This window comes from Pseudarthrobacter sp. MEB009 (assembly GCF_030208875.1).
Lineage (GTDB): Bacteria > Actinomycetota > Actinomycetes > Actinomycetales > Micrococcaceae > Arthrobacter.
Genome location: NZ_JARVTC010000013.1, coordinates 1 through 56,414, shown reverse-complemented (window position 1 = coordinate 56,414; position 56,414 = coordinate 1). Strand labels below are relative to the sequence as shown.

Below are 56,414 nucleotides of genomic sequence, written 5' to 3'. Positions count from 1 at the left end.
AAGCTGAATGTGTCTCTGGCTGATTTTCACCGCTCATCCAACCGAAGCCGTATGACTGTGAGCGGTTCCAGTAATCCACATCAATGTGACCAATGTCAATAAGAACCGTCCTGTAGGCACAGTCAAATAGCTTGTGATATTACTGGGAGCGCACACAGTTCTAAGGAGATCACTCGATGACAGACGTCCTGCAGGCCCCCGCCCCCGCACCGGCGCCGTGGGTCCAGCGCCCCGCAGGCCTTTGCTATGGCGGGGACTACAACCCCGAGCAATGGCCCCGCGAGGTGTGGGTCGAGGACATCGCCCTGATGCAGGAAGCCGGGATCAACCTGGTCAGCGTGGGGATCTTCTCCTGGGTACTGCTGGAACCGCGTGAAGGCGAATACGATTTTGAGTGGCTGGACCACCTGGTGGACCTGCTGACCGATGCCGGCATCAGCATCGACCTGGGCACCCCCACGGCCGCTCCGCCGGCCTGGTTCTGGAAAAAGTACCCGCAGGCCCATCCCGTCACCCGCGACGGAATCACCCTGGGCAACGGCTCCCGCGGGATGGCCAGCCCCAGCTCCCCGGACTACCGCCGGGCCGCCGCCAACATCACCGAACAGCTGGCCCGGCGCTACGGGTCCCACCCGGGCGTGGTCCTGTGGCACGTGCACAACGAATACGGCGCCCCCGTCAGCGATTCGTACGACGACGCCTCCGTGGCCGCCTTCCGCACCTGGCTGGAGGCCCGTTACGGCACCCTCGACGCGCTGAACAGCGCCTGGGGCACCCTGTTCTGGGGCCAGAAGTACGGTGCCTGGGACGAAATCGACGCCCCCAGGCTCTCCGCCAGCGTCAGCAACCAGGGCCAGCGGCTGGACTTCGCCCGGTTCACCTCGAACGCCATGCTGGAGTGCTTCACCGCCGAGCGCGACATCATCCGCCGTCACGCCCCCAACACCCCTGTCACCACCAACTTCATGGCCACCAACTGCCTCTCCCCGGACTACTGGGCCTGGAGCAAGGAAGTGGACATTGTTGCCAACGACCATTACCTGGTGGCACAGCGCACCGACAACCACATCCTGCTGGCCATGGACGCCGACCTCACCCGGTCACTGGCGGGCAATAAGCCGTGGATGCTGATGGAACACTCCACCAGCGCCGTGAACTGGCAGGGCCGCAACATCGCCAAGCGCCCTGGAGAACTGGCCCGCAACAGCCTTTCCCACGTGGCCCGCGGCGCGGACGCCGTTATGTTCTTCCAGTTCCGGGCCTCCCGCTACGGGGCCGAAAAGTTCCACTCCGCCATGCTGCCGCACGCCGGCACCGGTTCCCGGATCTGGCGCGAAGTCCTGGACCTCGGGGATGACCTGCGCAAGCTCAGCCCCGTCAAGGGCTCCACCGTCAACGCCCGGGTGGCCATCCTGTGGGATGTGGAATCCTTCTGGGCCCAGGACCTCGAATGGCGGCCCAGCAGCGAACTGGACCACCGGGAACGGATCGAGGCCTATTATTCGGTGCTCTGGAACCGGGGCGTGGCCGTGGACTTCGCGCACCCGGAAGCCGACCTTTCCGGCTACGACCTGGTCCTGGCGCCAGCCCTGTACCTGGTGGGCGATGCCGCTGCGGCCAACCTGGGCCGCTACGTTTCCGGCGGCGGGCACCTCATGGTGTCCTACTTCTCCGGCATCGTGGACGCCACCGACACGGTCCCGCCCGGCGCCTCCCCCGGGCCCCTCCGCGACCTCCTGGGCCTGGAAATCCACGAATTCCTGCCGCTGCGCGAACACCAGGCCGTTGAGCTGAGCAACGGCATGGGCGCGGGCACCATCTGGTCCGAGGAAATCCACCCCACCACGGCCAGCGTGGTGGCACGGTACCAGGACGGTCCTGCCGCCACCGGCCCGGCCATCACCCGCAACAGCTTCGGTGCCGGCACCGCCTGGTACGTCTCCACCAACCTCGACGGCGGCGACCTGGCCGCCGTCGTGATGGCCGCGGTGACCGGGGCCGGCGTACCTGCCGCGCCCACGCACCCGGCAGGGCTTGAGGTGATGGCCCGCAGCAACGGGGAGGACCGCTTCACGTTCCTGATCAACCATGCGGAGAACGACGCCGACTATCCGGCAGCCGGTCTGGACATGTTCTCCGGGGAGCAGGTCAGCGGTACGGCCCACGTGCCTGCCGGCACCGTCCGCGTGATCCGGGCCCCCGAAGGAACCAGCTAGCACCACAGACCACCGGCCGGGACCAGCAGGTCCCGGCCGGTTTCCACGTCAAGGAGGACGCCCCGTGAAACACCCCCGCAGCATCTGCAGTACCCGTAAACGGCCACCCGGCCGGACGTTGGCCGCCATCACGGCCCTGGCACTGGCCGGCGTGCTGCTGGGGGCAGCGCCGGCAATTGCCGGCCCCGGCGGGAGCCCGGACCAAGGCAACAACCCGGGCCGCGGCAACAACCCAGGCAGCAGCACCGGCCGCGGCCCGGCCGCCGTGGCCAACCCTGGTTTTGAATCCGGCCTGTCCGGCTGGACCACGGCAGGAGCCGCGGGCGCCGCCAAGGTGGAAGCGGGCGGCGCGGATTCAGCCAACAGGCTGACGCAGTGGCTGGAGTCGGCGGAAACGGTCACTACATCCCAGACCATTACCGGGCTCAAGGAGGGCTGGTGGACGTTCCGTGCAGCCATTAAGTCCGGTGGGCCCGTGAACTCGTCCAGCCTGGTCCTTACGGGCTGCGGGACCGGCGGCGCCACCGTGCTGCCTTCTACGGAGACGGATGACCAGTGGCTGAGCTTTGCGGTCAGCGCCAACGTGGCCGGCAAGTGCACTGTTTCCGTCAGCACCGCAGGGGCGGGCGCCTGGGCCAGCATCGACAATGTGAGCTTCACTGAGGGCAAGGTGGAGCGGACCATCCGCGGGGCCGATCTGTCCGGGGTGCCCAAGAACGAGGACCACGGGGCGGCCTATTTCACGGCCGCCGGCCAGCGGGTGGACCCGGTGCGGGCCTTCGCCGATGCAGGCACCAACCTGGTCCGGCTCAAGGTCTGGGTTGACCCTGCCGACGGATACAACCGCAAGCAGCAGGTGGCGGCCATGGCCAAACGGGCCCAGGCGCAGGGCATACGGGTCCTGGTGGATTTCCACTACTCGGACCGATGGACCGACCCGGGGGCGCAAGGCACGCCCGCGGCGTGGACGGACTTGCCCGCCACGGACATGGCGGCTGCGCTATACGCGCATACAAAAGACGTGATGGAAGCCATCAGGGCAGCCGGGGTCACACCGTACGCCGCGCAGATCGGCAACGAGATCAACCCAGGGATGCTGTGGCCGCACGGTCAAACCTGGGATGTGGACGCCAGCGATAACGTGACGGGCGCGCAGTGGGACAACCTGGCGATGTTCCTCAAGGCCGGTACCCGCGCCGTCACCGAGGTCAGCCCGAGTACCAAAACTGTGCTGCACCTGACCAATATCAATAACGGCATTGGTGGCCTGACCTGGTGGTTCGACGAAGTGACCGCTCGCGGGGTGGCCTTCGATATTGTGGGTCTGTCCTACTACGGGTTCTGGCACGGCACCCTTGCCGATCTGCAGGAAGCAGTCAGCACCCTGTCCGGGCGGTACAACAAGGACGTCCTGGTGGTGGAAACCTCGTACCCGTTCACGCTTGAGGACAACCCGAACGCTCCGTGGGAAAACGTGGTGGCCAAGGCGTCGCAGCTGGTCAAGGGATACCCGGCCACACCTGCCGGCCAGGCCGCCAATTTCCGGGCCGTGCAGGATGTGGTGGCCTCAGCGCCGGGTGGCCGTGGGCTGGGCGCCGTGTACTGGGAACCGGCCTGGACATCCGTCCCGGGCAACGGCTGGGATCCCGCCGATCCCACTTCCGGCAACGCGTGGGAAAACCAGGCTGTCTTCGACTACGCCGGCAAGGCGCTGCCGGCACTGGCGGAATTCGGACCCGACGCCGGTGGCACCGGCCCGCTCCGGTAGGTCAACCAGGCTGGGGTTTCGCCGGCCTCCGGAACGCCCGACGGCGGCAGCTGCCTGCCGCCGTCGGGCGCCCATGAAGTGCTTCCGTTGCACACCGGGCATGGGTATTAACCCCCGGCTGGTCGCTGCCCGCTGCGGGCCCAGGTTGTCAGCCGGTCGGTGAGGTCCATATAGTCCTGGTTCAGGACCTGCGAGGCCGGGTTGGCGTCGAACCACGCCACGATCTCCCGGGCGCCGTCGGCGAACGGGATGGTGGCCGTGTAGTCCGGCACCAGTGCCTTGATCTTGGTGTTGTCGAATACCACCGAATGGGACCTGTCGCCCAGCAGGTTGGGTCCCAGCTCCGGGCTGGCGGCGGCGATGGTTTCCGAAGCCACATGGACCAGCTCCGGCTCGGCCACCCCGGCAGCGCGCGCGAACAACCGGTAGATCTGGTTCCACGGCAGGTATTCGTCCGAGGTGATGGTGTAGCTCTCACCCACTGCCTGTGGCCGGCCCAGCAGGCCCACAAAGGCCTTGGCAAAATCCTTGCTGTGCGTGAGCGTCCACAGGGAGGTGCCGTCGCCGTGGACCATGACGGGGAGTCCGGCGCGCATCCGGTGGATATCCGTCCAGCCGCCCACCATGGCGATCTTGGTGCGGTCGTAGGTGTGCGAGGGCCGCACCACTGTCACCGGGAAGTCGCGCTCGCGGTACGCAGCGAAAAGTACTTCCTCACAGGCGATCTTGTCCCGGGAGTACTGCCAGAACGGGTTCTTCAGCGGGGTGGACTCCAGGATGGGCAGCCGGGTAGGCGGCTTCTGGTAGGCCGAGGCCGAGCTGATGAACACATACTGGCCGGTCCTGCCGGCGAACAGGTCCACGGCCGCGGCCGCCTGGTCCGGGGTGTACGAGATGAAGTCCGCGACGGCGTCGAACCTGCGGGTGCCCAGCGCTTCCCGGACCGAAGCCCGGTTGCGGATGTCCGCGTGCAGTACCTCAACGCCGTCCGGCACCGGCCGCGCTGCGGACTGTCCGCGGTTGAGGACGGTGACCCGGTGACCCAGCGCCGCCGCGCGCTCGGTGGCCGCCGCGCTGATAACCCCGGTGCCGCCCACAAGGAGGATGCTCCGGGGCGCAACGGTGGCTGCTTCCGGCGCGAGTGGACTCACCATGCGTAGTCCTCCGGCGCCGTCTTGTGCCCCGGGAAAATGTCGTCGAGGCGCTTGAGGGCATCGGCGTCGAGCGTGACGTCCAAGGCCCGGATGCCGGCGTCGAGCTGGTCCTGGGTCCGGGGTCCCACGATGGGTGCCGTGACCGCGGGCTGGTGGAGCAGCCAGGCCAGGGCAACGTCGCCGGGTTCGTGGCCCAGCTCATCGGCGAAATCCTCGTACTGCCGGATCTGGTCCTGGTGCTTCTTCAGGGTTTCCAGGGCCCGGCCTTCTGCCCGGCGGACGCCCTGCTCCTGCTTTTTCAGAACCCCGCCCAGCAGGCCACCCTGCAGGGGCGACCAGGGGATCAGACCCAGCCCGTACTGCTGGGCTGCTGGAATGACCTCGAGCTCCACCTCGCGGCGGAACAGGTTGTAGATGGACTGCTCGCTCACCAGTCCGGTGTAGTTCCTGCGCCGGGCGGCTTCCTGCGCCTGCGCGAGGTGCCAGCCGGCGAAGTTGCTGCTGCCCGAATAGAGGATCTTGCCCTGTTGGACGGCCACCTCGATGGCCTGCCAGATCTCGTCCCAAGGGGTGTTCCGGTCGATATGGTGGAACTGGTAGACGTCGATGTAGTCCGTCTGCAGGCGCTTGAGGCTGGCATCGAGGGCCCGGCGGATGTTCAGTGCGGAAAGTTTGGACTCGTTGGGCCGGTCCGTCATGGTGCCGTAGAGCTTGGTGGCCAGGACTGTCTGCTCGCGGCGGCCCTCTCCCTTGGCGAACCAGCGGCCAATGATTTCCTCGGTCCAGCCGCGGTGGCCTTCGCCGCCGTAGACGTTGGCGGTGTCGAAGAAGTTGATGCCCTGCGACTTCGCAGAGTCCATGATGGCGTGCGCGTCGGCTTCTTCGGTCTGCGGGCCGAAGTTCATTGTCCCCAGGCAGAGGCGGGAGACTTTCAGGCCGGAGCGGCCCAGATGCGTGTACTGCATGGCGGGAATCCTTTGGTTGGGAGCTGTTAGAGCTGCGTGAAGGATGCGACGGCGGGATCGGAACCGATGCGGGCACCGGATTCCAGCGCCGTGAGGGCTGCCAGCTCGTCGGAGGACAGCTGCAGGGACGTCGCGGCGAAGTTTTCCCGGATCCGGCCCGGGTCCACCGACTTGGGAATGGCGATGGTGCCGGCGGCGAGGTGCCAGGCGATGACCACCTGCGCGGTGGTGGCGTTGTGCGCTGCGGCGATTGCCGTGACCGCGTTGCCGTTCAGGTCCCCGCCCTGGCCCAGCGGGCTGTAGGCCTCAACTGCGATGCCAAGGTCCCGGCACTTCGCGGCGAGGGCGGCCTGCTGGTAGCTGGGGTGCAGCTCGATCTGGTTCACTGCCGGGACGATCTCTGCGGTCTCCAGCAGGGTGTCCAGGTGCTCTGCGAGGAAATTGGAGACGCCGATGGCGCGGATCTGCTTGTTTTCGTACAGCCGCTCCAGTTCCTTCCAGGCCTGGACGTACAGGCCCTGTGACGGGACCGGCCAGTGGATCAGGTACAGGTCCACGAAGTCCAGGCCCAGCGCCTTGCGGCTGTTCTGGAAGGCCTCCTGGGCCCGGCCCTGTTCCCCGTTGCGCAGCTTGGTGGTCACGAAAATGTCCCCGCGGTCAATGCCGGTGGCGGCGATCGCCGCGCCCACCCCGGCCTCGTTCCGGTAGCCGGCGGCGGTGTCGATGTGGCGGTATCCGGCTTCAAAGGCGTCTTCGACGATCCGCTGCGTGTCTTCCGGCGGAACCTGGAAAACTCCGAGGCCAAGCTGGGGGATGGTGACGCCGTTGTTCAGTGTCAGCTCTGACATGGGTACTCCTTGGCTGGTGCTGGTGCTGGGGCGTGCTGCCGGGTGAATGGCTGCCGTTGGCTCGACGCCGAGAAAGCGGTTTCCGCTTGCTCACTCCTGAGCCTATGCACTTTTGGCCGCCACGTCAGCAAAGCAGCGTGATTCTGTTTTTCCTAGGACTGCCAGTCCTACCCACGGGCGGTCCACACCCTTGCGGGCCGGGGCAGAATGGATGGCATGGGTCAAAGCGCCGAATTCGGATTGTTCCTCAAAGCCATGCGGTCCCGGTTGAGCCCGGATGACGCGGCGGCAGCTCCCACTGCGGGCGCGCGCCGTGTCCCTGGCCTGCGCCGGGAGGAAGTTGCACGGCTGGCAGGGGTCAGCACCGACTACTACGTCCGCCTGGAACAAGGCAGGAATATCCATCCGTCCCGTACCGTCCTGGCGGCCGTCTCCCGCGCGCTTCGCCTGGATTCCACCGAGCATGCCCACATGCTGGATTTACTGGAGAACTGTGCCGGCAGTGCCGCTGCCGGCGGCACAGGGGTCCAGGGTGTGCGGCCGGCACTGCGCCAGCTGCTTGGGGCCGTGGGGGAGGTGCCGGCTTTGGTGCTGGGCCGCCGCGGCGATGTCCTGGCGGGAAACCCCTTGGCGAACAGCCTGTTTGCTGACTTTCCGGCCATGCCGGCAGCCCAACGGAACCTCACGCGCTGGCTGATCCTCGATCCGGCGGCACGGACGCTGTTCCGGGACTGGGAGACCGTGGCCGCGGAGGCGGCCGGCGCGCTCCGGCTGGATGTGGGCCGGCACCCCAACGATCCACAGGCCAACCAGCTGGTGGGCGAGCTGGCCGTGAACAGCGAGCACTTCCGGCAGTGGTGGGCCGGGCACCATGTGGCCACTCCCTCGGCCGGCAGCGTCAGGCTGCACCACCCTGCTGTGGGACAGCTGGAACTGAACTTCGAAAACCTGGTCCTGCCGGACGATCCGGACCAGACGCTCAGGGTGTACTCGGCACGACCGGAGTCGCCGTCGTCGGATGCGTTGTTGTTGTTGGGGAGCCTCGGCGCGGAACCTGCCGCACCTGGGCGCGAGATGGCAGTTGACCGCAATCCCGGGCAGCGCGACTGCCGCGAAGTGCCATCTCGCGGGGGACCCGCGGCGGATTCCCCGCCGCCTGCACCCGATCGGTAACCGCGGACCGTCAGTTGCGCCGGCTGTGCGATTGGACAGCGGTGCGGCACTTTTCTGGCCTGCAGTCCATTGGGGCGCCGGGCGGCTCTTAATAAGCTGGAGGGACGCACAAAATTTCGCCGCCAAGGATGGTCTCAACGATGAAACGCATCGCCCTTTTGAAGGAACGCGCCGCAGCCCCGGCCGGTTCGTCCACCACCACCGGTTCCCACTGCCCGGCCTCCGGCCTGTGGAGCCCGGACCGCGACCCGCACACGGTCCTTTCGTTCTTTGAAGGACACGTCTTCCCGGCGTTCCAAGGCGTCCCCACGGTGTGGCGGCGGCGGACTGCCGGCAGCCTGGGCTGACCCGGGCACATACCCCCTCAAACATGCAAAAGGCCGTGGAACCAAAGGTTCCACGGCCTTTCAGCTTCCGCCGGACGTGGGCGTCAGTGCTCTTCCAGCCGGAAACCGAGCTTGATGGTCACCTGCCAGTCCGCGATTTTTCCTTCTTCAAGATGGCCGCGGATCTCCTTCACCTCGAACCAGTCGAGGTTGCGCAGCGTTTTGGAAGCCTGCGCGATCCCGTTGCGGACAGCGTCATCCACACCCTGGTCCGACGTGCCGACAATTTCAGAAATGCTGTACGTGTGGTTGGACAACTTCGCTCCTCGTGATCATCGTTGTTCCCGGTTGCGGGCCGTTCCTGAAGACTAGTGCCGCGCCGGCAGGGTTGGCCAGACCTTAGCCCGACGTTCCGTTGAGCACCACCACGTTGCTGTAGCGGACCCGGCGGCCTGCGGTCACCAGCACCGGCCCGGACTGCTGGACGTCCGACGTGACGGTGAGGTCCCTGACCGTAGCGCCGTCCGCTGCCACCGTCAGGGTGGCGCCTTCGCTCGTGGTCAGGACCACGTCCGCGGCAAGGCCCGTGGCGCCGGCAAGCGTGATGTTCGGCCGGTCCGCCCACAGAACCGACGGCTCGTGGTAGGTCCCGGGGCTGACCAGCACCGTCACGGGACGGGGCTGTGCGGAGGGGATGGCCCCCACCGCTGCACGGATGCTGGCGTAATCGCCGGTGCCGTCCAAAGCAACCGTGACCACATCTGCCGGCCGGCTGACCGTTCCGCCCAGCGGTCCCGCCTGGCTTTTCACCAGCGCCGGAACGGCGGCCGCAGGCCAAAGCCCGTAGGAGTACTCCGGCACAAAAGCGTTTCCGCGCTCCTGACCGGAATTCCCCGTGCAGTCCTTGAAGATGTTGCCCCGTGCCACCAGGCCCCCACCCGGTCCCTGATGGTGCAGCGGGTTCAGGACGTCCCGGAAATAATTGTTCTCCGCCACGATCAAGGCACCGTTCCGGCCCAGCATGCCGTAACTGGAGATGTCCTCGAGGTAGTTGTTGAAAACGTGCGACGCAGCGGTGTTGTCCAGGCTGGCGTTGCGCTGGTGGGTGTTCCGGAACCAGTTGTGGTGCAGGGTGATCCGGGTGACCACGTTCTGGGTCCAGCCTTCACCCAGGGCCTTGTTATGGTCCGCGAAAACATTCCAGGAGAGCGTGACGTTGTCGCAGTCCTTCCGGACGTCCACCAGGCCATCACCAAGCCGGGCGAAGTACATGTGGTCCACCCAGATGTGGTGGGAGGTGTCCATCTGGATGCCGTCCCGGTCGTTGTCCGGGCGTTTGCCGATGAAGTCACCCGGGATGTAGGAATCCCGCACGGTGAAATTGCGGAAGATCACGTTGGCCACGTTAATCAGCCGGAACCCGGCGTTCACCACTGTGGCCCCGGCGCCTGCCCCCAGGAATGATTTGTTCGAAGCGACGGGAAGCTTCTCATACGCGGCAAACGCCAGCACCCCGTGCAGGATCACCACCAGCGGTTCCGGGCTGGCGGCGAACTCCCGCAGCTGGTCCGGAGTGGCGGCATGGACCACCCTGCCGCCGGCGCCGCCGGTGGTGGTGGCAACGCCATTCCCATTGATGCCGGCAAAGCCCACCGGCACGTCCGGCCAGGCCGGCCCGGCGGCGCTTCCGGCCGGTAGCCCGGCGTCGGAAAACCCGCTGGAACTGCCTGCGGAAGGGGCCGGGGGAGCCGCGTGGGCTGCGGTTCCCCCGGCCAGCCCGGAAGCGAGGGCACCAGCTGCGAGGCCCGCTGCGGTCAGGACGGTGCGGCGGGGAACGCCCGCTGTTGCCATGTCAGTCATCTCAACCACGCCCCGCCGGGGTCCAGTCACCGAGGAAGGCTTCCGTGGTGAACCTGGTGGCCTCGTCGGGGCTGAGCTGCGGGTGGAATTCGTTGACGAACGCGCCAGGACCGGTGTTGTTGTACTCGGCAAACCGCCCCTCGTTCCAGGCATGGCCGCCCATGTCGGCCCAGCCCTGTTCGGCGATGTGCGCACCGAGGACGGAATCGCGGATGACGGCCATGGGGTGGGCGTCCGGATCACTGCTGGCGAACCACGGCCGGCCCAGGCTGACGGTGCCGGCAGCGGCGTCTGAGGTCAGGGTGCTGTTGATGATCAGGAAGCCATAGGGGTTTGAGTTTTTGGTGCTGGGCGCCACGATGTAGCCGTTGTTGGTGTTGCTGCCACGGTCCACGGAATGGATGGTGCAGCCGTCAAACACCGCGGTGCCCCGGCCGTAGAGGAAGTCCACGTCGCCTTCGATGTAGCAGTCCTTCAGGTAGGTCCGGGCGGTGGCATCGCGGCCGGTGGTGTCCGCCAGGTACGTGTCCTGGTTGCCCAGGAAGCGGGTGCCCTCGAACGTGACCTTGTCGGCAACGCTCCGCACCGCCAGCGCCTGGCTCCCGCCGTTGGCGGCTTCGTCGTAGGCGTTTTCCACCGTCAGGTTCTTCACTGTGGTCCCGGTGGCTGCGACGGTCAGGGTGGCGCTGCCCACGGCGCCCCACGTGCCGCCGAAGAATTTCGCGCCGCTGGCCGGGAGATCGTAGGTGATAACGACGTCGGACGGGTTGGCTGTTGCGCCCTGGATGGTCAGGTTGGGGCGGTCGGCCCAGACGTTGACCACTTCGCGGTAGACGCCGGGCTTGACGGTAATGGTGCGGGGCTTGGTGCTGCCGTGCGGGATGGAGCCGATCGCCGCCTGCAGGCTGCCGAAATCGCCGGTTCCATCCAGGGCCACCGTGATGGTGTCTGCGGTGTTGGGTGCGTTGTTCTCCCGCGGTCCCGCCCCGGCGCTGACGGTGTCCGGGACGCGGGCTGCGTCATCCGCCTGGTAGGCGTAGGACGCGGCGGGGTCAAAGGCGGCGCCCACGTTGTCTTTGCGGCCGCGGACTGATTCGAAGATGTTGTCCCGGTTGACCACCTCGGTGCCGGGGTCCTTGGCCACGATGGGGTCCTGGACGGCGGTGAAGTAGTTGGCCTCCAGGACCACTTTGGCGTTGTTGCGGCCCATCATGCCGTACTGGCCGACGTCCTGCAGGTAGTTGTTGTACACGTGGGCCGCGGCGGTGTTGTCCAGGCTGAAGTTGCGCTGTGTGGTGTTCCGGATCCAGTTGTGGTGGATGGTCATCCTGGTCACGGCGTTGTCCGTCCACCCCACGCCCAGCGCCTTGTTGTTGTCGGCGAAGACGTTCCAGGAGTACGTCAGGAAATCGGAGTCCTTGCGGGTGTCGATCAGGCCGTCGCCCATCCGTTCGAACTTCATGTGGTCCACCCACACGTGGTGGGTGGTGTCGAGTTGGATGCCGTCCCTGTCGTTGTCCGGGCGTTTGCCGTCCCAGTCGCCGGGGATGTAGGAATCACGGACAGTGAAGTTCCGGAAAATGACATTGCTGACGTTGATGAGCTTAAAGCCGGCATTGACCACTTCGGCCCCGGCGCCCACCCCGATGAAGCTTTTGTTGGCAGCCACGGGGATCTTGACGTATTGCTCAGCACGGATGGAGCCTTTGACGAAAATAACCAATGGCTCGACGGCGGCTGCATACTCCTGGAGCTGCGCCAGGGTAGCGGCGGTGACGATTCTTCCTGCCTGGCCACCGGTTGTTCCCGACAGCCCGTAGCCGGGCAGGGACGCAAAGCCATCCGGCGTCTGCTTCCAGGATGCCTCCGGTGGTTGGGCGGTCACGGCGGGGGCCAGTGCCCCCGCCGTATGGTCGGCGGGGGCCGCGGTGGCAGGCAGTGCCGGGAGGCTTCCCAGCATCACGACGGCGGTTGCAGCGCCGAGTAGTCGTCGCAAAATCATGCAAAACTCCTTCGTCGAGGTCCCGGCAGCCTCCAGCCGGGACCTGTCCAAATAAGGGGTGTTCAGTCAGTGATGCGTGCGGAGAAGCGGTGGGGTTATTTCAGTCCCGTGGTGGCAATGCCGTTGATGAGGTACTTCTGGCCGGCGATGAAGAAGCCGATGATCGGGGCGATGGACACCACTGACATGGCGAACATGGGCCCCCACATGCTTTGGCCTTCGGAGTCCATAAAGGCCCGCAGTGCCAGCGGAACGGTGTAGAGGTCCTGGTTCTGGATGTAGAGCAGGGGACCGAAGAACTCGTTCCAGGTGGAGATGAAGGTGAAAATTGCCGTGGTGGCCATGGCCGGGACGCAAAGCGGCATGATGACCCGCAGGAACGTCCGGAACGGACCACAGCCATCGATCTGGGCGGCGTCGTCGAGTTCCTTGGGCAGGGCCTTCATGAACTGGACCATCAGGAAGATGAAAAACGCGTTGGTGGCCATGAAGTTCGGCACGATCAGCGGCAGGTAGGTGTCCAGCCAGCCCAGCTGGGAGAAAATGATGTACTGCGGGACCAGGAGCACGTGGCCCGGCAGCATCAGCGTTCCCAGCATCAGCGTGAAGAACAGTTTCCGGCCGGTGAACTCCATTCTGGCGAACGCGTACGCGGCCAGCGCGCAGGAGAAGATGTTGCCCACGATCGAGAGCACCACCACGATCATGGAGTTGATGAGGTACACGTGGAACGGCTGGTTCAGCGCGGTCCAGCCCTGCTCATAGTTGCTGAAGTCCCAGTTTTCGGGCCAGAGGCCCAGCTGCCTGAAGATGTCGTTGCTGGGCTTGAACGAGCTGGAGATGAGCCACATCAGCGGGTACAGCATGACCAGGCCCACCAGGCAAAGGATCAGGTGGCGGGAGAACCGGGTTGCTTTGGTGCCGGACAGTGCGTCTTCCGGGTCGGCCTGCTTTGCTGCCTTTTCTTGTTTGCGCTTTGGGGGTAGTTCGAGGAGTGCCATGGGGTTGCCTTAATTGTCGTAGAAGACCCAGAACTTGGATGCGATGAAGTTGATGGCGGTGAAAATCGCGATGATCATCAGCAGGAGCCAGGCCATGGCGGAGGCATAGCCCATCTCGAATTCAGTGAAGCCCTTCTGGTACAGGTACAGGTTGTAGAACAGGGTTGAGTCCGCCGGTCCGCCGGTGCCGCCGCTCATCACATAACCCTGCGTAAAGGTCTGGAACGAGCCGATCAGCTGCATGATCAGGTTGAAGAAAATGATGGGGCTGATCAGCGGGATGGTGATGCTGCGGAATTTCCGCCACTGGGACGCGCCGTCGATCGAGGCCGCCTCGTAGTACATAGTGGGGACCTGCCGCAGGCCGGCCAGGAAGATCACCATGGGTGAACCGAAGGTCCAGACGTTGAGGACAACCAGCGTGCTGAGGGCGAATTCCGGGTCCGTGACCCAGGCCGGACCCTGGATGCCGAAGATGCCAAGGAACCCGTTGACGATTCCGTCGTTGCCGAAGATGTAGCGCCACAGCATCACTATGGCCACGCTGCCGCCCAGCAGGGACGGCAGGTAGTAGACGGAGCGGTAGATGGCCAGCCCCTGCAGGCCGCGGTTCAGGACCAGGGCCACCCCCAGCGCCACGGCCAGGGAGATCGGGACTGAGACAAAGGTGTAGATGAAGGTGACCTTCAGCGACTGCAGCAGCCGGGGGTCCTCGAACATGGCCTGGAAGTTGGCCAGGCCCACAAAGTTCGGTTCCGTAAAGAGGTTGTAGTCGGTGAACGCCAGGTACAGCGACGCGAAGAACGGAATGATGGTGAACAGCATTCCGAGGAACCACGGCAGCAGGAACAGGTAACCTGACCGCTGGTTCCGGCGGCGGGGGGTGCTTCGCCGCCGCTTGCCGGGATGGCCCGTGGCAAGTTCAGCGGCGGCGCCCGGGGCGGCTTTTGTCAGCACGGACATGCGTCAGGCTCCTGTCTGCGTGGCGGAAGAGGGACCGGAATTACTTGTTGATCGCTGCATTGCTCTTCTCGATGAAGGTTTTGGCAGCGTCGGCCGGAGTGACGCGGCCGAATTCAACCTCCGTGGCGAGCTGCTTGAGGGTGTCCGCCACAACACTGGCGCCCTTCGGGTAGACATATGCTGCGGGCAGCTCGTCTTCCTGGATGGCTGCGACGAGGTCCACAAACGCGGTGTCATCCGGACCAAGCTGTGACTTGATGGAGTCGGCGACGTCCGGGTTGATGGGCACGCCGCGCTGGGTCAGGGTCTGCGCAGCGCCTTCGGCATCGTTGATGAGGAAGTCCAGGAGCTTGGCTGCTTCCTCGGGGTGCTTGGACTTGGCTGCGACGGACCACAGCATGCTTGGATCAGCAGAATATCCGCGGCGCTCCTCAGTGGTTTCACCGGGCATACGTAATAGCACCACCTTGCCGCCGGCGGCTTCGTTGTAGGCCTTGAAGTTGTTGATGGGAATGATCTGTGAGGCGACGGTGCCCTTGGCCAGATAGGACTGCGCCGGGGATCCACCGATCTGCTCAAAGAATCCGGCAGGCGGATAGCCGCCGGCGGTCCGCAGGTCCACGCTGTACTGGAACCACTTCTCGATGGTTTCAGCACTTACGCCGAGTTTGTTGTCCTCGGTGTAAAAGTCCTCGCCACGCTGCCGGGCAAGGAGGATGGGTCCGGTTTCCGTGGCAACGTCGTAGCCGGCACCGTAGACTTTGCCGCCGGTTTTCTGCGTTATCTCGGTGGCGAACTTTGCGTAGTCCTCCCAGCTCCAGGTCTTGTCATCCGGAATGGCGACGCCGGCCTCATCCGTGATCGCCTTGTTCACCACCATGCCGATCGTGGTCACGCCCGTAGCAACCCCATAGAGCTTGCCGTCCACCTCGCCGCGGCCCAGGATGGTCTGCGGCACCTTGTCCAGGTTCACGCCGTCCAGGGACTTAACATCCGCCAGGGTGCCCCGCTGCGCGTATTCCAGCAGGCTCCGGTTGGCCATGTTCAGCACGTCCGGGGGATTACCGCCGGCAAAACGGGTGGCCAGCTTGTCCGCGTAGGGTCCGCTGTCCTGGTATTCGCTCTTGACGGTGATGCCGGGGTTCTTCTCTTCGAAGATCCGCAGCGCGGCATCTGTCATCTTGGCGCGGTTGGAATCACCCCAGTAAACGAAGTTCAGTTCCACGTTGCCGCCTGCCGAGGGGGATGAGCCGCCCCCGCAGCCGCTGAGTGCAAGCCCTGCAGCGGTCAGTGCCGCACCGATGAACAGCCGGCGGGGCATGCCCGCGGTGGTTGCCTTCTTCATTGAATGACGCCTCTCGTTGGTTGCCCCTGCTTGTAGGCGGATTTTATATAAAGCAGAAAGTTTCTGATGCATTGAGCTGCATAGTGAGATTCAGACCCACGTGTACGGAGTGCAAAACTCTCGGTAAACGATTTCTAGCAAGGAAAGACTGTGACTGTCAACACTTCATAACAAACTAGCCGAAATCATATATCGGAAAGTTTCTAGGGCTATTGCCGTTTTCTTTCTGAGTCTTTAGGCTGTTTCAAACATCCGGGATGCACAAACCAAAGGAGGCCCGATGGACCTGCCCGGCGAAAGCCTTGCCGGCCTGGCAACCCATAACGGCGGCAGCGCGCTGCCGCCGCTCAGCTCGCCCCGGCCCTACCTCCACCCCATCCGGTCGCTTGCCGGAACCGTACTGACCGACGCTTCCCCGGCGGACCACGCCCACCACTTGGGACTGTCGATCGCCGTCTCGGACCTGAACGGCACCAACTTTTGGGGCGGCTCAACCTTCACAGCCGCGAACGGGCCCCAAATCCTGCCCAACCACGGGACACAGCGTGCGGACGGCTGGACGGCAACCAGCCCGCCAGGATGGACCAGCGCGACAGGCAACCCGGATACACCCCACGCTGCAGGCTTCGAGGGCGCGCTGACTTGGCTTTCGGAGCACGGGAACGAACTCGCCGTGGAACGCCGCAGGATCAACCAGTACCCGCACCCCAGTCCCGGAACGTGGTGCCTGTCCGTGGACTCGGCCCTCACCCCCGCAGGTTCCGTGCCGCGGCTGGAGGTGTCGTCGTCGGCCGTCAAGGGACGAAACGGTGCCGGCTACGGCGGCATTTTCTGGCGCTTTTCCGCCAGCAGCACACCACCCACCGTCCTCTCGGACAACGGGGCCGGAACCGAAGCTGCGCATGGTTCGCTCTCGCCGTGGCTGGCAATCAGCCTCACCGTGGCCGGCGCACCGGTCAGCGTGGTGCTGGCGCAATCCGCCGTGATCCGGCCCTGGTTCATCAGGACTGAGGGCTACATCGGCGCCGGCCCGGCCGTGGCCTGGTCAGCCAAAGCCGCCGCGGACGCCGACACCCCGCTGGTCCAGGACCTGCACGCCGTCATCCACGACGGCACCCTCCACACGGCAAGCCAGGCCCTTGAACTCCTCCGGCACCACCCCGGACTCCATCCCGAACGCCAGCCCGACAGGACATCATGACTTCCCGGAACGCCGTCCCCGTGTACAGCAACCCCATCCTCAACGCTGACTGGCCCGACCCCGATGTGGTGCAGGTCAGGGGCGTGTACTACCTCATTGCCTCAAGCTTCAACCGGGTCCCGGGGCTGCCGGTGCTCCGCTCGCGGAACCTCGTGGACTGGGAACCCGCCGGCCACGCCCTGACGCAGCTGCCGCAGGCCAGCCACTATTCCCTGGTCCGGCATGGCAGCGGCGTCTGGGCCCCAGCCATCCGCCACCACGCGGGCCGGTTCTGGATCTTCTACCCGGACCCCGATCACGGCATCTTTGTCCTCAGCGCCGAAAAGGCAGAGGGTCCCTGGACCGCCCCGCACCTCCTGTACCCCGGCCGGGGCCTGATCGACCCGTGCCCGCTGTGGGACGACGACGGCCAGGCCTACCTGGTCCATGGCTGGGCCCACAGCCGGATCGGCGTCAAAAACAGGCTCACCGTGCACCGTATGAGCCCGGACGCCAGCCGCCTCCTGGACCACGGCACCCACGTCATCAACGGGGCTGACCTGCCGGGATTCACCACGCTGGAAGGGCCCAAGTTCTACAAGCGGGACGGCTGGTACTGGATCTTCGCCCCGGCCGGCGGAGTGGCCACCGGCTGGCAGTCCGTGTTCCGGTCCAGGTCCCCGTTTGGCCCCTACGAGGAGCGCCGGGTCCTGGAGCAGGGCGCTTCCGCGGTCAACGGCCCGCACCAGGGCGCTTGGGTCACCACGCCGCTGGGCGAGGACTGGTTTGTGCATTTCCAGGACCGCGGCCCCTATGGGCGGGTGGTCCACCTCCAGCCCATGGGCTGGGACGGGGACGGCTGGCCGTGGATGGGGGAGCAGGCGGCCGACGGCGGACCGGGAACCCCGGTAGCAACCCACCCGTACCCGGCGGGTACTTCACCGCGGGACGTGGCGCCGGAGGGCAGCGACGACTTTGCTTCCCCGTGGCTGGGCCAGCAGTGGCACTGGCAGGCCAACCCGCGGGAGGCGTGGTCCGCGACGCCCGGCGGCGGGCAGCTGGTACTCCGCCCGCAGGCCAACGATCCGGTCAACCTGCGTGAACTGCCCAACGTCCTGGGCCAGATCCTTCCCGGCACACCTTCCACGTTCACCACATCGCTGGAACTGCGGGACGTTCCTGTTGGAACCCGGGCGGGTGTGGTGGTCCTGGGCCAGAAGTACGCCTGGCTGGGAATCGTGCGGACAGCAGACGGTTTTGTGTTGGGGGCGGGAACCGGCGGGGAGGGGCCGCAGGAAGAATCCCTGGGCCGGGCCGTGCAGCTCGCAGGTCCCCGGATTGAGCTGCAGATCAGGACTGACGGCTCGCCACGGTCCACCTTCGCGTGGCGGGCAGCCCCGGGAGACCCCTGGGAAGTCCAGGGCTGGAACTTCAGCGTGATGCAGGGCAAGTGGATCGGTGCCGAGCTGGGCATCTTCGCCACCTCACCCCTGGGTTCGGCCGAAGGCGGCAGTGTTATCGTGGGACCCGTGCGGGTGGATACTGCGCCCGTGCGCCGGGCCTCCGCCCCGCAGCTTGCCGTTGCCGCCACCATATGAACCCAAGGACTGCCCCGTTGACCGCCACCCCGCGTCCCAAGATCGCAGACGTCGCGGCAGCCGCAGGAGTTTCTGTACCTACGGTCTCCAAGGTCCTTAACGGCCGCTCCCACGTCTCCGATGCCACCCGGGCCAAGGTCCAGCAGGCCCTGGCGGACCTTGACTACTCCAAACGCAACACCCCTGCAGCCCAGCCGGGCATGCTGCAGCTGGTGGTCAACAACTTCGATTCCCCCTGGGTCCTGGAAACCATGGCCGGGGTGGAGTCCGCCGCGGACCGGCTGGGCTATGCGGTGGCGTATTCGCGTGCCGAACACGCCACCGCCGAGCGGTGGCGGAAGCTGCGCGAGCCCTCCGTGAACCGGTTGGACGGCGTGATGCTGCTCGCGCCGCGGCGGGGTTCACCCCTGGTGACGGCACTGCGAAGCCTGCGGATCCCGGCCGTGGCCATCGACCCCGAGGGATCCGAAGGCCTGGCAATCCCCAGCGTCAGCCCGGCGTCGTTCTCCGGCGCGCTGGCCGCCGTTGGGCACCTCCTGGCCCTGGGACACCGACGGGTGGGCATTATCACCGGCCGGAACCACAGCCCGGGGCACGGCCGCGCCCGGTACGCGGCCTACGCGGCCGCGCTGCACGAGGCCGGCCTGCCCGTGGCGCCGGAACTGGTCCGCGACGGCGACTTCAGCACCGAGTCCGGCATGCGGCTGGGCGCCGAGCTGCTGGATCTGCCGGAGCCGCCCACCGCCATCTTTACCGGCAGCGACCTGCAGGCGCTGGGCGTGATGAACGCCGCTGGCCAGCGCTCGCTGCTGGTTCCCCGGGACCTCAGCATTGTTGGTTTCGACGACATCGCCCAGGCCGCCCTGACCTCCCCGCCGCTCACTACCGTCCGGCAGCCGCTGGCGCAGATGGCAGCCATGGCGGTGGGCATCCTGACTGAGCAGCGCGAAGGCACGGTATCGGCGGCCCCCACTGCCCTGGAGGTAGCCACCGAACTGGTGGTTCGCGGAACCACGGCCCCGCCGTCCCGTTAACCTGCCGACCCGGCCAGCTATCAAAGGCCGGTCCCAGCGGACCACCTCCAGCTCCCGCAGCCGGGTCAGGACCAGGCCGGCGACGGGATCGGCGCCTGACTCCCGCGTGGCCGATCCGCCCCTAGCCGGACCCGAGGACCAGGTTCCGCAGGTCATCCAGGGTCTGCTGCATGTGGGCGTCCATGGCCTCCCGGGCCCGCTGCGCATCCCGGGCCTGCAGGGCCTCGGCGATGTTCTGGTGGTGCCCGATGGCATGCTCCTGGATGGCCGGCACTGCTGATGTCTCCGTCCGGCGCTTTTCCAGTACCCGGTGCAGCGGCTCGAACAGCACCGAAACAAACACGTTGCCAGAGGCGTGCAGGATGATGTCGTGGAACGCCAGGTCCGCCTCCACAAAAGCGGCCACATCGTTGACGTGGTGGGCGGCCCGCATGGCGGTGATGTAGGCGAACAGCGAGTCCACCTCGGCCTCGGCGATCCGGCCCGCCGCCAATTCGCAGGCGCCCGTTTCCAGCATCCGCCGCAGTTCAATGAGCTGGATGGAGGACTCGGCCTCGTCCCTGCCCTCGGAGGCGGCCCGCAGCACCGCTTCCAGCGACGCCCACCGGTTCAGCGGATTAACAAACGTCCCCCGGCCGCGCTCCACGCTGAGGATGCGCTGCGCCTCAAGGGTCTTCATGGCTTCGCGGACGGTCATCCGGCTGACATCGTGCCGGGCGCTGAGCTCCAGCTCGCCGGGGACGGTGGATCCCGGTGGGAATTCGCCGCCGATGATACGGTCCAGCAACTCGTCCGCCACTACGCCAACCAGTGACTTCCTGGCCATGCTGCCCCCGATCGCTGCCGTGGGCGTACGCCCCGCGGTATGTCAGACAAGTCTACTTGCGCGTTTTTATGTCCTGTGCCACACTAACATTCAAATGTTAGATGTCAGACATCTTACAGGTCGATAAAACGGGATCCGCCGTGCCGGATCACTACACAACGGAGTGCATTGTGACGCTTGAAGTTGACGTTCTGGCTGCCTACCCGCCGGAACTCGAGATCCCCGCCGCGCTGGTGGCCAAGACCGTGGCCGAGTCGAATGCCGGGGCGCCCCGGATGCTTGTAGTGCTCGACGACGATCCCACCGGAACGCAGTCCGTGGCAGATTTGCCCGTGCTCACCCGCTGGGAAGTGTCGGACTTCGCCTGGGCTTTCGGGCAGGCCAAACCGGCCGTCTACGTCCTCACCAACACCCGCAGCCTTGACCCGGCCGAGGCCGCTGCACGCAACGAGGAAGTGGTCCGCAACGCCCTCACCGCCGCGGGTGCCTCCGATCCGCAGTCCGGGCCGGCCCTGCAGCTTGGGTTCGTCAGCCGCAGCGACTCCACCCTCCGAGGGCATTACCCGCTGGAGCCTGACGTCATCGCCGCCACCGTGGCCAACGTCAGCGGGGAATCGACGGACGGCGTGGTCCTGGTTCCCGCCTTTCCCGACGCCGGCCGCATCACCATTGGCGGCGTCCACTACATGCGCGGCACGGGCGAGGCCGCAGGTACGCTCATTCCCGTCTCCGATACCGAGTTCGCCAGGGATGCCAGCTTTGGCTTCAGCACGTCGGTGCTGAAGGACTACGTGGCGGAGAAGTCGCAGGGCCGGTTCCCCGCCGGCTCGGTCATTGTCCTGGACCTGCACACCATCCGCGCCGGCGCAGCAGCCAACGACCCCGCAGTCTCAGCAGCGGCCATCGCCGACGCACTCGACGCCGCCAATGATTCCACCCCCATCGTGGCGGACATCGTCACCGAGAGCGACCTCCGTGCCCTGGCCCTTGGCCTCGACGCAGCCGAACGCCGCGGCAAAAAACTCCTGTACCGGGTGGGCCCGCCGTTCGGCAGGGCCCGGATCGGCCAGGAGATCCGCGCGGAACTCAGCGGCGGGGAAGCCTTTGCCGGCCAAAACCCTTCCGGGGCCGGCGGCCTGATCGTGGTGGGCTCGCACGTGGGCGTCACCACCCGGCAGCTCAAAGCCCTCACGGAGCAGCACAGTTCTGCCCGCATCGTGGAAATCGACGTCGAGAAGCTCCTGGGCGGGGACGCCGCCGCACACCTCGACAGCACGGTGGAGACTGTCGTCGAAGCCCTCCACACCGGCGACGTCATTGTCCACACCAGCCGCCTGCTGATCAGGACGGACGATCCCGCCGAAAGCCTGCGGATCGCCCGCACCGTTTCCGCCGCCGTCGTTGCCGTGGTCAACCGCACCCTGAAGACGTTCCCGCCCCGCTTTGTGATCGCCAAGGGCGGCATCACCTCCTCGGACGTCGCAGCCCACGGCCTTGAGATCCGCCACGCGATTGTCCGCGGCCCCATGCTGCCGGGCATCGTCTCCCTCTGGGAACCGGTGGACGGCCCTGCCAAGGGCATCCCGTACATCGTCTTCGCCGGCAACGTGGGCGACGACGAGTCCCTCGCCCAGGTCACCCGCAAACTCAGCACCACCTTCTAATACCCACAGGCTCCTAACCCCGTCCCGCAAAATTCACCGGAGAACACCATGACCAGCAATTACACCGTCACCGTCCTGGGCCTTGGCGCCATGGGCCTGCCCATGGCCACCCGCCTCGCGTCCAAGCTCACGGTCCACGGCTTCGACATCGCCGAACCCCGCCTGGAGCTGGCCGCTGAAGCCGGCATCGCCACCTTCAGCACCGCCCGCGAAGCCGCCAAGGGGGCGGACGCCGTCCTCCTGGCCGTCCGCAACGGCGAACAACTCAACGACGTCCTCTTCGGCGAAAACGGCGTGGCCTCGGTCCTGGAACCGGGCGCCGTCGTCATCCTCGGCAGCACCGTGGGCACCGAAGCCATCCCGGCCACCGTGGCCAAACTGGCCGAATACGGCGTGGACCTGGTGGACGCCCCCTTGTCCGGCGGGCCCAAGCGCGCCGGCGAAGGCGACCTGCTGATCGTTGTTGGTGCGTCCCCCGAAGCCCGCACCAAGGCAGCCCCGGCCCTGGAACTGCTGGCCTCCACCCTGACCGTGGTGGGCGACAAGCCCGGCGACGGCCAGGCCCTGAAGACCGTCAACCAGCTCCTCTGCGGCGTCCACATCGCCGCCGCGGCCGAGGCCATGGCCCTCGCGGACGCCCTGGGCCTGGACCAGGCCAAGACCCTCGCCGCCCTCGAAGCGGGTGCAGCCGGCTCCTTTATGCTCTCCAACCGCGGCCCGCGCATCCTGGAGGCCTACTCCGAGGACGGCGCCGAGGTCCTGTCCCGCCTGGACATCTTCGTCAAGGACATGGGCATCGTGGGCAAAGCCACCCGGGCCGCCGGCCTCGCAGCGCCGGTGGCTGCCGCCGCGGAACAGCTTTACCTGCTGGGCCAGGCCCAGGGCCTCGCCGCCGCCGACGATTCCGCCGTCATCAAGGTCGTCGCGCCCACCAAGCGCAACAACTAAGCGCAACCCCCACACCGTACGACGACGGCGGTCCCCCCTCCGCCGTCGTCGTACCCCCACCAGAAATTCCCAAGCGCCTGATCGCCCGTCTTCTGGAAGACTGGCACGTCAAAGGAGACACCCCTCATGAACCATCCGATACTGCCGCTGCTGGTGCGGGCGGCTGATGCGCCCGCCATCAAACCCGCCGTTGAGCTCGGCACCCCGCTGCTGCTGACCATCGCCGCGCTCGGCATCGCCGTCCTGCTGGTAATGATCATCCGCTTCAAGATCCAGGCGTTTGTGGCCCTGCTGACTGTCAGCATCATGGTGGCCGTCGCCGCCCAGATCCCGCTCAAGGACGTCTTCACCGTGGTGGCCAACGGTGTGGGCAGCACCATGGGCAAGGTGGCGCTGCTTATCGCCCTGGGCGCCGTGCTGGGCCGCATGATCGAGGTATCCGGCGGCGTCCAATCGCTCGCGACGCACTTCACCAACAAGCTGGGCGCAAAGCGCGTGGCTGTGGCCCTCACCGCTGTTGGCTTCCTGGTCGCCATCCCGGTGTTCTTCGAAGTGGGCGTCATCGTCCTGGTCCCCATCGTGTATGCCTTCGCCAAAATCGCCAAGGTGCACCCGGTCAAGTTCGGCCTGCCCATGGCCGGGATCATGCTGTCCATCCACGTGGCGGTCCCGCCGCACCCGGGCATTGTTGCCGGTGCCGGCGTGTTTGGCGCGGACATTGGGCTTATCACCCTCATCTCCTTGATTATCTGCATTCCGCTGGGCTTCCTGTCCTACTGGGTGGCCAGCATCATGAACCGCAAGGACTACGAACTCCTGCCCTCGGTCAAGGCGCAGGTTGAGGAATTCGGTTCGGATGCCCTGGTGAAGGTGGGCCATGACGGCCCCGGCGCCGCCACGCAGGCCCCGCCCCGGCCCGGTCTGATCATCTTCCTTATTGCCGCCCCCATCGTGCAGATCCTGCTCGGCACCGTTGGCACCCTCACCATCCCCAAAGACAATTCCTGGTATGGCCTGGCCGCGTTCGTCGGCAACCCGTTTTTCGCCCTGCTGGTGGCCGTGGCGCTGTCGTTCTTCCTGCTCGCCGTGCGCCGCAACTGGTCGCTCAAGGAAACCGGTGAAATCTTCGAAGGTGCCCTGCCGCCCATCGCTTCCATCCTCATGGTGGTTGCTGCCGGTGGCGTGTTCGGCGAGGTACTCAGGACCTCCGGCATCGGCGCGGCGCTCTCCCAGACCCTGGACCACCTGGGCCTGCCCGTCATCGCCCTCGGCTTTGTCATCTCCCTTGCCCTGCGCGCAGCCCAAGGCTCCGCGACCGTCGCGATTGTCACCACCACCGGGCTGCTCACTTCCGCGGTGATGGAGGGCGGCTACACGCCTGCGCAGATCGCCGTCATCGTTATCGCCATTGGCTTCGGCTCACTTGGCCTGTCCCACGTCACGGACGCCGGTTTCTGGACAGTGGTCCGGTACTACGGCCTCACCGTCTCCGACGGGCTCCGCACCTGGACCGTCCTCACCACCGTCCTGGGCCTTGCCGGCTTCGCGCTGACCTTTGTTGCCTGGATCCTGGTGGGAGGCCTGGGCGTCTGATGCGTACCCAACTCGACCACCTGGTCACCTCTGCCCTGCAGCAAGGCTCGGCAGTGCCGGCCTTCACCTGCTACGACTTCACCACAGCCCTTGCCGTGGTGGGTGCCGCGGAGGAATCAGGCCGCGGCGTCATCCTGCTGGTGGCGCCCAGGACCGCCGCCACCCGCAACGGGCTGCGCCTCATCGCAGCACTCCGTGGCCTGGCGGATGCCGCCACCGTCCCGGTTGCCGTGCAGCTTGACCACGCAACAAACCTTGCCGTGATGGCCGACGCCGTGGCTGCGGGGGCGGATTCCGTCCTCGCTGACGGCTCCTCCCTGCCCTTTGAGGAAAACATCGCTTTGGTGCTGGCAGCCCGGGCCCTCCTGGGCCCGGATGTGGTCCTGGAGGCGGAGTTGGGTGGCCTGGCCGGAGACGAGGACCGCGCATTCGGCGATGACGCTGCCGGAGTGGATATCGCAGGCCTGACCGACTCGGCCCAGGTTGAGGAATTTGTGTCCCGCACCGGCGCCGGATTGCTGGCTGTGGCCGTGGGCAACGTGCACGGCAAATACAAGGGCGAACCCCGGCTGCGGTGGGACGTGCTGCAGGACATCGCCGTACGGACCCACATTCCCCTGGTGCTCCATGGGGCCTCCGGCATTCCCGCTTCGGAACTGGTGAAAGCCGCCGCCATGAACGTGGGGAAGGTGAACTTCAACACCGAGCTCCGCACTGGAGTGCTGGCCACCCTGCAGGAGCAGCTGCCCGCTCACCGGGCCGACGGCGAAAACCTGCAGGCCCTGCTGGGCCGCTGGGACCGGACGGCGTCAGATTTCGCCACCGGCACGCTGGAGACACTGAGCAGGTAGGGACACCACCGTTGGTGCAGGGAGGCTAGGATCAAGCCATGATCCTGGCCTCCCTTGTCTTCGTTTTCCTGGCAGCAGCCCTGCACGTTTTTATCTTCACGCTGGAGTCGGTGAACTGGACCAAACCCGCCACGTGGAAGCGCTTCAACATCGCCTCCCAGCAGGACGCCGAAACCACCAAGTCGCTCGCCTACAACCAGGGTTTCTACAACCTGTTCCTGGCGATCGGCGCCTTCATCGGGCTTGCCCTGGTGGCCTTCGGTGGCGACGGCTCGGCGCAGGACGTGGCCGGCTGGACCCTGGTCTTCGCTTGCTGCGGCTCCATGCTGCTCGCCGCCCTGGTCCTGGCACTGAGCGGCAAAAAGAACCTCCGGCCTGCGGTGACGCAGGGGATCACCCCGCTGATCGCCGTCGTGCTTGGCCTGATTGCCGTCACGTCCTAGCGTTGCCCGCCGTTCCGCCGCGCCGGTGAGCATTGCCAGCGGGGCCAAGTAGTGCCACTGTCGAACCATGACCGAGAACACCATGTCCACGGAAGACACCTTTGCGCCGGACGTAGCGCTGGCCCGCAATGACGCGGACCACCGCTACGAACTGCATGTGGGCGGAACCCTCGCCGTCCAGTCGTTCTTCGAGGACCAGCCCGGACACGTTGACTTCATCCGCACCGAAACCTCGGCAGGGTTCGAAGGCCAGGGCCTGGGCAAGGTCCTGGCGCATTTTGCGCTGGACGATGTTGTGGCCACCGGAAAGCGGATCATTCCGCATTGCCCGTTTATTGCCGGTTACCTGCGCAAGCACGAGGGCTACGGCCAGTTTGTGGACTGGCCGGAAAGCTGACCCGACGGCGGGTCAGGGCAGTTCGTCGGCCGGACCGTCGATGGTGAACCCGCAGGCGCAACGGTACGTGACCGCCCTTTCTGCCATGGCGGCGCTGTCAGCGGGGCCGCCCTGCTCCTGCAATGCCAAACGGTCCGCCGGCATCCCACGTTGAGCCGGCCCGTCCCCGACCTGCATCGGAGCGGCAATATCAACGTGCACTGGTTCGCGGATGGGGGAGGAGCCCGGGTCCACCCGCTGCATGGGTGTCCTGCAATGCATCCGGGTGCTGAGTGTGGCCATCAGCTCCACGTCCACCGGTCCGGCCGGTACCTCCGGACTGCCCGGAGGGTCGGGGAGTGGTGCCGCCAGAAGGGGCTCTGCGGTGCTGGGCATGGTATTTTTCCTTGGGCTTCTTCACGGGCCTGCCGGCGTTGGCAGGGCCCGCCGCGAACTGCTTGCGGAGCTTTGCGCTTCCAACAAGCCAAGCATGCTTAGTACCTGCGGCCAAATTGCGGCCGCCACTAGGTCCTTCTTCGCCCGCTGCGGGGCGCGGGAAAGAGGGTCGTTGCCGTTGCGCCGGGTTCAGCCCCGGCGCCGCTGCCATTGGAAGGCATGCCAGAACAACAGCACCATGGCCGTCGCCAGCCCCGAGACGATGAGCTGCGGACTGAAAGACATCAATAGGTAGGCCAGGGGCGGGCCGTTGGTGGATCCGAAGGACATGACGGTTGTGCCGGCTCCGCCGAACAGGACAGCCAGGCCGCCCACCACCAGGGCTGCGGCCAGCAGCCAGAGCACAACAATGAACGGGTTCACGCTGAAGCCGGGCGATTTTTCGGCCGGCTCTGGCGGTTCACCGGCGCCCCCATCCGGAATCCGGTTTCCGTGCTGGTCCACTTCGCGGAAGGTCACCGCGCCCATTGGCTGTTCCATTGTTCCCCCTGGTTCCCAGGCTCCGTTCGGGCGCCCGGTCCATCCACCCTAGGCCGCGCAGGGCCGTTGGCGTCAAGGGCGTCGTTGCGGCACCATTCCGGAATCGTCCCGGCACTGCCCCGAATCATCCCGGCGCCATCGTTGGCACCTGGCGGGCCGCATATTCTGCCGGACGGTTCCACGGACTGCCAGTCAATGACGCCCCGCAGGCCGTTGAATCGTTCAATTCCGGGCGCCCGGGATAAATACATCACAGAAGTTTGATTAAAAGGGTTGCCTAAGTAAGGCTTGCCTATGCAATTCGACGTACAACCCTGACCGAAGGAATACCAGTGCCGCTGATGCCCCGCCTTGACGAGTTACCCGTGGACCAACCGCGACCGCTTCAGGAGCTGACGGGCCAGGATTTCGGCTCCCGCGTGGAGCTGGCACTTGGCGCCTCCAACCATCTGCTGAACGCCAGGAATTCCCCCCGCTACGTGGCACAGGTGCTGCAGGGCGTGACCGCAGTTGCCACCAAACTGGAGCGGAGCACCCAGCCGTTCACCGGCGTCGGACCTGCGGAGCTGCAGGCCCGGGTGGCCGCCGTGGACCTGGAAACGCCGCTGCCGGATACCGCGGCGGCGCTGGCGGAACTCGAAGGGGTATACCTCCGGGACGCCGTCTACTTCCACGACACCAAATACGCCGCGCACCTGAACTGCCCCGTGGTCATCCCGGCGCTGGTGGGCGAAGCCATCCTGTCCGCCGTGAACTCCTCCCTGGACACGTGGGACCAGAGCGCCGGCGCCACCATGATCGAGCGGCGCCTCATCGACTGGGCCGCGGACCGGCTGCACCTCGGCGCCGACGCTGATGGCATCTTCACCTCCGGCGGCAGCCAGTCCAACCTGCAGGCCCTCCTGATCGCCCGCAACCACGCCGTAGCCGGCCTCCGGCAGGACCCGGCCCGCAGCGGCCTCCGGCTGCCGGCGCTGCTGGACACCCTGCGCATCTTCACTTCGGAGGACAGCCATTTCAGCATCCAGAAGTCAGCGTCCATGCTGGGCCTGGGGTTCGACGCCGTGATCACCGTGCCGTGCACCCCCGACCATCGGATGGACCCGGCCGCGCTGGCCGCCGCAATGGCTGACGCCACCGACGCCGGGCTCACCCCCATGGCTGTGATCGCCACCGCAGGCACCACCGACTTCGGCTCCGTGGACCCGCTGGCCGAGCTCGCCGCCCTGGCCCGCGCCTACGGCGCCTGGCTCCACGTTGATGCTGCCTACGGCGGCGGCCTGATGGTCTCCGGCCGCTACCGGCACCTCCTTGACGGCACCCGGCTGGCGGATTCCGTCACCGTGGACTTCCACAAGACCTTCTTCCAGCCGGTCAGCTCCAGCGCCCTGCTGGTCCGCGAGCGCGCCATGCTGCGCCACATCACCTACTACGCCGACTACCTCAACCCGGAAAGCGCCGCCCTGGCCGACATCCCCAACCAGGTGGACAAAAGCATCCAGACCACCCGGCGCTTCGATGCCCTCAAGCTCTGGCTCACCCTGCGCATCATGGGCGCGGACGCCATCGGCGCGCTGTTCGACGAGGCGATCGACCTGACCTCCCGGGTGGGGGCGCTCCTTGATGCTGATGACGGGTTTGAGCTCGCCGCCCAGCCCCAGTTGAGCACCCTGGTATTCCGGTACCGGCCCCTGCTCGCTGACGGCAGCCGGCTTTCCGAGGACGCCGCTGACGTGCTGAACCCCGCCATCCGCGCCGCCGTCTTCGCCTCCGGCCAGGCCGTGGTGGCCGGCACCAAGGTTGCCGGGCGCCACTACCTGAAGTTCACCCTCCTCAACGCTGAGGCAACCCTGGAGGATATCGCCGGGATCGTTGACCTGCTGCGCCGGACCGGCGCGGGCATGCTGCAGGACGGGGTGGCAGCATGAGCCGCATCCACGACTTCGCAGCCATCGGCGTGGGGCCCTTCAACCTGGGCCTCGCCGCCCTGGCCGAACCGATCGAAGGGTTGGCCGGGGTTTTCCTGGAGCAGCGCGAATCCTTCGACTGGCACCCCGGCATGATGCTGGAACCGGCCCACCTCCAGGTCCCGTTTATGGCCGACCTCGTCACCCTGGCAGACCCCACCTCCCCATACTCCTTCCTGAACTTCCTGAAGCAGACGGGCAGGCTGTACCGCTTCTACATCCGGGAAAACTTCTACCCCCTGCGCGCAGAGTACAACCAGTACTGCCAATGGGTGGCCGGCCAGCTGCCGTCCGTCCGCTTTGGCACCACGGTCCGGGACATCACGCACGACGGCGGGGTGTACCGGCTCACCGTGTCCGGCCCGGCCGGGCCTGAGGTACTGCTGGCCCGGCGGCTGGTGCTGGGCACCGGAACCTCGCCGTACGTCCCCGCGTCCGGCCGCGACATCCTGGCCCGCTCCGGAGCGGGAACCGGGGGACTGGCCATCCACAACGCCGACTACCTGGCCCGGAAGGACGAACTGCAGCAGCAGCGCAGCATCACCATCCTGGGCAGCGGCCAAAGCGCCGCGGAGATCTACTACGAGCTCCTGCAGGAATCCGGAACCCACGGCTACCAGCTGAACTGGGTCACCCGGTCCGGCCGGTTCTTCCCGCTGGAATACACCAAGCTGACCCTCGAAATGACCTCCCCCGAATACGTGGACTACTTCCACGCACTTCCGCAGGAGCAGCGGGACCACCTGAACAAGGCGCAGAAGAACCTCTACAAGGGCATCAACTCGGACCTGATCGACGCCATCTATGACCTCCTCTACACCCGCAGCATCTCCGGGCTGGTGGACACGCAGCTGCTGACCCACTCCACGCTCACGGCGGCGGAATGGGACCCGGCAGCGGGCACCCACACGCTGCACCTCGAGCATGGCGAGCAGGGCAGCTCCTACACGCTGGACAGCGAAGCCGTGGTCCTGGCCACCGGGTACGGATACCACGAACCGGAATTCCTGGCCGGTGTGCAGGACCGGATCGCCCGGGACAGCGCCGGGAGGTTCGCCGTGGACCGGAACTACAGCACCGGCGTCGAACCCGGCGAGATATTTGTCCAGAATGCCGAACTCCACACCCACGGATTCGTTACCCCGGATCTGGGCATGGGCGCCTACCGCAACTCCTGCATCCTGCGCGCGATCACCGGCCGCGAGGTCTACCCGGTGGAACGCAACATCGCTTTCCAGCAGTTCGGTGCCCCGGCAGGCGTCGCGGCGGAGGTGCCCGCATGAGGTTCACCTTCCGCTGCCTCGACGCCACCGCCGACGCACCGCTCCTCCACAGCTGGGTGACCAAACCTTACGCCTCCTTCTGGGGCATGCTTTCCGCCAGCGTCGAGGACGTGGTGCAGGAATACCGGACCATCCAGGCCAGCGGCCACCACCACGCGCTGCTGGGGCTCGACGGCGGCGTCCCCGCCTTCCTGATGGAGGACTATCTTCCCGGCTCCTCACCCCTGGCCGCGGTCTATGCCGAGGAGCCCGGCGACGTGGGGATGCACCTGCTGGTGGCGCCGCCGTCGTCCGGCCCGGAAGCCGGGTACACCACTGCCGTGATGGACGCCGTCCTGGACCGGATCTTCGCCCGCCCGGACGTGGAACGCGTGGTGGTTGAACCTGACGCGCGCAACACCCGGATCCACGCCCTCAACGAACGGCTCGGGTTCCAGCCCGCCGGCCTCGTCACCCTGCCGGACAAGGAAGCGCTGCTCAGCTTCTGCACCCGCGCCGACTACCTCACCGCCCGCGCCGCACTGAACCTTCCCACCCCCATCCCCCAGGGAGCCGCACTGTGACCATCCACCTCGATCCTGCACCCACCGCCGGATACCGGGCCGCTGAAGCCCCGCACCTGGCCGCCGACCGCTGGGACATCGCCAACCGGCACCTGCTCCGGAAGGCGCTCGCCGAGTTCTCCCACGAACGCATCCTCTCGCCGGAACCCCTCGACGGCGGCTACCGGGTGGTGAGCGACGACGGCAGCTCCGAATACCGCTTCACCGCCCGGCTGCTGGAACTGGACCACTGGTCCATCGACCCGGGCTCCATCCGCGGCTTCCGGGACGGCAGGGAAGCGCCGCTGGACGTCCTGGACTTCATCACCGCGTTCCATGGCACGCTGGGGATCAACACCGCCATGCTGCCCGTGTACCTCGAGGAAGTCAGCAGCACGCTGGCCAGCCACGCGTACAAGCAGTGGGCCGGGCAACCGGCCGCCGCCGAACTCGCAGCAGGTGTGACCGGCGGGCTGGATGCTGCCGCGGACTTCCAGGCCATTGAACGCAGCATGACCGAGGGGCACCCCTGTTTTGTGGCGAACAACGGCCGGCTGGGCTTCGGGATCGGGGACTACCTGGCGTTCGCACCGGAAACCGGCGCCCCGGTCCAGCTGGTGTGGGTCGCGGCCGCGCGCAGCCACGCTGTCTTCACGGCCAGCCAGGGCCTGGACTACCGAGCCCACCTGGAGGCTGAACTGGGCGGCCTGGTGGGGGACTTCAACGCGGAACTCCGGCTCCAGGGCCTGGACCCCGACCTGTACTTCTTCCTGCCGGTGCACCCCTGGCAGTGGGAGAACAAGCTGACCGTCACGTTTGCGGCGGAAATCGCCCGGCAACGGATCGTCTACCTGGGCACCGGCACCGAGAAGTACCAGGCGCAGCAGTCCATCCGGACGTTCTTCAACACCGACCAGCCGGCGAAGTCCTACGTCAAGACGGCCATGTCCGTCCTGAACATGGGCTTTATGCGCGGTCTCTCCCCCCAGTACATGAAGGCCACCCCGGCCATCAACGACTGGCTGCGCAGACTGATCGAAGCGGACGGTGCCCTGCAGCAGCGCGGCTTCACGATGATCGGTGAGGTCGCAGCCATCGGTTACCACAACGGCTACTACGAGGCCGGCTCCGACCCCGGCTCGGCATACCGGAAGATGCTCTCCGCGCTGTGGCGGGAAAGTCCGCTGCCGCTGCTGGCGGACGGGCAGCAGCTGGCCACCATGGCCTCGCTCCTGCACGTCGACGCCGATGGCAGGCCCATGGTTTCCGCCCTGATCGAACGGTCCGGGCTGGCCGCTGCCGAGTGGGTGAGCCGCTACTTCGAGGCGTACCTGGTGCCGCTGGTCCACTGCCTCTACCGGTACGAGCTGGCGTTTATGCCGCACGGCGAGAACGTGATCCTGGTGCTGCAGGACGGGGTCCCGGTGCGGGCCGTGATGAAGGACATCGCCGAGGAGATTGTGGTGATGGGGACCCGGCTCGAGCTGCCTGCGGAGGTTTCCCGGATCCAGGTCGCCATCCCGGACAGTGAGAAGGTGCTGGCCATCTTCACCGACATCTTCGACTGCATCTTCCGGTTCCTTTCGGCCCTCCTGGATGAGGACGGGATGCTGCGCCAGGAGGACTTCTGGGCCATCGCGGCCCGGGCGATCGCCGGCTACCAGGCCGAACACCCGGAACTGGCGGACCAGTTTGCCCGGCATGACCTGTTCGCCGTTGACTTCGAGCTGTCCTGCCTGAACCGGCTCCAGCTGCGGAACAACCAGCAGATGCTGGACCTGACGGATCCCTCCGGCGGGCTGCAGATGGCGGGCCGCCTGGCCAACCCGCTGGCCCGGTTCGCCTAGCCGGGCCTGTCTCCGCGCCCGCCGTCGGATTCTGCACCATCAACCGGCTCGGCCCGCCGGCTGGCCCCGTCTTTCCGGGGCCGGCCACGGGGCCCGCGGGAATGATCGTGCAGAATCCGCCGGACTAGGCTGGCCGGATGAGCCAACCAGCACGCGGAACCACTGCCCTTATCACCGGCGCCAGTTCGGGCCTGGGCGCGGAGTTCGCCCGCCAGCTCGCAGCGCAGGGCTGCAACCTGGTGCTCGTGGCCCGGAACCGTGCCCGGCTGGAAGAGGTCGCGGTCGCCCTGGCCCAGCAGTACGGGACCACCACTGAAGTACTCCCCGCAGACCTGGCGGACGACGCCGGGGTGGCCGCCGTCGTCGAACGCCTGTCGCTCCCGGACCGGCCGGTGGGCATCCTGGTGAACAACGCCGGGACCGGGCTGCTGCATGACTTCGAGGACAATGTCATCGGCGAGGAGCAGCGGAACCTGAAACTCCACGCTGAAACGGCGATGGTGCTGACCCACGCCGCTGTGCAGGGCATGCTGGCCCGTGGCGGCGGCCGGATCATCAACGTGGCCAGCATCGCCGCGTTCCTGCCGCGCGGCACCTACTCGGCGGCCAAGGCGTGGCTGCTCAGCTTTAGCCGGTGGGCCAACTTCGCTTACCGTGCCCGGGGCATCAAAGTTACGGCGGTGTGCCCCGGCCTGACCCACACCGAATTCCACCAGCGGCTGGGAATGGACCAGCCGATGGCTCCGGCCTGGGCGTGGCTGGACGCGGAAAGGGTGGTCCGGGAAGGGCTGGCGGCCAACCATCGGGGCCGGGCCGTATGCGTCCCGTCAAAGCGGTACAAAGCGGTGGCCGTGCTGGCCAGATTGGCGCCGGCCAGGCTAATGGCGGGCCCGGCGCGCAAGGCCCAGTAGCGCGGCGGGGGAGCGGGTCCCCGGCCGCCGGACCGCCACCACCACCGCGATCCCCACCAGAGCCCCCACCAGGGTTTCCACCGCCCGTTCCGCGATCAGCACGGTGGGATCCGCGGGGGCGGCGAGCTGCGTCATCAACAGGATCACCGGGGTGAACCAGACCATCGCCAGCCCGTAGTGGCGGGTCATGAACAGCTCGGTCGCAAACTGGAACACGATCACCAGCAGGGCCAGCAGCACCGCCTCGTTGCCCGGAACCAGCGCTGCAACCGACCACGGGCCGGGAAGGATCACGGCTGCGGTGACGGCAAGGCCCACAAATGTTCCCACGATCCGGTGGATGCCGCGGCGGACGCTGCTGGGCAGGTCGGCGCCGGCCAGCGGCACGGCGGCAGCCGCCATGGCCCAGTGCGGATGGCCGCTGCCGCTGATGACCCCCACGGAACCTGCGGCGCCCACCGCCAGCACGTAGCGGGCGGCGTGGATCAGGAGTTCGCGGCGTCCGGTCCGGCCCGCCGCGGCAGGTTCCGGAGACGTCCGACGGCGGCCTGCCGGGGCCAGCCGGCCGGCCTGGCCCACGGCAAGGGAAAGGGCCGCCGATCCCGAAGCGATCAGCAGCGCCACGAACCAGGGGACCGCCGCGGGGACCGAGGCGCAGGCCCCGAGGGCCAGGATTCCAAAGAAGGGTCCCGCCGGTTTGAGCCGCATCCGGTCGGCGTAGACCGATCCCGCGCCAGCCAGTGTGGCTTCCACCCCCACGAGCCACCAGGATTGCAGGTGGTTGGCGGACAGGACAATGCCCACAGCCACCCCGCCCAGGAGCATGCCGGCAGCCCGGCCCTGGTGCCGGAGGCGCAGGAGATGGGGTGAGGACCTGCCGTACATAGCGGTGAGGCCACCGAACACCGCGTAGATGATGAGGTCCGTCCGGCCCGCGGCCAGCAGGAGCAGGGACGGCAGTGCGACGCTGACGGCAACGCGGACAGCGGCGGCGCTGTCGTTGTCAGCGGGTTCCAGGCGGTGCAGCGCGCGCACCTGCTCCACCACTCGGTTCATGCCCAACCATTCCTGTCAGCCGCTGGCCTCTTGGCCCTTCGGAAACTATCACCGGCCCCGGCCCGGAGTCATTTCCGGCGGACCCTGCACCGTCATGGACGGCTTCCCCGGCCGGGCCTTGTGGCAGGAAGTCCGGCCGGTGGCACGGCAAGGGCCCGCCCCGCGGCTTCCTGGGAAGAGCGCGGGACGGGCCCTGTGAGCGTGGGCTGCTGCAAGTGCCCTGCGCGGCAGCCGGGAAACGGCTGCCGCGCGGTGGTGCCTACGAGGTTGACGCCTTACCGGCAGAGTTGCTGTCCAGGGGAGCAACGTCGTCGAACGGCAGGTCAGCCACCACGAAGTTGGGGTTCTCGTCCTGGGTTGCCACCAGTTCGGCGGCCTCCTCCTGAGTGTCCACGCTGGGCATGGATCCGGGGAGGGGCTTGTTGGCCGACTCCTTGAGGAAGTAGATGCCGATCGCGCCGGCTGCGGACGTCAGCATCAGGTAATACGCCGGCATCATGTCGTTGCCCGTGGCCTTGATGAGGGCAGCCACGATGAACGGGGTGGTGCCGCCGAAGATTGCCACCGCAAAGTTATAGGCGATTCCCATCGAGCTGTAGCGGCTCGAGGTGGGGAACTGCGCGGGCAGCGAGGACGCCAGGTTGGCAACATAGAAGGTGACCGGGAAGGCAATCAGGGCCAGGCCCACCAGGGTTGACCACACCTCACCGATTCCGATCATCATGAACGCCGGGACGGCCAGGACGATGGTGCTTACAGCGCCTACCCAGAGGATTGGGCGGCGGCCCACTTTATCCGACAGGCGGCCTGTCAGCGGGATGCACAGGGCCATGATCACAAGGACCGGGATGGTCAGCGCGGTGCCGTGCATCTCGTCGTAGCCCTTCTCCGAGGAGAGGTAGGTGGGCATGTAGGACGTGAGGGCGTAGCCGGCGGTATTGGCGGCGGCCACCACAACCATGGCTACCAGGATGGGGCGCCAGTTGGCCTTGACCGTGGCCAGCGGGCCGTTGGCAGCGACGGGATCGTTGTTGGTGGCATCCTTGGCGGCTTCTTCCCGGGCATCAAGCGTGGCCTGGAATTGCGGGGATTCCTCGATCTTGCTGCGGAAGTAGATGGCGATCAGGCCCAGCGGCCCGGCGGCCAGGAACGGAATCCGCCATCCCCAGTCCTCCATGGCGTCCTGGCCCAGGGTGAGCTGCAGGACCGAGACCAGGGCGGCGCCCATGGCGAAGCCCAGGTAGCTGCCCAAATCCAGGAAGCTGGCAAAGAAGCCGCGGCGCTTGTCTGCTGCGTATTCGCTGACGAAGGTGGTTGCGCCGGCGTATTCGCCACCGGTGGAAAAGCCCTGCACCACCTTGAGGATGACCAGCAGCACGGCGGCCCACAGGCCCACCTGTGCGTAGCCGGGAAGCAGGCCCACGGCGAAGGTGCTGGCTGCCATGATCATCAGCGTGGTGGCCAGGGTCTTCTGGCGGCCCACCTTGTCGCCGAGCCAGCCGAAGATCACGCCGCCGAGGGGGCGTGCGATGAAGGTGGCGGCGAAGGTGCCCAGGAGGAAAAGGTTCTGGGTGGCCGGGTCGGATTCCGGCAGGAACGTGGGTCCCATGGTGGTGATGAGGTAGCCGAACACGCCCACGTCGTACCACTCCATCGTGTTACCCACGATGGTGCCGCCCATGGCTTTTTTCAGCATGGGCTGGTTGACGACGTTGACGTCGGATTCCTTCAGCCTGCGGCGTGGCAGCAGCTTGGGCTTCTTGAGAGCCTTGGCGGCTGTCGGGTCGGTTCCGCGGGCGTTTTGGGCGCCTGCTGAAGAGTCGGTCATGCTTCGGTCTTTGGGCATTTGGGTAGCTCCCGTGGAGGTCATTTGCTTGCGACTTGTAGCTGCCCCGCTCCGGGCAGACCTTCAATTTTACTGGAATTCTCTGGCATTGGCGGCGTTTGTGCCGTAGGGTCTATGGTTTTGCGCCGGGTTTTGGGGCGTATTACGGAACTTCTTTTCCCGGTTTTTCCCTTATATCCACTGGGATCGGCCGCCGCTGCCGCCGCCAGTGCCGAATCTTTTTGAACAACGGTCCTTGCGGGCCGCTTTTTGGGTGCTTTCCGACCCAAAAAGTGAGAGCCGTCACCAAGGTATTCCGGCGCTGTGGGGCGGGCCCTGGTGGTCCGATAGGGGCGGCCGGCGGGGGTTGCTGAAATCGGGGGTTCACAGGCACTGGATGCTTGCCTAAGGTGGACCCATGGGAATTTTGTAGAGACAGTTGGCGGACGCGCAAAGATTGGCCGGGACCGGCCTGCGCCACCGCAGGACAAGCCATCGCAGCAGGCGGCGAACCGCTGCGACCTCGATTTCCGCTGGCATTCCCGGCGGCCCCCTGGCCTTCGGGCTGAATGCTTCATTTCACTGCGGAAAGGAAGAAACAATGGCTGACGAAAATCGCACCCAGCATCTTGCCCCGGAGGTGGCCGACCACCTCACGGCCGCCATGGACGCCCCGGCGGCGCCGGGTCCGGCCGCCGCGGGCACGGCAGAGATGCCCGGCCAGAATGCCTGGCCGGACGGCAACGGCAAGAAGCGGCACCCGAAGGACCGCGGCTCAGGCCACGGCCGGATGGGCCACGAAGCGCCCGTTACCGCGGTCCACCGGACCAGCCGGCCGCAGATGCCGCACTCCTCCTAGCCCGAACTGCTTTGCAGCACTGGACCTGGCAGAAGCGGACTTTACGGCGCAGGAACGGCCCGGCCCCCCGAATCAGGGAGTTCCGGGCCGTTCCTGCGCCTGGTTCCGGAAACACTTGGCCCCCGGAACATCCGCACAGCCCGGAGCACCCGCACCGCCCGGAACACTAGTGCTCCCGGACAACCTCAGCCGGGTCTTTGTCCAGCCGCCAGCCGCGCCACACCGGATGCCGGAGCCGGCCCGGACCGGTCCATTCGCTGAACGTCACCTCGCCCACCAGCTCCGGCGCCACCCAGTGGGCATCCGCCGCATCCATTCGGGGAACCTCGTGGAATGGCGAGGTCTTCCTGCCCAGCCGTTCCACTGTTTGCCGCAGTTCGGTGAGTTCGCGGGTGCTGAAGCCGCTGCCCACCCGGCCCACATACGCCAGTTTGTCGCCGTCCGGGATGCCCACCAGCAGGGAACCGACGCTCTCCTGCCGGCCGCCTTTGCCGGGCCGCCAGCCGCCCACCACCACTTCCTGGGTCTGCTTCAGCTTCAGCTTGATCCAGGTACGGGTCCGTTGGCCGCTCACATAGCGGCTGTCGGTCCGCTTGGCCATGATGCCCTCAAGTCCCAGCTCGCGGGCGCTCGCCAGGAGGTCAGCCACCGGGTTGGCCAGCACGTCGGACAGGTCGACGGGGGCGGCGGAGGGCACGTGGAACTTCTCCAGCCGCTGACGCCGCTGCCGCAGCGGAAGTTTGCGCAGATCCTTTCCGGCGTCCTGGAGCAGGTCAAAAAGTACCAGGCGGACGGGGATGCTGGCCCTGGCGCGGGCCACATCGGCGGCGCGGGTGAGCTTCATCCGCCCCTGCAGCAGCCCGAAGTCGGGGCGCCCCGCCGGCCCTATGGCCACAATTTCCCCATCGGTCACAAAGGGCTGTGCCGGCCATGAGCTTCGGTCCGTGAACTCGGGGTAGGTCCGGCTGACGTCGTTGCCGTTGCGGCTAAGGATGCGGACTGTTTTGTCGTCCGCCAGGATGACGGCCCGGACCCCGTCCCACTTGAGTTCCAGCTGCCAGTCGCTGCCGGCCAGGTCGGATGGCTTGCCTGCGGTTGCCATCATGGGGCGCACGTCCCCGGGATCCCAGTCGCTGGCCCCCAATGCGCTGCCCCCCAATGCGCCGGTCTCCGAAGCGCCCCTCGGAGTGGGTGCATCCCCGCCCCCGGCCTCCACGTCGCGTGTTGGGGCGGGTGCAGCATCACCGCCCCGGGACCCGGCGCCCGCCACGGCTGCCCCGGAATCTTCCCCGTCGTCGCCATCCGCCGGCGCCCCGTGCCGCCGTCGGCCGCTGTAATGCTCGTCCATGAGGTGGATGAGCCACTGCCCCTCCGCCTCCTTGCCGTGTCCGCGGCCGGTGTGGATCAACGCGAACCTGCGGGTGCCGCCCAGGCCGCCGCCGTCGGCCCCGGTCAACGTGGCGATCACCTCCTTGCCGTTGATCCACTTCTCCAGCTGGTACGTTCCGTGGTCCCAGATGGTCACCTCGCCAGCGCCATATTGCCCTTTCGGAATGGTGCCCTCGAACGTGCCATAGTCCAGCGGATGGTCCTCGGTCTGCACCGCGAGGTTGTTCCGGCCGCTGCTCTCCGGCACACCCTTGGGCAACGCCCACGACACCAGCACACCCTCATGCTCCAGCCGGAAGTCGTAGTGCAGCCTGCTCGCGTGGTGCTCCTGGATCACGAAGCTGTTGCCGCTGCCCGCGCTGCCGCTGAACGGTTCGGGCGTGGCTTGGGGATCGCGCATGCCGCGGTACGCAGCAAGCCGCGGATCGCCGTCGTTGTGGCCTTCGTGATGGCCGGCTGAGGCATTAACGACGGCGGCAAACGGGTCCTTCCCGTCACTCACCCGCCGCATCACCGCCTGGTAGTCCAGATGCGTCAGCTTGGGTGAGCTGATCTCCCGCCAGGTGCGGGGCGCGGCGACGGTGGGGGTGCTGCGGCCGCGCAGCGAGTAGGGCACGATGGTGGTCTTCGCGGCGCTGTTCTGGCTCCAGTCCACCAGCACCTTGCCGCGGCGCAGGGTCTTTTTCATGTCGCTGACCGCCAGGTCCGGGTGGTCGGCTTCCAGGGCCCGGGCCAGTTCCTTGGCGAACGCCGAAATGCTGTCCGAGCTTTGGGTACCGTCCAGTGCCGCGTAGAGGTGGATGCCCTTGCTGCCGCTGGTCACCGGCACGGGATCCATGCCCACATCCTGCAGGATGGCACGGGCCAGCAGCGCCACCTCCCGGCACTCTTCCAGCCCGGCGCCGTCGCCGGGATCGAGGTCCAGGACCAGCCGGTCAGGCGGAAGCTGGTTGCCGTGCGAATCAACCTGCCACTGCGGCACGTGGACTTCCAGGGAGTTGATCTGGCCGAACCAGGTCAAGGTGGCCGGATCGTTGACCAAGGGATAAAAAATGGTCCTGTCCTTGTGGGTGATGGCGGCCCGGGGCAACCAGCCGGGAGCTGAATCGTCCAGGTTCTTCTGGAAAAAGACCTCGCCGGGTTCGGCAGCGGTGCCCACCCCGTGGACCCAGCGCTTCCGGGTGGCGGGCCGGTTGGCTGCGGCGGGGATGAGGACGTGCGCCACGGCCGCGTAGTAGGCCAGCACGTCTGCCTTGGTGGTTCCGGTCTCCGGATAGATGATTTTATCCAGGTTGGTCAGCGTCAGCTCGCGTCCGGCCACCCGCACGCGCTCCCTAGACCCGGCCATGGGGCTTCACCTCCGGCCCGGTCTGTTGTTCACTTGAGGGATGAGAGCCATCTGGAAAGGTGCCATCGCGTTTGGCCTGGTCAACGTGCCCGTGAAGGTCTACAGCGCCACAGAAGATCATGACATCAGTCTGCACCAGGTCCACAACGCCGACGGCGGCAGGATCCGCTACCAGCGCCGGTGCGAGGTCTGCAGCGAGGTAGTGGACTATTCCGACATCGAAAAGGCCTACGAGGACGACGGCCGGACCGTGGTCCTGTCCAAGGAGGAACTCAAGTCAATCCCCGCGGAGAACAGCCACGAGATCGAGGTGGTGCAGTTCGTCCCGTCGGAACAGCTTGAACCCATGATGTTCGAGAAGAGCTACTATCTGGAGCCGGATTCCAAATCGCCCAAGGCGTACGTCCTGCTCCGCCGGGCGCTGGAGGACACGGACCGGGTGGCGATCGTCCAGTTTGCGCTTCGGGAGAAGACCCGGTTGGGGGCGCTCCGGATCAAGGACGACGTGCTGGTCCTGCAGTCCCTCCTGTGGCCCGACGAAGTCCGTGAGGCCAGCTTCCCTGCCTTGGACGCCAGCATCAGGATTTCCTCGCAGGAGCGGGACATGTCTGCCGCCCTGGTGGAGTCCATGGCGGCTGACTTTGATCCGGCGCATTTCACCGATGACTATCAGACCCAGCTGCGCCAGCTCATCGACGCCAAACTGGAGCAGGGCGATTCCCTGGACACCGAGCAGACCTTCGGTGTGGACGCCGGCGAGGGTGGCAAGGGTGAGGTGATCGACCTGATGGAAGCCCTCAAACGCAGCCTGGACCGCAAACGCGGGGCAGCAGCGCAGGCCACCGACGAAGACGAGGAAGAAGAGGACGACGACGGGAAGCCGGCCAAGCGGGCCGCCGGAAGGACCGCCGGGCGGGCAAAGTCGACGGCGGCAAAAACCGCGGCGTCGAAGCCGGAGGGCGCAACGGCCACGAAGGCTGCTACCAAGGCGGCCGGCAGTGCCGCGTCCGGCGGCTCCAAAACTGCTGCCGCAAAGCCTTCGCCGGCGTCGAAATCGGCTGGTTCGGCGTCTTCCGGCACCAAAGCTGCGGCCAGTAAGGCCACGGCGGCCAGCAAGCCTGCGGCTGCCCGGACGTCGGCCAAGCCCCCGGCGAAGTCCACTGCCACCAGGGCCCGCAAGCCCGCCTAGCGGCCGGCCCGCCAGCAAACCGCAGTAACTTCCCTTAGGTTGGCGCCCTTTACACCCGGAGGCCGCGGGGCCACAATGAGCAGCATCGCAGCCTCCGCTGTGGCAACAGCGTGCTGACACTTGGACCTACCCGGCAGGGAGGCGCGGCCATGAAATCTGCGGACACGGACCCGGCGGGTGGGGGCGGCCCGCCGGACGCTGCTGAGGCAGACCGGGCGCTGAAGCAGAAGCACCGGGCCATGTGGGCATCCGGCGACTATCCGGCGCTGGCCAGCGAGATGCTGCCGGAGCTGGGCGCCATCCTGGTGGAGGCCTGCGGGATCAGGGCACGCCAAAAGGTGCTCGATGTGGCAACCGGTGCCGGCAACGCCGCCATCCCGGCGGCGATGATGGGCGCAAAGGTGGTGGCGAGCGACCTCACGCCTGAACTGTTCGACGCCGGCAAACGGCAGGCCGCCGAACGGGGTGTCAGCCTTGAGTGGGTGGAGGCTGACGCCGAGGCCCTGCCGTTCCCGGACGGCGGCTTTGACACGGTGATGTCCTGCCTCGGCGTGATGTTCGCTCCGCACCACCAGGTGGCCGCCAGCGAGCTGCTCCGGGTCTGCCGTCCCGGCGGGACCCTTGGCCTCCTGAGCTGGACCCCGGAAGGCTTCGTGGGGCAGCTCTTTGCCACCATGAAACCGTTCGCCCCGCCACCGCCGCCTGGCGCCCAGCCGGCGCCGCTGTGGGGCAAGGAGGACCACGTCCGCGGGTTGTTGGCCAGTGGGGTTTCGGAGCTCACCGCCCGCAAGCAGTTCCTCGCCGTCCGGAACTTCTCCGAGCCCGCCGACTTCATGCGCTATTTCAAGTCGCACTATGGGCCCACCATCGCCGTCTACAAATTCCTGGGCGGCGATGCGGAGAAGACAGCGGCGCTGGACCAGGCCCTGGTTGGACTGGCGGAATCGTTCGGGGACGCCCACGGCGATGCCCCGTTCCAGATGGAATGGGAGTACCTACTACTCACTGCGAAGAAGGCCGGGCATGTCTGACGGATTAGTGGCAACATCCATCATCACGATCAACGCGCCGCAGGACAGGGTGTGGCAGGTCATCACGGACCCGGAAGCGGTCAGGGAGTTTATGTTCGGCACCAACCTGGTGACGGACTGGACCGTGGGCGGGCCGATCGCCTGGCGTGGCGAATGGGAAGGGAAGCCCTACGAGGACAAGGGCACGGTCCTGGCCTTTGAGCCGCCCCGGAGACTGGTCCACACCCATTTCAGCCCCCTCTCCGGCGCCCCTGATACGCCGGAAAATTACCACACCCTGACGTGGACGGTGGAGGAGGAGGCCGGATCCACCCGGCTGACCCTCGCCCAGGACAACAACCCCGATCCCACGGCCGTGGAACATGCGCAGGGGATGTGGGACTCCCTGGTGGCGGACGTCAAAGGAATCGCCGAACGCGGCTGACCCCACGCCGCGGGGGCTTAAACGGGACGGCCACCGCCGGACGTGTCCCACGCAGGGGAAGTCCGACGGCGGCCGCCGTCACCGGAGTTTCTACTCGGCGTCGTGATCCGTTTCGAGGATCTGCACCAGGCGGGCCAACGCGTCGTCTGCGCCGTCGCCCTCGGCCCGGAGGACCACCACGTCACCGTGGGAAGCGCCAAGGCTCATGAGGGACAGGATGCTGGCAGCGTCCATTGCCTCGTCGGCCGGCTCGCCTTCACGGGCGATGGTGATGTCCAGGTCGAACTCACCGGCGGCTTCGGCGAAGATGGCCGCGGGACGGGCGTGCAGGCCAACGCGGCTGGCGATGGTGGCGGTACGTTCGGTCATTTCTGCTCCTTGGAGATCATAAAAGGCATTGTCGGCCGGGAAGGCGGACCTGGAAATCAGGGGCCTGCTCAGACGGTTACGGGAACCTGTTCCACCGTATCAACGGACTTCTTGGTAGCCCAGCGCTTCAGGGCCAGGACCGAGAACGCGGTGACAACGGTGCCCACGGCGATGGCGAGGAGGAACATGAAGAAGTTGTCGATCGCGAAGAAGACGAACACGCCGCCGTGCGGTGCCTTGGAGCCAACGCCTGCCGCCATGGTGATGCCGCCAGTGATGGCGCCACCAAGCATGCTGGCGGGGATGACGCGGAGCGGATCGGCGGCGGCAAACGGGATGGCGCCTTCGGAGATGAAAGAGGCGCCCAGCAGCCAGGCTGCTTTACCGTTTTCGTGCTCGGTGGCGGTGAAGCGTTTTTTGTCCAGCGTGGTGGCCAGGGCCATGGCCAGCGGCGGCACCATGCCGGCCGCCATAACGGCTGCCATGATCTGCCACGGAGCCTGGTTGGCGAGGGTGGCCGTTCCCAGGCCGGCTACCGCGAATGAGTAAGCGACCTTGTTGACCGGGCCGCCCAGGTCGAAGCACATCATGAGGCCCAGGATGACGCCCAGGACAACGGCTGAGGCGCCGGTCATGCCGGACAGCCAGCTGTTCAGGCCGGTGGTGATTGCAGCGATGGGTGCGCCGAGGACCAGGAACAGCAGGCCGGAGGCAACGATCGAGGCCAACAGCGGAATGATGACGACGGGCATCAGGCCGCGCAGCCAGCGGGGAACTTCCCAGGTGCCGATGACGTAGGCAATGTAGCCGGCCAGGAGGCCACCCACAATGCCGCCCAGGAACCCTGCGCCCGTGAAACCGGCCACGGCGCCGGCCACGAAGCCCGGTGCGATACCTGGCCTGTCGGCGATGCCGTAGGCAATGTAGCCTGCAAGCGCCGGGACGAGGAAGCCCATCGAGAGTGCGCCGATCTTGAAGAGCACCGCACCAAGGTAAGCACCCAGCGGGCCGACGGCGTTGTCCGGGTATTCGGTGGGCAGGTTGAAGAGGTTGTTCGTGGTCACGATGGTGTCCGCGAAGTCCGTGATCAGGTAACCGCCCAGCAGGAAGCCCAAGGCGATCAGCAGCCCGCCACCGGCAACGAACGGAATCATGTAGCTGACGCCGGTGAGCAGTGCCTTCTTCAGCTTCTGGCCAATGTGCTCGCCGCCAGCCGTGGACGTGTCCTCGGTGGAGCCGCCCGAACCTGCGGCGACGCGGCGGGAATTGGGGTCTGCTGCTGCAGCGAGTGCTTCCTGGACCATCTTTCCGGGTTCGTCAATGCCACGCTTCACCGGGGCTGTGATGACGGGCTTGCCGGCAAAACGCTCCTTTCCGCGGACATCCACGTCCACGGCGAAGATCACGGCGTCGGCGGCGGCGATGACGGCCGGGTCCAGCGGCTTGGCGCCGGAGGATCCCTGCGTTTCCACCTGGAGGTCAACACCCATCTCCTTGGCTGCAGCCACCAGGGAGTCGGCGGCCATGTAGGTGTGGGCAATGCCGGTGGGGCAGGCGGTCACGGCCACGATGCGCTTGGGCGCAGTACCCGGGGCACCGGCCGTGGCTGCACCCGCTGCGGCGGCAGGTGCCGCGTCGGCGGCGGAAGCGGCGGGCTTGTCTGCCAGGGCGCCGTCCACGAGGGCAACGATTTCCTCGTTGGAGGAAGCGTTGCGGAGGGCCGCCGTGAAGTCCTTTTTGATCAGGGACCGGGCCAGCTTGGACAGCAGCTTCAGGTGCGCCTGGTCTGCTCCGTCCGGGGCGGCGATGAAGAACACCAGGTCTGCGGGGCCGTCCTTGGCGCCGAAGTCCACCTTGGGGTCCAGCCGGGCCATGGCCAGGGTGGGTTCGGTGACGGCAGCGGACCGGCAGTGCGGGATGGCGATGCCGCCCGGAATGCCGGTGGCCGTCTTCTGTTCCCGGGCATAAGCGTCTGCGAAAAGACCCTCAACCTCCGTTGCGCGTCCGGTGGCAGCAACTTTGCTTGCCAGGTGCCGGATCACCGCCTCGGGCGTCGAGCCCAGGTTTTGGTCGAGGTCGACCAGTTCAGTTGTGATGAGCTGGGTCACTGTCAATCCTTTCGAAGGGCCGTGATGGTTACGGCATCCGGGGTTGTTTGCGAGACTGCCGGGACGGTGGACCCCGGCAGGGAGGCGGCGGCGGCACCGTGGGCCACCGCCTGGCGAAGGCAGTCGGCCGGGGCGGCGCCCTGGCCGTGGGCAAGCAGGTAGCCGGCCAGTGCGGAGTCGCCCGCACCCACCGTGCTCACTGCAGTGACCGGTGGATGCGTGGCCAGCCACGCGCCGTCGGCCGTTACCAGGACAGCTCCCTTGGAACCGAGAGTTGCCAGCACAGCTCCCACACCGGCACGGACGACGGCGGCTGCTGCTGTCGCGGCAGCCACCGGATCCGCTTCGAGTTCGTCAGCGGTGGCCGAGGCGAAGCCAGCTGCAGCAGCCAGTTCCGCGAGTTCCTCGGCATTGGGTTTGAGGAGGTCCGGTTTCCCGGAGCCAGGGGTGGTGCCATCGCCGTCGTCGGTGAGGACGGCCGCGAGGGGAGCGCCGGAAGAGTCCACGGCAATCCGGGGTGCGGTGCCGTTGGCGGCCGCACGAAGGCGCCGTGCCACGGTGGCGTAGAAGCCGGCGGGAAAGCCAGGGGGCAGTGAGCCTGCCAGGACCACCCAGCTGGCGTTGTGGGCGCTTTCCAGCAGGAGCTTGATCAGCGCTTCCTGCTGGTCCGCGTCCAGCTGCGGGCCGGGTTCGTTGATCTTGGTGGTCACTCCGCCCGGTTCCGTGAGGGCCACGTTGGTCCGCAGCGGTTCGCCGATGGGCAGGGAAGCGAACGGGACCGACTGCTCGCGCAGGCCCGCCAGGACCGGATCGCTGTCCGCGCCGGGGAGGACGGCCAGGGATTCCAGGCCGGACGCCACCAGGGCCCGCGAAACGTTGACGCCCTTGCCACCCGATTCCTGGCTGACGGAAACGGCGCGCTGGACTTCACCGCGCTCCAGGGGGCCGGGAAGGGCAACGGTGCGGTCCAGGCTGGGGTTGGCCGTGAAAGTGACGATCATACGACCACCACGTCCACGCCGGATTCTTCCAAAGCGGCCGCGAGTTCGGGGCCGGGTTCGCTGTCTGTAATCAAGGTGTCCAGATCTTTCAGGTCGGCGAACTGGACCAGGGTCTCTGTGTCCAGTTTGGAGGAGTCGGCCAACACCACGATGCGGCGTGCCGAGTGGACGAAAGCAGCCTTGACGGCGGCTTCCTCAGGATCGGGGGTGCTGAGGCCGAAGGTTGCATGGATGCCGTTGGTCCCGAGGAACGCGATGTCGGGGCGCATCCGCGAAGCTGCCTCCACCGTTGCCTGCCCCACGGCAACCTGGGTGAGCCCACGGACGCGTCCGCCCAGGATCTGCAGCGCAATTCCGGCGGTGTTGGACAGCTTCCCGGCGATGGGAACGGCGTGCGTGATGGCCACCAGTTCGGCGTGGGGGCCAGGGGAATCCAAACGGTCGACGGCGGTGCGGCGCGACAACATTTCGGCGAGGACTTCGGTGGTGGTGCCGCCGTCGATCAGGACGCTGCCCTGCGCGTTACGGGGGATCAGTGCGAGCGCGGCTTCGGCGATCCGGTGCTTCTGGTCCGGGCGTTGGATGGCGCGCTCGTTGATGCTTTCTTCGGTGGTGCTGAAACGGTCGGCCGCTACCGCCCCGCCGTGGACCCGGCGGAGTGTGCCCGCTGTTTCCAAGGTGGCGAGATCGCGGCGGACCGTTTCGGTGGTGATACGGAAGCGCTCAGCCAGGAGGGTCACGCTGACCCGACCGTTGCCGGTCACAAGCTCGGCAATCTTCTGCTGGCGCTCCTCGGCGAACACGTACCCTCCGTTGCGTAAAGTCCTGAAATCACTGCTGGCTGCGTGCCGGCCGGGGCAGTGCATCCGGCGTGACTGGCATCACATGATGTTGAGTTAATTGACTTTATCTTTGATCATGTTGGTTTGTCAATGGAAACCAACATGAAACAAAGGCTGAAGCAGTGTGTGGCCGGATTTGGGTCTCCGGGCTGATGAGGCGGCGCCCACGCGCCGGGGGTGGCGGGCATAAAAAAGCCGGGCCTGACCAACGTGGTCGGGCATAAAAAGCCGGGCCTGACCAACGTGGTCGGGCCCGGCCTTTCCGGATTCATTGCGGGGGGTGCTGCCCGCCTGCTGGCGCGCTGCCTGTCAGATGCCGCCGTCGCGGCTTTCGTTCCGGGTGATGCGCTCGCCGGTGTTGGGGTCCACCACGGAGCGCGTTTCGCTGACCCGCCGCGTGCGCCCCGGCGAGGCGAGGATGAGGGATGCAATCAGGCCCACAACACCTGCGGCGATCAGGATGTACCCAATCATGGCCTGGTCCACAAAGGGGATCAGGCCGGGGGCAATCGCCCAGGCAAGAATGGCGCCGAGTGCGATGAGGAAGATTGACGAGCCAATTCTCATAATTGCTCCTTAGAAGCCGATTGGTGCGGATGCGCTACTACTAAGCATGCTGTCCGTCCAGCGCCACGCTACCGCGCAATCGGGCGGTATTCAATGAATTCGGGAGCCGTCTTCCTATGGCGCCTGACTGGTGCAGGAGTTACCCCTGGTGCTGATGGTGTAGTGCGGAGAATCGCGGCGTCTCTTGCCCGGGGCCGGGGGCGGCGCCGGCGGCGGCGTCTCTTGCCCGGCACCTGTACTGACCTGTCCTGCCGTGGCACCTGCCCTGCCTTGGCCTCGCTAGGCTGGTGCGATGGAAACTGTGGTGTGGTCCAAACCGGAGGATCAGCGCGCCGGCACCCCCTTGCTGGTGATGATGCATGGCTATGGCACCGATGAGTCCCGCATGGTGCGGCTCTTCGAATTCCTGCCCCCGGAGTTCACCTTCGCTGCGGTCCGGGCGCCCATGGACATTGGTGACCAGTATGGCTGGTTCCTGCTGGACTACTTCCTGGCCAACGACTTCGCCGACGTGGTGCGGGTGACCAACTCCGTCCATGACTGGATCAACTCAGTCAGGAGTCAGCATTCAAGCGTGAGCCTGCTGGGCTATTCGCAGGGCATGGCCATGGCCAGCACACTGCTGCGCCTGCATCCGGCGTCCTACTCGGCGGTGGTGGGCCTCTCCGGTTTTGTGCTGAACAACGAACTCCTGACGCTGACGGACTCCTTCGAGACCAAGCCGCCGTTCTTTTGGGGACGGGACAAGGCGGACCTGGTGATCAATGAGGATGCCACTGCCTATACCGGGGAATGGCTGGACGAACACACCTTGTTGACCGCGAGGACTTACCCCGGGATGGGGCACGCCATGTCCAAGACGGAGATGTCCGATGTTGGCGCGTTCCTGCGCCACTATGTGCTGCGCTGAGGAGGTAACTGCGCACTCGCACCCTGAGAAATCCGTCACAGCACCACCCGAGCGGAAAAACAGTTGCCAGCCTAATTTGTAAGCGCTTACACTCGATTTTGGCCGTCATCGCGGCCTGAAGAGGACGGATGGCGGCTCCGAAGCCATCCGAAGCGCGCGGCGACCCCAACCCGGGTGGCTGACCCAAATCGATGCAACCGACATCCGCGGGTTCCGGTTTGTCCCACAGCACCAACGCGCCCATGATTGAAGAAACGCAATAATCTGCAAGGCCGTGGCCCACCGCAGTGCCGCCCGCCGGAACTTCCCGTCGCCCCTGCACATCAAGCATGGGCAGGCGGTGACCCGTTTCACGCGACCGTCTTCCCGGCTCCCCGCCGCCTGAAAGGAAAATGCACTGCTGATGACTGACAACTCTGCACCTGACGCACCTGTTTCAAAGGCCGGGCCTGCCGCTACGGGAACCACTGACTGGACCGGCGCTGCCGCCATCCTCTTCGACCTGGACGGCGTCCTGACGCCGACGGCTGAGGTCCACGAAAGAGCCTGGCAGGAGTTGTTCGAAGCATTCCTCAGCGCGCACCCACAGGCGCCGGAGTACACGGAAAGCGACTACTTCGACCATATCGACGGTAAACCGAGGTTCGACGGCGTCCGCGACTTCCTGTCCTCGCGCGGCATCACCCTGCCCGAGGGCCCGCTGGACGATGACCCCGCCAATAGCACGGTCCAGGGGCTGGGCAACAAGAAAAACCGCATCTTTAACGACATCGTGAGCGCAGGGGTTGAACCCTTCGAGGGCTCTGTCCGTTTCCTCGAAGCCGTGCTGGCGCGCGGACTCAAGGTCGCCGTCGTCTCCTCCTCCCGGAATGCCCCCTCGGTCCTGGCAGCTGCGGGCCTCAGCGGCAACTTCTCCATTGTTGTTGATGGTGTGGTGGCAGCCCGGGAGGGCCTGCCCGGTAAACCCAGCCCGGCCACGTACGAGTACGCCGCCAGGCTGCTGGAGTTGCCCAGCGAGGACTGCGTAGTGGTGGAGGATGCTGTTTCCGGCGTCCAGGCCGGCCATGCCGGGTCCTTCCACTCCGTCATCGGCGTGGATAGGGGAGCCGGGCGGCAAACCCTTCTCGCTGCCGGCGCCACCCTGGTGGTCAATGACCTCAAGGAACTCTTGCCCTAGGCCTGTTCGGCCCGCCCGGTGTACCGCTGCAACCCCCAGCAGCAGCACATCCGCCTGCAGTACCGGCGCTTCGAACGCCAGCACCACGCCTTAACATCAGCACGCCTTGGCCGGCTCCCCACCGGCTGCCCAGCAAAACGCCAAAGGACCCCAACAGCATGGCTCTCATCACCGCGGACCGCGAACGGTTCCCCAACACCCCCTGGCAGCTCGTGGAAACGCGCCATGAGCAAGGCAGCGCGGGCACCCTGGAAACCCTGTTTGCGCTGGGCAACGGGCACCTGGGGATCCGCGGCGCGCACTGGGCTCCAGCCGATGCCGACCTTCCCGGCAGCTTCATCAACGGCCTGCACGAGATCTGGGACATCAAGCACGCGGAGAACGCCTTCGGCTTCGCCCGGACGGGCCAGCGCATCGTCTACATCCCGGACGCCAACAACTTCACCGTGGTGATCGACGGCGAGGCCCTGAGCCTGGCCGAATCCGAGGTGCTGGAGTACCGGCGGTCCGTCGACTTCGCCACAGGTGCCTACGAGTGCCGGATCCAGTGGCAGTGCCGCTCCGGAGCGACCGTCACCACCACCGAGCGCCGGGCCGTTGGCTTCCGCAGCCGCGGCAGCCTGGGCATTTCGCTGGAGGTTGCCGCGGACCGGCAAGTCTCCCTGGACGTGACCTCCACCGTGAGCAACCGGCAGGACCAACCGGTGGAGGACCACTCCAACCACGACCCCCGACGCGCAGGCCGGCACGCCGGGCGCGTGCTGCTGCCGCTGCGCCTCGACGGCGGCGACGGTTCGCTCCGGCTGTCATGGGAAGCTGCCGAGTCGAAGCAGCGTGTGGGCCTGGCCGTGGACCACTGGACCTCGCCGGGCCACCAGCCGTTCGATACCCTGGTGGACCAGGATGAGAGCAGCGTCCGGTACGTGCTGGCAGCCAGCGCCGACGAGCCTTTCCGGCTGGAAAAGAGCGTCAGCTACGCCGCCGGCCCCGCGGTGCAGGACGACGCCGTGGACGCCGCCGAGGTGGCCGAAACCGGCCTGCGGCCCGTCCAGGACATCTTCGAGGAAAGCGAAGCCCACTACAAGGACTACTGGGCCACCTCCGACATCGTGGTGACGGGCCAGCCTGAACTCCAGCAGGCCATCCGCTGGAACCTGTTCCAACTGGCGCAGGCAACGGCCCGCGCGGATGTTGCAGGCGTGCCTGCAAAGGGCGTGACCGGGTCCGGTTACGAGGGGCATTACTTCTGGGACCAGGAGGTCTACATCCTGCCCTACCTGACGTACACCAACCCGGACGGTGCCCGCCAGGTGCTGGAATACCGGCACGGGATCCTGCCGGATGCCAAGATCCGCGCCAAGGAACTGAGCGTTGACGGCGCACTGTTCCCGTGGCGCACCATCAACGGGCTTGAGGCCAGTGCCTATTACGCCGCCGGTACCGCGCAGTTCCATATCGCAGCGGCCATCGCGTTCGCAACCAACCGGTACCTCTGGGCTACCGGGGACACCAGTTTCCGTGAAGGCATGGGCGCAGAGCTGCTCATCGAAACCGCGCGGATGTGGATCTCCCTGGGCTTCTTCGCCAAGGACGGGCTCTTCCACATCCATGGCGTCACCGGCCCGGACGAGTACACGGCAGTGGTCAACGACAACCTGTACACCAACGTCATGGCCCGCTTTAACCTCCGGGCCGCCGCTGCCCTGGAGCACTCGGGCATCACCCAGGAGGAACGGCAGCTGTGGGAGGCGGCCGCAAACCTGATGCACCTGCCCTTTGACGAACGGATGCAGGTCCACTCCCAGGACAACGACTTCATGACCCTGGAGCCGTGGGACTGGACCACGCCCCGCTCCAAGTACCCGCTGCTGCTGCACTTCCACCCGTTGGTCATCTACCGCCACCAGGTCCTGAAGCAGGCGGACACCGTCCTGGCGATGTTCCTCCAGTGGCAGGACTTCAGTGCCGAGGAAAAGCAGCGCGCCTTCGACTTCTACGACCCGATCACCACCGGCGACTCCACCCTGTCCGCCTGTGTGCAGGGCATCATGGCCGCCGAGGTGGGCTATGCCGGGGAATCACTCAAGCACTTCACGGATGCCGCCTTCATCGACCTGGACGACACGCACGGCAACACGATCGACGGCGTCCATATTGCCTCGACGGGCGGCGTGTGGAGCTCACTGGTCTGCGGTTTCGCCGGCCTGCGGGATCAGGGGCCGCTGCCGTTCTTCGATCCCCGGCTGCCGGCCGAATGGGAAGGGCTGTCCTTCCACCTGCGCATCAGCGGCAGGCTGCTCCGGGTTGAACTGACCCAGGGCGCCATCACCCTGACGGTCAGTGACGGCGACCCGCTGGACGTGGACGTCCGGGGCAGTAAGGTCACCGTGGGCAGCGACCCGGTCCGGGTGGAGCTGGCAGACATTCCGGAGCCGGAGCCCACAGTCTTCCCCACGGGACTTCCGACGGCGGGCATTCCGTTGGTGCGCGGCCGCAACTAAGTGCCGCGGCAGCAGGACGAAGGAGACTGACGCGGCGGGCGCGCCGCCGCGTCAGTCTCCTGCCGGCGTCGTGCTTTCCATTGCAGGTTCGGTGTCCAGGGGGTGCGCCCGGCATCCGGGCAACAACCATGGCCACCACGGCCATGATGGGGCAGACGCCGCCGGCCACCGCGAAGATCAGCCAGATGGGCAGGACCTCGGCGGCGGGACCGGCCAGGGCCATGGACACCGGCATCAGGGCCAATGACACAAAGAAGTCCAGGCTGGAAATGCGGCCCAGCAGGTGACGGGGTACGCGCCGTTGCAGCAGCGTTCCCCAAATGACCATGCCCACGCTGCCGGTGGCGCCGAACACAAACAGGGCCGCGGCGATCGCCCAGAAGCTGTCCATGAATCCGACGGCGGCCAGCGGCAGGCTGCCCGCGCCCCACGAGACCATCATCACCGTCAGGTAGCGGCGCGGCAGCCTGAAGGAGGCGGTCAGGAGGGAGCCCAGCGCGGCCCCCACGCCCATCACGGCGAGGAGGAAGCCGAACATGCTGGAATCCCCGGCGAGCTGGTCGCGGACCACGAAGGGCAGTAGGACCTCGATGGGCCCGATCAGGAACAGCACCGAGATGCAGGCCCACAGGAGCGTCCAGAGGAGCCACGGAGTCCGGACCGTGTAGCTCACGCCTTCGCGGAGGTCCTGCAGCAGCGTGTTTTTCCGGAGGACGCCGTGGTCCTGGCCGGGATCCGGTGTTGCCAGCGCGGTGCGGCTGAGGAAATTCAGGACGGCAAACGCCAGCAGATGGCAGGCGGCCACCGCAGCGACGGCGTGCGACGGCGACAGCGCCGCCACCACGATGCCTGCCACAGCTGGCCCGGCCGCCTGCTGGAGGACAGGGCGCATTGAACCCTCCATGCCGTTGGCGGCCAGCAGGTCTTCCGCCGGCAGGATGCGCGGGAGGATGGCCGAGTAGGCGGGGAAGAAGAAGGCGGCGCCCATACCGAGCACAAACGCACCGATGGCCAGGTGCCAGATCTGGAGCAATCCGGTCATCGCCAGGGCGGTGATAGTGGCGATGACGGCCAGGTTGGCACCCTCCACGGCAATGATCAGCCGACGCTGCGGGAACCGGTCGGCGGCGATGCCGCCGGCCAGGACAAACGCCACCAGGCCCACGCTGCCGGCGGCTGCGACGAGGGACAGGTCCAGGGGGCCGCCGCCCAGGTGGATGACCTGGTAGACCATGCCCACGGCCCACATTCCCGAACCAAAAATCGAAATGGCCAGGGCTGCGATCAGGACCCGGTACTCGCGATGGGCAAACGGTCGCAGGGCTTTGGGGGTGGGCATATCCCCAATACTAGGTCCGGCATCCGGTTTCCGGGGTGGGCACCAAGTACCCGGTTGTGGGCTTGAACGGGGGCGGCGGCTGGGTGGTTCAACCCCAAGCAGCCTTAGTATTGGGGAAGGCCGCATCCGCCGCGGCGAGACTAACAGAGGTGACCATGGCCAAGCGCAGCAATCCCGCAGTCCGAATCGCACAGGAGACGGCCCACAACGCCGTGTTCGATGCCGACGGCAAGCCCAAGCCGGGCGTCCACAACATGCTCCTGAAGGCAGTGGAGATCCAGCGGCCGCTGGTGCTCGCCTACATCCGACGGCTGCAGAAAAAGCATCCCAAAGCCACCGCGGCCCAGCTCGCAGCCATCCTGGAACGGGACTACATCCGGGCGGTAACCGGCGGAGGGGCAGTGGTGGGCGCAACTGCCGTCGTCCCCGGGGTGGGAACCATTGCGTCGCTGGGCCTGTCCGCCGCGGCAACCGTTGGCTTCCTGGAGGCAACGGCGCTGTACGCGACGTCGCTGGCCGAACTGCACGGCATCCGCCTGACCAACCCCGAGAAGGCCAGCACCATGGTGATGGCCATCATGCTGGGCGAGGAGGGCACGTCGCTGCTGAGCACGCTCAGCAGCCAAGCAGCAGGCGGTGCCGGCATCAACACCACCAAGACACTGGGCAGCGTTTTTTCCAAGGCCATGCCGATCTCCGGCTTTGGCGCCGTGCGGAACAAGATCCAGAAAGCCTTCCTCAAGAATCTCCTGAAGCGCCAGGGAACGGCGCTGTTGGGGCGGGCCCTGCCGTTTGGAATCGGCGCGGTGGTGGGGGGAGCCGGTAACCTCATGATGGGACGCGCGGTGGTTTCGAACGCCAAGGAGGCGTTCGGACCGATGCCGGACACCATCCCCGGTGAGCTCACGCTGAACGCTGCAGCTCCCGACCACCAAACGCTGGAAGGCAACACACTTGGATCTCAACGCTGACCTAGGCGAATCATTCGGCTCCTGGAAGATGGGAGACGACGCTTCGATGTTCCAGCTGGTTACCAGCGCGAATGTGGCCTGCGGGTTCCACGCCGGGGATCCCATCACCATGCTGGACAGTTGCCGCTCCGCCTATGAACTGGATGTGACAGTCGGTGCACACGTGGGGTACCGGGACCTCGCAGGCTTTGGCCGGCGCGCACTGGACGTCAGCTTCGATGAGTTGTTCGGCGACGTGCTGTACCAGCTTGGCGCGCTCGACGGTGTTGCGCACGCCGTTGGTGCCTCCGTGGACTACGTCAAGCCGCACGGCGCCCTGTACAACCGGCTCGTCAACGATGCGGAGCAGGCGTCAGCCGTTGTGGCTGCAGTCAATGCCTACGATCCCGGCCTTCCCATCCTGGGCCTCCCCGGCTCGGAGCTGCTCAAACAGGCCAAGGAAGCGGGCCACCCGGTTTACGTCGAGGCCTTTGTGGACCGTGCCTACCGGGGCGACGGGACGCTGGTTCCGCGGGCGCAGGAAGGCGCGGTGCTGCACGACGTCGACGCAATCGTTGAGCGCGCCGTCCGGCTGGCCACCAAGGGTGAAGTTGTTGCCGTGGACGGGACGGTCGTCAAAGTCCGGCCCGACTCGCTGTGCATCCACGGCGACACCCCCGGAGCCGTCGAAATGGCATCCGGCGTGCGGGCCGGCCTTGAGGCTGCCGGCGTGGAGCTGGAGGCGTTCGCCTAGGCCGTCAGGTTCCGGTCGAATCGGCTCCGGCTGCCATGACTCGAATTCTGATTACCGGAATGTCCGGGGCGGGAAAGACAACTGTGCTGCGCGAGTTGTCCCGGCGGGGCTACAGAACCATCGACACGGATTACGACGGCTGGGTCCTTCCCGACAGGACGTGGGACGAGACCCGGATGTCCGCATTGCTCGAGACGCATATGCCGCTGTTTGTTTCGGGGACTGTTGAGAACCAAGGCGCCTTCTACGATCGGTTTTCCGCTGTTGTCCTGCTGAGTGCACCGGCGGAGATCCTCATCGAGCGGGTCTCTTTGCGGGCCAACAACTCCTATGGACGATCCACAGCCGACCAAGCTGAGATTCTTCAGTTCATTCTTGACGTCGAGCCTTTGCTTCGGGGTGGCGCTACCTTAGAACTCGACGGCCGTCGGCCGGTCTCTGAACTTGCGGATGAACTCGTGCGCCTCATCAGGGTGTCCCCCTGAAGCCCGGCTCGGATGCCATCAGCTGTGCTGCTGAAGTTTTGGCCGGCGTCGCCCCGCTGTGCCCGGGCGGCCTGCGAGCTGAACCGGACGGCAGTAGATCTTGACCGGCGCCGTGTCAGGCATCGGCGCGGGGATTCACCCGGCGGGTCCAGAACTCCATTCCCGACGTCCCCGGTCCGCATTTCCTAGGTAGTCAAGCCGTGAAGGTACTTCTCCAGGAATGAATCCGCGAGGGAGAAACTTCGGCGGTGCTGGTTTTTACGGAGCTTGTGCCGTTTGAGTCTTCTCCGTGCACTGGCGCCTGACTGGTCTCGGCATGGTCGTGTACTGGCGCCCGGCGCTGGACCGGGTTCGAGGCGATCGCGCTGTCCGTGTTGTGGTTGCCGGTGCTCGTGGTTGTGTTCCGGGCGCCGGGGTTGGACCTCGTGTTCGGGCTCTTGTTGCTGGAGTTCTTGGTGTTGGGTTTCCTGGTCCTGGTCCTGGTCCTGGTCCTGGTCCTTGTTTTGGTCCTGGTGTTCTGGTTCCTGGTGTTCTGGTTCCTGGTGTTGGGGCGTGTTGGGTGTGGGGTGTTGTTGGGTCCACTCGGACGGCCAGGTGGGTGGTTCGTGGTCGGGTTGTTCGGCGGGGTAGTAGCGGCCGGTGGGTGAGAGCCAGCCGGGTGGGTGGTTTT

The 56,414-nt window shown here is 66.5% G+C and carries 49 protein-coding genes and 1 pseudogene; 29 read left to right on the top strand and 21 right to left on the bottom strand.

What is annotated here, in order from left to right; all coding sequences use genetic code 11:
- The first annotated feature begins 176 nt into the window (after nucleotides 1-176).
- Nucleotides 177-2,216, top strand: a complete 2,040-nt coding sequence (locus tag QRN07_RS11465; RefSeq protein ID WP_285241076.1) for a beta-galactosidase — start codon at nucleotides 177-179, stop codon at nucleotides 2,214-2,216.
- Between the two features lie 64 nt (nucleotides 2,217-2,280).
- The gene (locus QRN07_RS11460) at nucleotides 2,281-3,984 is read left to right on the top strand and encodes a glycoside hydrolase family 53 protein (RefSeq protein ID WP_285241075.1); all 1,704 of its coding nucleotides are present in this window, start codon (nucleotides 2,281-2,283) and stop codon (nucleotides 3,982-3,984) included.
- A gap of 107 nt (nucleotides 3,985-4,091) precedes the next feature.
- On the opposite strand, the gene QRN07_RS11455 is transcribed toward QRN07_RS11460, so the two are convergent.
- The 3 genes from QRN07_RS11455 to QRN07_RS11445 are packed head-to-tail and all read right to left on the bottom strand — an operon-like array spanning nucleotide 4,092 to nucleotide 6,951.
- Entirely contained in the window at nucleotides 4,092-5,138 is a 1,047-nt protein-coding gene (locus QRN07_RS11455) for an SDR family oxidoreductase (protein WP_285241074.1), read from the bottom strand.
- Complete coding sequence (locus tag QRN07_RS11450) at nucleotides 5,132-6,103, bottom strand: aldo/keto reductase (RefSeq protein ID WP_056601452.1); 972 nt, start codon at nucleotides 6,101-6,103, stop codon at nucleotides 5,132-5,134. Before QRN07_RS11450 ends, QRN07_RS11455 begins: the two co-directional genes overlap by 7 nt.
- Before the next feature lie 26 nt (nucleotides 6,104-6,129).
- Nucleotides 6,130-6,951 carry an aldo/keto reductase gene (locus tag QRN07_RS11445; protein ID WP_050684268.1) on the bottom strand — a complete coding sequence of 274 codons (822 nt, stop codon included), beginning with the start codon at nucleotides 6,949-6,951 and terminating at the stop codon, nucleotides 6,130-6,132.
- A 216-nt stretch (nucleotides 6,952-7,167) separates the two neighbouring features.
- Between QRN07_RS11445 and QRN07_RS11440 the strand changes: the two genes are divergently transcribed.
- A complete protein-coding gene (locus QRN07_RS11440; RefSeq protein ID WP_056601449.1) occupies nucleotides 7,168-8,124 on the top strand; it encodes a helix-turn-helix transcriptional regulator in 957 nt (318 codons plus the stop codon).
- A gap of 140 nt (nucleotides 8,125-8,264) precedes the next feature.
- Nucleotides 8,265-8,471, top strand: a complete 207-nt coding sequence (locus tag QRN07_RS11435) for a hypothetical protein (protein WP_050684270.1) — start codon at nucleotides 8,265-8,267, stop codon at nucleotides 8,469-8,471.
- A gap of 83 nt (nucleotides 8,472-8,554) precedes the next feature.
- Here QRN07_RS11435 and QRN07_RS11430 read toward each other — a convergent pair whose 3' ends face one another.
- From QRN07_RS11430 to QRN07_RS11405, 6 genes are all read right to left on the bottom strand, one after another.
- A complete protein-coding gene (locus tag QRN07_RS11430) occupies nucleotides 8,555-8,767 on the bottom strand; it encodes a dodecin (RefSeq protein WP_050684271.1) in 213 nt (70 codons plus the stop codon).
- A gap of 82 nt (nucleotides 8,768-8,849) precedes the next feature.
- Nucleotides 8,850-10,310 carry a pectinesterase family protein gene (locus QRN07_RS11425; RefSeq protein WP_285241073.1) on the bottom strand — a complete coding sequence of 487 codons (1,461 nt, stop codon included), beginning with the start codon at nucleotides 10,308-10,310 and terminating at the stop codon, nucleotides 8,850-8,852.
- 1 nt (nucleotide 10,311) lies between these two features.
- Complete coding sequence (locus QRN07_RS11420) at nucleotides 10,312-12,312, bottom strand: pectinesterase family protein (RefSeq protein WP_285241072.1); 2,001 nt, start codon at nucleotides 12,310-12,312, stop codon at nucleotides 10,312-10,314.
- Between the two features lie 95 nt (nucleotides 12,313-12,407).
- Complete coding sequence (locus QRN07_RS11415) at nucleotides 12,408-13,313, bottom strand: carbohydrate ABC transporter permease (protein WP_285241071.1); 906 nt, start codon at nucleotides 13,311-13,313, stop codon at nucleotides 12,408-12,410.
- 9 nt (nucleotides 13,314-13,322) lie between these two features.
- Nucleotides 13,323-14,276 (bottom strand): carbohydrate ABC transporter permease, encoded by a 954-nt coding sequence (locus QRN07_RS11410; RefSeq protein ID WP_050685536.1) that lies wholly within the window; start codon nucleotides 14,274-14,276, stop codon nucleotides 13,323-13,325.
- 40 nt (nucleotides 14,277-14,316) lie between these two features.
- The gene (locus QRN07_RS11405) at nucleotides 14,317-15,621 is read right to left on the bottom strand and encodes an ABC transporter substrate-binding protein (protein ID WP_050685537.1); all 1,305 of its coding nucleotides are present in this window, start codon (nucleotides 15,619-15,621) and stop codon (nucleotides 14,317-14,319) included.
- 280 nt (nucleotides 15,622-15,901) lie between these two features.
- Here QRN07_RS11405 and QRN07_RS11400 point away from each other — a divergent pair, with 280 nt between their 5' ends.
- The 3 genes from QRN07_RS11400 to QRN07_RS11390 are packed head-to-tail and all read left to right on the top strand — an operon-like array spanning nucleotide 15,902 to nucleotide 19,433.
- Nucleotides 15,902-16,822, top strand: a complete 921-nt coding sequence (locus QRN07_RS11400) for a DUF6807 family protein (protein WP_285241070.1) — start codon at nucleotides 15,902-15,904, stop codon at nucleotides 16,820-16,822.
- Complete coding sequence (locus QRN07_RS11395; protein WP_285241069.1) at nucleotides 16,819-18,399, top strand: glycoside hydrolase family 43 protein; 1,581 nt, start codon at nucleotides 16,819-16,821, stop codon at nucleotides 18,397-18,399. The genes QRN07_RS11400 and QRN07_RS11395 overlap by 4 nt, the downstream gene beginning before the upstream one ends.
- 17 nt (nucleotides 18,400-18,416) lie before the next feature.
- Nucleotides 18,417-19,433: a LacI family DNA-binding transcriptional regulator gene (locus tag QRN07_RS11390; protein ID WP_285241068.1), complete on the top strand. Its 1,017-nt coding sequence runs from the start codon at nucleotides 18,417-18,419 to the stop codon at nucleotides 19,431-19,433.
- Nucleotides 19,434-19,554: 121 nt separating this feature from the next.
- On the opposite strand, the gene QRN07_RS11385 is transcribed toward QRN07_RS11390, so the two are convergent.
- Nucleotides 19,555-20,259 carry a FadR/GntR family transcriptional regulator gene (locus QRN07_RS11385; RefSeq protein ID WP_050685541.1) on the bottom strand — a complete coding sequence of 235 codons (705 nt, stop codon included), beginning with the start codon at nucleotides 20,257-20,259 and terminating at the stop codon, nucleotides 19,555-19,557.
- Nucleotides 20,260-20,429: 170 nt separating this feature from the next.
- On the opposite strand from QRN07_RS11385, the gene QRN07_RS11380 reads away from it, so the two are divergent.
- The 6 genes from QRN07_RS11380 (at nucleotide 20,430) to QRN07_RS11355 (ending at nucleotide 26,155) form a co-directional block, all read left to right on the top strand.
- Nucleotides 20,430-21,923, top strand: coding sequence for a four-carbon acid sugar kinase family protein (locus QRN07_RS11380; RefSeq protein WP_285241067.1), 1,494 nt, complete (start codon nucleotides 20,430-20,432; stop codon nucleotides 21,921-21,923).
- 48 nt (nucleotides 21,924-21,971) lie between these two features.
- Nucleotides 21,972-22,871, top strand: a complete 900-nt coding sequence (locus tag QRN07_RS11375) for an NAD(P)-dependent oxidoreductase (RefSeq protein WP_050685543.1) — start codon at nucleotides 21,972-21,974, stop codon at nucleotides 22,869-22,871.
- Between the two features lie 126 nt (nucleotides 22,872-22,997).
- A complete protein-coding gene (locus QRN07_RS11370; RefSeq protein WP_056601417.1) occupies nucleotides 22,998-24,464 on the top strand; it encodes a GntP family transporter in 1,467 nt (488 codons plus the stop codon).
- A complete protein-coding gene (locus tag QRN07_RS11365) occupies nucleotides 24,464-25,315 on the top strand; it encodes a class II fructose-bisphosphate aldolase (RefSeq protein WP_285241066.1) in 852 nt (283 codons plus the stop codon). The genes QRN07_RS11370 and QRN07_RS11365 overlap by 1 nt, the downstream gene beginning before the upstream one ends.
- Nucleotides 25,316-25,353: 38 nt before the next feature.
- Nucleotides 25,354-25,758, top strand: a complete 405-nt coding sequence (locus tag QRN07_RS11360; RefSeq protein WP_050685546.1) for a DUF1304 domain-containing protein — start codon at nucleotides 25,354-25,356, stop codon at nucleotides 25,756-25,758.
- A gap of 67 nt (nucleotides 25,759-25,825) precedes the next feature.
- The gene (locus tag QRN07_RS11355; RefSeq protein WP_050685547.1) at nucleotides 25,826-26,155 is read left to right on the top strand and encodes a GNAT family N-acetyltransferase; all 330 of its coding nucleotides are present in this window, start codon (nucleotides 25,826-25,828) and stop codon (nucleotides 26,153-26,155) included.
- A gap of 12 nt (nucleotides 26,156-26,167) precedes the next feature.
- On the opposite strand, the gene QRN07_RS11350 is transcribed toward QRN07_RS11355, so the two are convergent.
- The gene (locus QRN07_RS11350) at nucleotides 26,168-26,530 is read right to left on the bottom strand and encodes a hypothetical protein (RefSeq protein ID WP_285241065.1); all 363 of its coding nucleotides are present in this window, start codon (nucleotides 26,528-26,530) and stop codon (nucleotides 26,168-26,170) included.
- Nucleotides 26,531-26,719: 189 nt separating this feature from the next.
- Complete coding sequence (locus tag QRN07_RS11345) at nucleotides 26,720-27,070, bottom strand: hypothetical protein (protein ID WP_157407674.1); 351 nt, start codon at nucleotides 27,068-27,070, stop codon at nucleotides 26,720-26,722.
- A 341-nt stretch (nucleotides 27,071-27,411) separates the two neighbouring features.
- Between QRN07_RS11345 and QRN07_RS11340 the strand changes: the two genes are divergently transcribed.
- From QRN07_RS11340 to QRN07_RS11320, 5 genes are all read left to right on the top strand, one after another.
- On the top strand, nucleotides 27,412-28,998 hold the full coding sequence (locus tag QRN07_RS11340; protein WP_285241356.1) for a pyridoxal phosphate-dependent decarboxylase family protein: 1,587 nt from the start codon (nucleotides 27,412-27,414) through the stop codon (nucleotides 28,996-28,998).
- The gene (locus tag QRN07_RS11335; RefSeq protein WP_285241064.1) at nucleotides 28,995-30,320 is read left to right on the top strand and encodes a lysine N(6)-hydroxylase/L-ornithine N(5)-oxygenase family protein; all 1,326 of its coding nucleotides are present in this window, start codon (nucleotides 28,995-28,997) and stop codon (nucleotides 30,318-30,320) included. Before QRN07_RS11340 ends, QRN07_RS11335 begins: the two co-directional genes overlap by 4 nt.
- Nucleotides 30,317-30,883, top strand: a complete 567-nt coding sequence (locus QRN07_RS11330; RefSeq protein ID WP_050685551.1) for a GNAT family N-acetyltransferase — start codon at nucleotides 30,317-30,319, stop codon at nucleotides 30,881-30,883. Before QRN07_RS11335 ends, QRN07_RS11330 begins: the two co-directional genes overlap by 4 nt.
- On the top strand, nucleotides 30,880-32,709 hold the full coding sequence (locus QRN07_RS11325; RefSeq protein WP_285241063.1) for an IucA/IucC family protein: 1,830 nt from the start codon (nucleotides 30,880-30,882) through the stop codon (nucleotides 32,707-32,709). The genes QRN07_RS11330 and QRN07_RS11325 overlap by 4 nt, the downstream gene beginning before the upstream one ends.
- 137 nt (nucleotides 32,710-32,846) lie before the next feature.
- A complete protein-coding gene (locus QRN07_RS11320) occupies nucleotides 32,847-33,620 on the top strand; it encodes an SDR family NAD(P)-dependent oxidoreductase (RefSeq protein WP_285241062.1) in 774 nt (257 codons plus the stop codon).
- Here QRN07_RS11320 and QRN07_RS11315 read toward each other — a convergent pair.
- Nucleotides 33,588-34,676 carry an FUSC family protein gene (locus QRN07_RS11315; RefSeq protein ID WP_285241061.1) on the bottom strand — a complete coding sequence of 363 codons (1,089 nt, stop codon included), beginning with the start codon at nucleotides 34,674-34,676 and terminating at the stop codon, nucleotides 33,588-33,590. The two genes, QRN07_RS11320 and QRN07_RS11315, sit on opposite strands and share 33 nt — an antisense overlap.
- A gap of 259 nt (nucleotides 34,677-34,935) precedes the next feature.
- Nucleotides 34,936-36,522: an MFS transporter gene (locus tag QRN07_RS11310; RefSeq protein WP_285241060.1), complete on the bottom strand. Its 1,587-nt coding sequence runs from the start codon at nucleotides 36,520-36,522 to the stop codon at nucleotides 34,936-34,938.
- A 580-nt stretch (nucleotides 36,523-37,102) separates the two neighbouring features.
- On the opposite strand from QRN07_RS11310, the gene QRN07_RS11305 reads away from it, so the two are divergent.
- A complete protein-coding gene (locus QRN07_RS11305) occupies nucleotides 37,103-37,360 on the top strand; it encodes a hypothetical protein (protein ID WP_285241059.1) in 258 nt (85 codons plus the stop codon).
- Nucleotides 37,361-37,526: 166 nt separating this feature from the next.
- On the opposite strand, the gene QRN07_RS11300 is transcribed toward QRN07_RS11305, so the two are convergent.
- Entirely contained in the window at nucleotides 37,527-40,097 is a 2,571-nt protein-coding gene (locus tag QRN07_RS11300) for an ATP-dependent DNA ligase (RefSeq protein ID WP_285241058.1), read from the bottom strand.
- A 40-nt stretch (nucleotides 40,098-40,137) separates the two neighbouring features.
- Here QRN07_RS11300 and ku point away from each other — a divergent pair, with 40 nt between their 5' ends.
- From ku to QRN07_RS11285, 3 genes are all read left to right on the top strand, one after another.
- Nucleotides 40,138-41,286 carry a non-homologous end joining protein Ku gene (gene ku, locus QRN07_RS11295; RefSeq protein ID WP_285241057.1) on the top strand — a complete coding sequence of 383 codons (1,149 nt, stop codon included), beginning with the start codon at nucleotides 40,138-40,140 and terminating at the stop codon, nucleotides 41,284-41,286.
- Between the two features lie 149 nt (nucleotides 41,287-41,435).
- Nucleotides 41,436-42,317, top strand: coding sequence for a class I SAM-dependent methyltransferase (locus QRN07_RS11290; RefSeq protein WP_285241056.1), 882 nt, complete (start codon nucleotides 41,436-41,438; stop codon nucleotides 42,315-42,317).
- Nucleotides 42,310-42,741 (top strand): SRPBCC domain-containing protein, encoded by a 432-nt coding sequence (locus tag QRN07_RS11285; RefSeq protein ID WP_285241055.1) that lies wholly within the window; start codon nucleotides 42,310-42,312, stop codon nucleotides 42,739-42,741. The genes QRN07_RS11290 and QRN07_RS11285 overlap by 8 nt, the downstream gene beginning before the upstream one ends.
- 90 nt (nucleotides 42,742-42,831) lie before the next feature.
- Here QRN07_RS11285 and QRN07_RS11280 read toward each other — a convergent pair whose 3' ends face one another.
- From QRN07_RS11280 to QRN07_RS11260, 5 genes are all read right to left on the bottom strand, one after another.
- Complete coding sequence (locus QRN07_RS11280) at nucleotides 42,832-43,110, bottom strand: HPr family phosphocarrier protein (RefSeq protein ID WP_050685560.1); 279 nt, start codon at nucleotides 43,108-43,110, stop codon at nucleotides 42,832-42,834.
- 68 nt (nucleotides 43,111-43,178) lie between these two features.
- Nucleotides 43,179-45,218 (bottom strand): PTS fructose transporter subunit IIABC, encoded by a 2,040-nt coding sequence (locus QRN07_RS11275; protein WP_050685561.1) that lies wholly within the window; start codon nucleotides 45,216-45,218, stop codon nucleotides 43,179-43,181.
- A 2-nt stretch (nucleotides 45,219-45,220) separates the two neighbouring features.
- Nucleotides 45,221-46,219 carry a 1-phosphofructokinase family hexose kinase gene (locus tag QRN07_RS11270; protein WP_285241054.1) on the bottom strand — a complete coding sequence of 333 codons (999 nt, stop codon included), beginning with the start codon at nucleotides 46,217-46,219 and terminating at the stop codon, nucleotides 45,221-45,223.
- Nucleotides 46,216-47,022 carry a DeoR/GlpR family DNA-binding transcription regulator gene (locus QRN07_RS11265; protein ID WP_050685563.1) on the bottom strand — a complete coding sequence of 269 codons (807 nt, stop codon included), beginning with the start codon at nucleotides 47,020-47,022 and terminating at the stop codon, nucleotides 46,216-46,218. The genes QRN07_RS11270 and QRN07_RS11265 overlap by 4 nt, the downstream gene beginning before the upstream one ends.
- A gap of 348 nt (nucleotides 47,023-47,370) precedes the next feature.
- Entirely contained in the window at nucleotides 47,371-47,628 is a 258-nt protein-coding gene (locus QRN07_RS11260; RefSeq protein ID WP_050685564.1) for a DUF6458 family protein, read from the bottom strand.
- A gap of 292 nt (nucleotides 47,629-47,920) precedes the next feature.
- Here QRN07_RS11260 and QRN07_RS11255 point away from each other — a divergent pair, with 292 nt between their 5' ends.
- From QRN07_RS11255 to QRN07_RS11245, 3 genes are all read left to right on the top strand, one after another.
- Nucleotides 47,921-48,538, top strand: a complete 618-nt coding sequence (locus QRN07_RS11255) for an alpha/beta hydrolase (RefSeq protein WP_285241053.1) — start codon at nucleotides 47,921-47,923, stop codon at nucleotides 48,536-48,538.
- 403 nt (nucleotides 48,539-48,941) lie between these two features.
- Nucleotides 48,942-49,715 carry an HAD family hydrolase gene (locus QRN07_RS11250; RefSeq protein WP_050685566.1) on the top strand — a complete coding sequence of 258 codons (774 nt, stop codon included), beginning with the start codon at nucleotides 48,942-48,944 and terminating at the stop codon, nucleotides 49,713-49,715.
- 158 nt (nucleotides 49,716-49,873) lie between these two features.
- Entirely contained in the window at nucleotides 49,874-52,216 is a 2,343-nt protein-coding gene (locus QRN07_RS11245) for a glycoside hydrolase family 65 protein (RefSeq protein ID WP_285241052.1), read from the top strand.
- Nucleotides 52,217-52,307: 91 nt separating this feature from the next.
- Here the strand turns inward: QRN07_RS11245 and QRN07_RS11240 are convergent.
- Nucleotides 52,308-53,555, bottom strand: a pseudogene (locus tag QRN07_RS11240) (MFS transporter); the annotation flags it as partial.
- Between the two features lie 155 nt (nucleotides 53,556-53,710).
- Between QRN07_RS11240 and QRN07_RS11235 the strand changes: the two are divergent.
- From QRN07_RS11235 to QRN07_RS11220, 4 genes are all read left to right on the top strand, one after another.
- The gene (locus QRN07_RS11235) at nucleotides 53,711-54,526 is read left to right on the top strand and encodes a hypothetical protein (RefSeq protein ID WP_285241051.1); all 816 of its coding nucleotides are present in this window, start codon (nucleotides 53,711-53,713) and stop codon (nucleotides 54,524-54,526) included.
- The gene (locus QRN07_RS11230; protein WP_285241050.1) at nucleotides 54,510-55,259 is read left to right on the top strand and encodes a LamB/YcsF family protein; all 750 of its coding nucleotides are present in this window, start codon (nucleotides 54,510-54,512) and stop codon (nucleotides 55,257-55,259) included. The genes QRN07_RS11235 and QRN07_RS11230 overlap by 17 nt, the downstream gene beginning before the upstream one ends.
- 35 nt (nucleotides 55,260-55,294) lie before the next feature.
- The gene (locus QRN07_RS11225) at nucleotides 55,295-55,744 is read left to right on the top strand and encodes an ATP-binding protein (protein WP_285241049.1); all 450 of its coding nucleotides are present in this window, start codon (nucleotides 55,295-55,297) and stop codon (nucleotides 55,742-55,744) included.
- 371 nt (nucleotides 55,745-56,115) lie between these two features.
- The gene (locus QRN07_RS11220) at nucleotides 56,116-56,391 is read left to right on the top strand and encodes a hypothetical protein (protein ID WP_285241048.1); all 276 of its coding nucleotides are present in this window, start codon (nucleotides 56,116-56,118) and stop codon (nucleotides 56,389-56,391) included.
- Nucleotides 56,392-56,414 lie beyond the last annotated feature (23 nt).

What these genes read in the sequence shown, in the direction of transcription:
- QRN07_RS11465 (WP_285241076.1), top strand. Translation starts at nt 177, where the DNA reads ATGACAGACGTCCTGCAGGCCCCCGCCCCCGCACCGGCGCCGTGGGTC.
- QRN07_RS11455 (WP_285241074.1), bottom strand. Translation starts at nt 5,138, where the DNA reads ATGGTGAGTCCACTCGCGCCGGAAGCAGCCACCGTTGCGCCCCGGAGC.
- QRN07_RS11450 (WP_056601452.1), bottom strand. Translation starts at nt 6,103, where the DNA reads ATGCAGTACACGCATCTGGGCCGCTCCGGCCTGAAAGTCTCCCGCCTC.
- QRN07_RS11445 (WP_050684268.1), bottom strand. Translation starts at nt 6,951, where the DNA reads ATGTCAGAGCTGACACTGAACAACGGCGTCACCATCCCCCAGCTTGGC.
- QRN07_RS11440 (WP_056601449.1), top strand. Translation starts at nt 7,168, where the DNA reads ATGGGTCAAAGCGCCGAATTCGGATTGTTCCTCAAAGCCATGCGGTCC.
- QRN07_RS11435 (WP_050684270.1), top strand. Translation starts at nt 8,265, where the DNA reads ATGAAACGCATCGCCCTTTTGAAGGAACGCGCCGCAGCCCCGGCCGGT.
- QRN07_RS11425 (WP_285241073.1), bottom strand. Translation starts at nt 10,310, where the DNA reads ATGACTGACATGGCAACAGCGGGCGTTCCCCGCCGCACCGTCCTGACC.
- QRN07_RS11420 (WP_285241072.1), bottom strand. Translation starts at nt 12,312, where the DNA reads ATGATTTTGCGACGACTACTCGGCGCTGCAACCGCCGTCGTGATGCTG.
- QRN07_RS11415 (WP_285241071.1), bottom strand. Translation starts at nt 13,313, where the DNA reads ATGGCACTCCTCGAACTACCCCCAAAGCGCAAACAAGAAAAGGCAGCA.
- QRN07_RS11410 (WP_050685536.1), bottom strand. Translation starts at nt 14,276, where the DNA reads ATGTCCGTGCTGACAAAAGCCGCCCCGGGCGCCGCCGCTGAACTTGCC.
- QRN07_RS11405 (WP_050685537.1), bottom strand. Translation starts at nt 15,621, where the DNA reads ATGAAGAAGGCAACCACCGCGGGCATGCCCCGCCGGCTGTTCATCGGT.
- QRN07_RS11400 (WP_285241070.1), top strand. Translation starts at nt 15,902, where the DNA reads ATGGACCTGCCCGGCGAAAGCCTTGCCGGCCTGGCAACCCATAACGGC.
- QRN07_RS11395 (WP_285241069.1), top strand. Translation starts at nt 16,819, where the DNA reads ATGACTTCCCGGAACGCCGTCCCCGTGTACAGCAACCCCATCCTCAAC.
- QRN07_RS11385 (WP_050685541.1), bottom strand. Translation starts at nt 20,259, where the DNA reads ATGGCCAGGAAGTCACTGGTTGGCGTAGTGGCGGACGAGTTGCTGGAC.
- QRN07_RS11375 (WP_050685543.1), top strand. Translation starts at nt 21,972, where the DNA reads ATGACCAGCAATTACACCGTCACCGTCCTGGGCCTTGGCGCCATGGGC.
- QRN07_RS11370 (WP_056601417.1), top strand. Translation starts at nt 22,998, where the DNA reads ATGAACCATCCGATACTGCCGCTGCTGGTGCGGGCGGCTGATGCGCCC.
- QRN07_RS11365 (WP_285241066.1), top strand. Translation starts at nt 24,464, where the DNA reads ATGCGTACCCAACTCGACCACCTGGTCACCTCTGCCCTGCAGCAAGGC.
- QRN07_RS11360 (WP_050685546.1), top strand. Translation starts at nt 25,354, where the DNA reads ATGATCCTGGCCTCCCTTGTCTTCGTTTTCCTGGCAGCAGCCCTGCAC.
- QRN07_RS11355 (WP_050685547.1), top strand. Translation starts at nt 25,826, where the DNA reads ATGACCGAGAACACCATGTCCACGGAAGACACCTTTGCGCCGGACGTA.
- QRN07_RS11350 (WP_285241065.1), bottom strand. Translation starts at nt 26,530, where the DNA reads ATGCCCAGCACCGCAGAGCCCCTTCTGGCGGCACCACTCCCCGACCCT.
- QRN07_RS11345 (WP_157407674.1), bottom strand. Translation starts at nt 27,070, where the DNA reads ATGGAACAGCCAATGGGCGCGGTGACCTTCCGCGAAGTGGACCAGCAC.
- QRN07_RS11340 (WP_285241356.1), top strand. Translation starts at nt 27,412, where the DNA reads ATGCCCCGCCTTGACGAGTTACCCGTGGACCAACCGCGACCGCTTCAG.
- QRN07_RS11335 (WP_285241064.1), top strand. Translation starts at nt 28,995, where the DNA reads ATGAGCCGCATCCACGACTTCGCAGCCATCGGCGTGGGGCCCTTCAAC.
- QRN07_RS11330 (WP_050685551.1), top strand. Translation starts at nt 30,317, where the DNA reads ATGAGGTTCACCTTCCGCTGCCTCGACGCCACCGCCGACGCACCGCTC.
- QRN07_RS11320 (WP_285241062.1), top strand. Translation starts at nt 32,847, where the DNA reads ATGAGCCAACCAGCACGCGGAACCACTGCCCTTATCACCGGCGCCAGT.
- QRN07_RS11315 (WP_285241061.1), bottom strand. Translation starts at nt 34,676, where the DNA reads ATGAACCGAGTGGTGGAGCAGGTGCGCGCGCTGCACCGCCTGGAACCC.
- QRN07_RS11310 (WP_285241060.1), bottom strand. Translation starts at nt 36,522, where the DNA reads ATGCCCAAAGACCGAAGCATGACCGACTCTTCAGCAGGCGCCCAAAAC.
- QRN07_RS11305 (WP_285241059.1), top strand. Translation starts at nt 37,103, where the DNA reads ATGGCTGACGAAAATCGCACCCAGCATCTTGCCCCGGAGGTGGCCGAC.
- QRN07_RS11300 (WP_285241058.1), bottom strand. Translation starts at nt 40,097, where the DNA reads ATGGCCGGGTCTAGGGAGCGCGTGCGGGTGGCCGGACGCGAGCTGACG.
- ku (WP_285241057.1), top strand. Translation starts at nt 40,138, where the DNA reads ATGAGAGCCATCTGGAAAGGTGCCATCGCGTTTGGCCTGGTCAACGTG.
- QRN07_RS11290 (WP_285241056.1), top strand. Translation starts at nt 41,436, where the DNA reads ATGAAATCTGCGGACACGGACCCGGCGGGTGGGGGCGGCCCGCCGGAC.
- QRN07_RS11285 (WP_285241055.1), top strand. Translation starts at nt 42,310, where the DNA reads ATGTCTGACGGATTAGTGGCAACATCCATCATCACGATCAACGCGCCG.
- QRN07_RS11280 (WP_050685560.1), bottom strand. Translation starts at nt 43,110, where the DNA reads ATGACCGAACGTACCGCCACCATCGCCAGCCGCGTTGGCCTGCACGCC.
- QRN07_RS11270 (WP_285241054.1), bottom strand. Translation starts at nt 46,219, where the DNA reads ATGATCGTCACTTTCACGGCCAACCCCAGCCTGGACCGCACCGTTGCC.
- QRN07_RS11260 (WP_050685564.1), bottom strand. Translation starts at nt 47,628, where the DNA reads ATGAGAATTGGCTCGTCAATCTTCCTCATCGCACTCGGCGCCATTCTT.
- QRN07_RS11255 (WP_285241053.1), top strand. Translation starts at nt 47,921, where the DNA reads ATGGAAACTGTGGTGTGGTCCAAACCGGAGGATCAGCGCGCCGGCACC.
- QRN07_RS11250 (WP_050685566.1), top strand. Translation starts at nt 48,942, where the DNA reads ATGACTGACAACTCTGCACCTGACGCACCTGTTTCAAAGGCCGGGCCT.
- QRN07_RS11245 (WP_285241052.1), top strand. Translation starts at nt 49,874, where the DNA reads ATGGCTCTCATCACCGCGGACCGCGAACGGTTCCCCAACACCCCCTGG.
- QRN07_RS11235 (WP_285241051.1), top strand. Translation starts at nt 53,711, where the DNA reads ATGGCCAAGCGCAGCAATCCCGCAGTCCGAATCGCACAGGAGACGGCC.
- QRN07_RS11225 (WP_285241049.1), top strand. Translation starts at nt 55,295, where the DNA reads ATGACTCGAATTCTGATTACCGGAATGTCCGGGGCGGGAAAGACAACT.